General features: G+C 73.3%; 53 protein-coding genes, 1 pseudogene and 2 riboswitches. Of the genes and pseudogenes, 20 read left to right on the plus strand and 34 right to left on the minus strand.

Annotated features, from left to right (window positions below):
* Positions 1-297 precede the first annotated feature (297 nt).
* Positions 298-1,035, minus strand: a pseudogene (locus ACZ407_RS27645) (ATP-binding cassette domain-containing protein); the annotation flags it as partial.
* Between the two features lie 143 nt (positions 1,036-1,178).
* On the opposite strand from ACZ407_RS27645, the gene ACZ407_RS27650 reads away from it, so the two are divergent.
* The 5 genes from ACZ407_RS27650 (at position 1,179) to ACZ407_RS27670 (ending at position 5,322) form a co-directional block, all read left to right on the plus strand.
* On the plus strand, positions 1,179-1,649 hold the full coding sequence (locus tag ACZ407_RS27650) for an SAV_6107 family HEPN domain-containing protein (protein ID WP_468132860.1): 471 nt from the start codon (positions 1,179-1,181) through the stop codon (positions 1,647-1,649).
* Between the two features lie 92 nt (positions 1,650-1,741).
* Positions 1,742-2,500: a methyltransferase domain-containing protein gene (locus ACZ407_RS27655; RefSeq protein WP_468132862.1), complete on the plus strand. Its 759-nt coding sequence runs from the start codon at positions 1,742-1,744 to the stop codon at positions 2,498-2,500.
* A gap of 250 nt (positions 2,501-2,750) precedes the next feature.
* Positions 2,751-3,146: a DUF3040 domain-containing protein gene (locus tag ACZ407_RS27660; protein WP_468132864.1), complete on the plus strand. Its 396-nt coding sequence runs from the start codon at positions 2,751-2,753 to the stop codon at positions 3,144-3,146.
* Between the two features lie 95 nt (positions 3,147-3,241).
* A complete protein-coding gene (locus ACZ407_RS27665) occupies positions 3,242-3,862 on the plus strand; it encodes a DUF4126 domain-containing protein (RefSeq protein ID WP_468132866.1) in 621 nt (206 codons plus the stop codon).
* A 23-nt stretch (positions 3,863-3,885) separates the two neighbouring features.
* Positions 3,886-5,322, plus strand: coding sequence for a phytoene desaturase family protein (locus ACZ407_RS27670; RefSeq protein WP_468132868.1), 1,437 nt, complete (start codon positions 3,886-3,888; stop codon positions 5,320-5,322).
* Between the two features lie 93 nt (positions 5,323-5,415).
* Here the strand turns inward: ACZ407_RS27670 and ACZ407_RS27675 are convergent, their stop codons facing one another.
* The 5 genes from ACZ407_RS27675 to ACZ407_RS27695 form a co-directional block, all read right to left on the minus strand.
* Positions 5,416-6,357: a hypothetical protein gene (locus tag ACZ407_RS27675; protein WP_468132870.1), complete on the minus strand. Its 942-nt coding sequence runs from the start codon at positions 6,355-6,357 to the stop codon at positions 5,416-5,418.
* 42 nt (positions 6,358-6,399) lie between these two features.
* Positions 6,400-7,314: a methylenetetrahydrofolate reductase [NAD(P)H] gene (metF, locus tag ACZ407_RS27680; RefSeq protein ID WP_226735344.1), complete on the minus strand. Its 915-nt coding sequence runs from the start codon at positions 7,312-7,314 to the stop codon at positions 6,400-6,402.
* A gap of 92 nt (positions 7,315-7,406) precedes the next feature.
* Positions 7,407-8,072 (minus strand): thiamine phosphate synthase, encoded by a 666-nt coding sequence (gene thiE / locus ACZ407_RS27685; RefSeq protein WP_468132872.1) that lies wholly within the window; start codon positions 8,070-8,072, stop codon positions 7,407-7,409.
* A 72-nt stretch (positions 8,073-8,144) separates the two neighbouring features.
* Entirely contained in the window at positions 8,145-8,510 is a 366-nt protein-coding gene (locus tag ACZ407_RS27690) for an Rv2175c family DNA-binding protein (protein WP_468132874.1), read from the minus strand.
* Between the two features lie 115 nt (positions 8,511-8,625).
* The gene (locus ACZ407_RS27695) at positions 8,626-9,798 is read right to left on the minus strand and encodes an NAD(P)/FAD-dependent oxidoreductase (protein ID WP_468133067.1); all 1,173 of its coding nucleotides are present in this window, start codon (positions 9,796-9,798) and stop codon (positions 8,626-8,628) included.
* Between the two features lie 156 nt (positions 9,799-9,954).
* Positions 9,955-10,067, plus strand: a riboswitch (TPP riboswitch).
* Between ACZ407_RS27695 and thiO the strand changes: the two genes are divergently transcribed.
* The 6 genes from thiO to ACZ407_RS27725 all read left to right on the plus strand — a co-directional run bounded on the left by thiO (position 10,065) and on the right by ACZ407_RS27725 (position 15,841).
* Positions 10,065-11,252 carry a glycine oxidase ThiO gene (gene thiO / locus ACZ407_RS27700; protein WP_468132875.1) on the plus strand — a complete coding sequence of 396 codons (1,188 nt, stop codon included), beginning with the start codon at positions 10,065-10,067 and terminating at the stop codon, positions 11,250-11,252. It overlaps the preceding riboswitch by 3 nt.
* Positions 11,249-11,449, plus strand: coding sequence for a sulfur carrier protein ThiS (thiS, locus tag ACZ407_RS27705; protein WP_468132876.1), 201 nt, complete (start codon positions 11,249-11,251; stop codon positions 11,447-11,449). The genes thiO and thiS overlap by 4 nt, the downstream gene beginning before the upstream one ends.
* Positions 11,450-11,452: 3 nt before the next feature.
* Positions 11,453-12,247 (plus strand): thiazole synthase, encoded by a 795-nt coding sequence (locus tag ACZ407_RS27710; RefSeq protein ID WP_468132877.1) that lies wholly within the window; start codon positions 11,453-11,455, stop codon positions 12,245-12,247.
* Positions 12,248-12,359: 112 nt separating this feature from the next.
* Positions 12,360-14,312 (plus strand): Stk1 family PASTA domain-containing Ser/Thr kinase, encoded by a 1,953-nt coding sequence (pknB, locus tag ACZ407_RS27715; RefSeq protein ID WP_468132878.1) that lies wholly within the window; start codon positions 12,360-12,362, stop codon positions 14,310-14,312.
* 7 nt (positions 14,313-14,319) lie between these two features.
* Positions 14,320-15,201 (plus strand): deoxyribonuclease IV, encoded by an 882-nt coding sequence (locus tag ACZ407_RS27720; RefSeq protein ID WP_468132880.1) that lies wholly within the window; start codon positions 14,320-14,322, stop codon positions 15,199-15,201.
* 76 nt (positions 15,202-15,277) lie between these two features.
* Positions 15,278-15,841, plus strand: a complete 564-nt coding sequence (locus ACZ407_RS27725; protein WP_468132882.1) for a DUF4396 domain-containing protein — start codon at positions 15,278-15,280, stop codon at positions 15,839-15,841.
* Positions 15,842-15,876: 35 nt separating this feature from the next.
* Here the strand turns inward: ACZ407_RS27725 and ACZ407_RS27730 are convergent, their stop codons facing one another.
* A complete protein-coding gene (locus ACZ407_RS27730) occupies positions 15,877-16,509 on the minus strand; it encodes a sulfite oxidase-like oxidoreductase (RefSeq protein WP_468132884.1) in 633 nt (210 codons plus the stop codon).
* Positions 16,510-16,664: 155 nt separating this feature from the next.
* On the opposite strand from ACZ407_RS27730, the gene bfr reads away from it, so the two are divergent.
* Positions 16,665-17,141, plus strand: coding sequence for a bacterioferritin (gene bfr, locus ACZ407_RS27735; RefSeq protein ID WP_468132886.1), 477 nt, complete (start codon positions 16,665-16,667; stop codon positions 17,139-17,141).
* Between the two features lie 50 nt (positions 17,142-17,191).
* On the opposite strand, the gene ACZ407_RS27740 is transcribed toward bfr, so the two are convergent.
* Together ACZ407_RS27740 and ACZ407_RS27745 are read right to left on the minus strand one after the other, a co-directional pair.
* Positions 17,192-17,458, minus strand: a complete 267-nt coding sequence (locus ACZ407_RS27740; protein ID WP_468132888.1) for a (2Fe-2S)-binding protein — start codon at positions 17,456-17,458, stop codon at positions 17,192-17,194.
* A gap of 166 nt (positions 17,459-17,624) precedes the next feature.
* On the minus strand, positions 17,625-18,980 hold the full coding sequence (locus ACZ407_RS27745) for a class II 3-deoxy-7-phosphoheptulonate synthase (protein ID WP_468132890.1): 1,356 nt from the start codon (positions 18,978-18,980) through the stop codon (positions 17,625-17,627).
* A 119-nt stretch (positions 18,981-19,099) separates the two neighbouring features.
* Here ACZ407_RS27745 and ACZ407_RS27750 point away from each other — a divergent pair, with 119 nt between their 5' ends.
* Together ACZ407_RS27750 and ACZ407_RS27755 are read left to right on the plus strand one after the other, a co-directional pair.
* On the plus strand, positions 19,100-19,156 hold the full coding sequence (locus ACZ407_RS27750; RefSeq protein ID WP_468133069.1) for a trp operon leader peptide: 57 nt from the start codon (positions 19,100-19,102) through the stop codon (positions 19,154-19,156).
* 105 nt (positions 19,157-19,261) lie between these two features.
* Entirely contained in the window at positions 19,262-21,190 is a 1,929-nt protein-coding gene (locus ACZ407_RS27755) for an anthranilate synthase family protein (protein ID WP_468132892.1), read from the plus strand.
* Positions 21,191-21,271: 81 nt separating this feature from the next.
* On the opposite strand, the gene ACZ407_RS27760 is transcribed toward ACZ407_RS27755, so the two are convergent.
* The 6 genes from ACZ407_RS27760 to ACZ407_RS27785 form a co-directional block, all read right to left on the minus strand.
* The gene (locus tag ACZ407_RS27760; RefSeq protein ID WP_468132894.1) at positions 21,272-21,550 is read right to left on the minus strand and encodes a hypothetical protein; all 279 of its coding nucleotides are present in this window, start codon (positions 21,548-21,550) and stop codon (positions 21,272-21,274) included.
* Between the two features lie 62 nt (positions 21,551-21,612).
* Positions 21,613-22,608 carry a 2-hydroxyacid dehydrogenase gene (locus tag ACZ407_RS27765; RefSeq protein WP_468132896.1) on the minus strand — a complete coding sequence of 332 codons (996 nt, stop codon included), beginning with the start codon at positions 22,606-22,608 and terminating at the stop codon, positions 21,613-21,615.
* 87 nt (positions 22,609-22,695) lie between these two features.
* Positions 22,696-23,727, minus strand: a complete 1,032-nt coding sequence (locus tag ACZ407_RS27770) for a 6-phosphofructokinase (protein WP_468132898.1) — start codon at positions 23,725-23,727, stop codon at positions 22,696-22,698.
* A 150-nt stretch (positions 23,728-23,877) separates the two neighbouring features.
* Positions 23,878-24,522 carry a response regulator gene (locus ACZ407_RS27775; protein WP_468133071.1) on the minus strand — a complete coding sequence of 215 codons (645 nt, stop codon included), beginning with the start codon at positions 24,520-24,522 and terminating at the stop codon, positions 23,878-23,880.
* A gap of 325 nt (positions 24,523-24,847) precedes the next feature.
* Positions 24,848-26,044 (minus strand): MacS family sensor histidine kinase, encoded by a 1,197-nt coding sequence (macS, locus tag ACZ407_RS27780; protein ID WP_468132900.1) that lies wholly within the window; start codon positions 26,042-26,044, stop codon positions 24,848-24,850.
* A gap of 25 nt (positions 26,045-26,069) precedes the next feature.
* On the minus strand, positions 26,070-26,843 hold the full coding sequence (locus ACZ407_RS27785) for a lysophospholipid acyltransferase family protein (protein WP_468133073.1): 774 nt from the start codon (positions 26,841-26,843) through the stop codon (positions 26,070-26,072).
* A gap of 201 nt (positions 26,844-27,044) precedes the next feature.
* On the opposite strand from ACZ407_RS27785, the gene ACZ407_RS27790 reads away from it, so the two are divergent.
* Both ACZ407_RS27790 and ACZ407_RS27795 read left to right on the plus strand, forming a co-directional pair.
* The gene (locus ACZ407_RS27790; RefSeq protein ID WP_468132902.1) at positions 27,045-27,824 is read left to right on the plus strand and encodes an alpha/beta hydrolase; all 780 of its coding nucleotides are present in this window, start codon (positions 27,045-27,047) and stop codon (positions 27,822-27,824) included.
* Positions 27,817-28,422 (plus strand): hypothetical protein, encoded by a 606-nt coding sequence (locus tag ACZ407_RS27795; protein ID WP_468132904.1) that lies wholly within the window; start codon positions 27,817-27,819, stop codon positions 28,420-28,422. Before ACZ407_RS27790 ends, ACZ407_RS27795 begins: the two co-directional genes overlap by 8 nt.
* Positions 28,423-28,565: 143 nt before the next feature.
* On the opposite strand, the gene ACZ407_RS27800 is transcribed toward ACZ407_RS27795, so the two are convergent.
* The 6 genes from ACZ407_RS27800 to ACZ407_RS27825 all read right to left on the minus strand — a co-directional run bounded on the left by ACZ407_RS27800 (position 28,566) and on the right by ACZ407_RS27825 (position 33,600).
* Positions 28,566-29,312 (minus strand): endonuclease/exonuclease/phosphatase family protein, encoded by a 747-nt coding sequence (locus ACZ407_RS27800; RefSeq protein ID WP_468132906.1) that lies wholly within the window; start codon positions 29,310-29,312, stop codon positions 28,566-28,568.
* 86 nt (positions 29,313-29,398) lie between these two features.
* Entirely contained in the window at positions 29,399-30,340 is a 942-nt protein-coding gene (locus ACZ407_RS27805; RefSeq protein WP_468132908.1) for an ROK family glucokinase, read from the minus strand.
* A 61-nt stretch (positions 30,341-30,401) separates the two neighbouring features.
* Entirely contained in the window at positions 30,402-30,857 is a 456-nt protein-coding gene (locus ACZ407_RS27810) for a DUF5304 domain-containing protein (protein WP_468132910.1), read from the minus strand.
* 130 nt (positions 30,858-30,987) lie between these two features.
* A complete protein-coding gene (locus tag ACZ407_RS27815; RefSeq protein WP_468132912.1) occupies positions 30,988-32,112 on the minus strand; it encodes an ArsA family ATPase in 1,125 nt (374 codons plus the stop codon).
* Between the two features lie 179 nt (positions 32,113-32,291).
* A complete protein-coding gene (locus ACZ407_RS27820; protein WP_468132914.1) occupies positions 32,292-32,732 on the minus strand; it encodes an SRPBCC family protein in 441 nt (146 codons plus the stop codon).
* An 82-nt stretch (positions 32,733-32,814) separates the two neighbouring features.
* On the minus strand, positions 32,815-33,600 hold the full coding sequence (locus ACZ407_RS27825) for a metallophosphoesterase family protein (protein WP_468132916.1): 786 nt from the start codon (positions 33,598-33,600) through the stop codon (positions 32,815-32,817).
* Between the two features lie 275 nt (positions 33,601-33,875).
* On the opposite strand from ACZ407_RS27825, the gene ACZ407_RS27830 reads away from it, so the two are divergent.
* Positions 33,876-35,672 carry an AMP-dependent synthetase/ligase gene (locus tag ACZ407_RS27830; protein WP_468132918.1) on the plus strand — a complete coding sequence of 599 codons (1,797 nt, stop codon included), beginning with the start codon at positions 33,876-33,878 and terminating at the stop codon, positions 35,670-35,672.
* 40 nt (positions 35,673-35,712) lie between these two features.
* On the opposite strand, the gene ACZ407_RS27835 is transcribed toward ACZ407_RS27830, so the two are convergent.
* From ACZ407_RS27835 to ACZ407_RS27865, 7 genes are all read right to left on the minus strand, one after another.
* Entirely contained in the window at positions 35,713-37,329 is a 1,617-nt protein-coding gene (locus ACZ407_RS27835) for a GMC oxidoreductase (protein ID WP_468132920.1), read from the minus strand.
* 171 nt (positions 37,330-37,500) lie between these two features.
* Positions 37,501-38,643: a glycosyltransferase family 4 protein gene (locus tag ACZ407_RS27840; protein WP_468132922.1), complete on the minus strand. Its 1,143-nt coding sequence runs from the start codon at positions 38,641-38,643 to the stop codon at positions 37,501-37,503.
* Positions 38,644-38,803: 160 nt separating this feature from the next.
* On the minus strand, positions 38,804-40,078 hold the full coding sequence (locus ACZ407_RS27845; RefSeq protein WP_468132924.1) for a hypothetical protein: 1,275 nt from the start codon (positions 40,076-40,078) through the stop codon (positions 38,804-38,806).
* Positions 40,079-40,198: 120 nt separating this feature from the next.
* Positions 40,199-41,233, minus strand: coding sequence for a C40 family peptidase (locus ACZ407_RS27850; RefSeq protein WP_468132926.1), 1,035 nt, complete (start codon positions 41,231-41,233; stop codon positions 40,199-40,201).
* A gap of 265 nt (positions 41,234-41,498) precedes the next feature.
* Positions 41,499-42,530 carry a C40 family peptidase gene (locus ACZ407_RS27855; protein WP_468132928.1) on the minus strand — a complete coding sequence of 344 codons (1,032 nt, stop codon included), beginning with the start codon at positions 42,528-42,530 and terminating at the stop codon, positions 41,499-41,501.
* A 364-nt stretch (positions 42,531-42,894) separates the two neighbouring features.
* Complete coding sequence (locus ACZ407_RS27860) at positions 42,895-44,241, minus strand: NYN domain-containing protein (protein WP_468132930.1); 1,347 nt, start codon at positions 44,239-44,241, stop codon at positions 42,895-42,897.
* Between the two features lie 46 nt (positions 44,242-44,287).
* Entirely contained in the window at positions 44,288-44,527 is a 240-nt protein-coding gene (locus ACZ407_RS27865) for a hypothetical protein (RefSeq protein WP_007263676.1), read from the minus strand.
* A 250-nt stretch (positions 44,528-44,777) separates the two neighbouring features.
* Between ACZ407_RS27865 and ACZ407_RS27870 the strand changes: the two genes are divergently transcribed.
* Positions 44,778-45,488 (plus strand): rhomboid family intramembrane serine protease, encoded by a 711-nt coding sequence (locus ACZ407_RS27870; protein ID WP_468132933.1) that lies wholly within the window; start codon positions 44,778-44,780, stop codon positions 45,486-45,488.
* Entirely contained in the window at positions 45,485-45,766 is a 282-nt protein-coding gene (locus ACZ407_RS27875; protein WP_468132935.1) for an Lrp/AsnC ligand binding domain-containing protein, read from the plus strand. Before ACZ407_RS27870 ends, ACZ407_RS27875 begins: the two co-directional genes overlap by 4 nt.
* 1,857 nt (positions 45,767-47,623) lie before the next feature.
* On the opposite strand, the gene ACZ407_RS27880 is transcribed toward ACZ407_RS27875, so the two are convergent.
* From ACZ407_RS27880 to ctaE, 6 genes are all read right to left on the minus strand, one after another.
* Positions 47,624-49,069: an aminotransferase class V-fold PLP-dependent enzyme gene (locus tag ACZ407_RS27880; RefSeq protein WP_468132937.1), complete on the minus strand. Its 1,446-nt coding sequence runs from the start codon at positions 49,067-49,069 to the stop codon at positions 47,624-47,626.
* Between the two features lie 290 nt (positions 49,070-49,359).
* A riboswitch (SAM riboswitch) is annotated at positions 49,360-49,476 on the minus strand.
* Positions 49,477-49,589: 113 nt separating this feature from the next.
* Positions 49,590-50,678 (minus strand): anthranilate phosphoribosyltransferase, encoded by a 1,089-nt coding sequence (trpD, locus tag ACZ407_RS27885; protein ID WP_468132939.1) that lies wholly within the window; start codon positions 50,676-50,678, stop codon positions 49,590-49,592.
* A 161-nt stretch (positions 50,679-50,839) separates the two neighbouring features.
* The gene (qcrB, locus tag ACZ407_RS27890; RefSeq protein ID WP_468132941.1) at positions 50,840-52,468 is read right to left on the minus strand and encodes a cytochrome bc1 complex cytochrome b subunit; all 1,629 of its coding nucleotides are present in this window, start codon (positions 52,466-52,468) and stop codon (positions 50,840-50,842) included.
* A complete protein-coding gene (qcrA, locus tag ACZ407_RS27895; protein ID WP_468132943.1) occupies positions 52,465-53,523 on the minus strand; it encodes a cytochrome bc1 complex Rieske iron-sulfur subunit in 1,059 nt (352 codons plus the stop codon). Before qcrA ends, qcrB begins: the two co-directional genes overlap by 4 nt.
* On the minus strand, positions 53,520-54,329 hold the full coding sequence (gene qcrC, locus ACZ407_RS27900) for a cytochrome bc1 complex diheme cytochrome c subunit (RefSeq protein WP_468132945.1): 810 nt from the start codon (positions 54,327-54,329) through the stop codon (positions 53,520-53,522). Before qcrC ends, qcrA begins: the two co-directional genes overlap by 4 nt.
* Positions 54,330-54,406: 77 nt before the next feature.
* On the minus strand, positions 54,407-55,027 hold the full coding sequence (gene ctaE / locus ACZ407_RS27905; RefSeq protein ID WP_468132947.1) for an aa3-type cytochrome oxidase subunit III: 621 nt from the start codon (positions 55,025-55,027) through the stop codon (positions 54,407-54,409).
* A 185-nt stretch (positions 55,028-55,212) separates the two neighbouring features.
* Here ctaE and ACZ407_RS27910 point away from each other — a divergent pair, with 185 nt between their 5' ends.
* Positions 55,213-55,614: a response regulator transcription factor gene (locus ACZ407_RS27910; RefSeq protein ID WP_468132949.1), complete on the plus strand. Its 402-nt coding sequence runs from the start codon at positions 55,213-55,215 to the stop codon at positions 55,612-55,614.
* Positions 55,615-55,688: the final 74 nt, after the last annotated feature.

Genomic DNA, 55,688 nt, shown 5'->3' on the forward strand with positions numbered 1-55,688 from the left:
CCCACGCTGGAGGAACAAAACGAGCACACCCCCCCCCCCCCCCCCCCCCCCCTCCTCCCCCTCCCCCCCCCCCCCCCCCTGCCCGGCGCCAGCCGGGTTGCTCTTGGGGCTCCGCCCCAAACCCCGCTCCTCAAACGCCGGAGGGGCTGAATTCCCCCCGCCCGGTGGGCACGCGACCGCCGGAAGGGCGGGAGCGGCGCCCGCCGAAGGGCACGCGTCCGCCGGAAGCGCGGGAGTCGCGCCCGCCGAAGGGCACGCGACCGCCGGAAGCGCGGGAGTCGCGCCCGCCGAAAGGCACGCGTCCGCCGGAAGCGCGGGGGTGGCAGCCGAGGGCGTCGTGGAGGGGGCCGTTCGCAGGACGGGGGTGCCGGCGGGGGGCTGCGTGCAGGCGGCGAGGACGGTCGTACCCCGGTCGGCCACCGCACGCAGCAGGCTCCACACCTCCCCCCGCTCCCCATCCGACAGCTTGAGGTCCGCGTCGTCCACCGCGAGCAGCCGCGGGCGGGAGATCAGGGCCAGGGCCACCGAGAGCCGGAGCTCGTCCAGCCGCCCCAGGTCCCGCACCGGCGTCCGCGCCCCCTTCGGCAGCGCGGCGGGGTCGAGCCCGGCCGCCGCGAGCGCCTCCTGCGTGCGGCCGGCGAGCTGCGCCGCCCGCTCGGCGCGCGGTCGCAGCAGGGCGCGGACGGGTCCGTCGTACCGGCCCTGGAGCAGCGCCCGCTCGTGCAGCTGCTCGGCGACGGTGAGGGAGGGGTCGAGGTCGGTGATCCCGGGGACCTGGCCGAGCGCGGAGATCCGCCGGACCGCCGCCATCTTCCTCGGCAGCCGGTGCCCGCCCACCTCCGCGGTGCCCGCGGTCGGCTTCATGCGGCCGGTGAGGGCGAGCAGGAGGCAGGTGCGGCCGGAGCCGGAGGGGCCCGCCACCGCGACGAGCGAGCCGGGGGCGGCGTCGAGGTGCACCCCCTGGAACACCCATCCCCGCGGGCCCTTCAGTCCGAAGTCCTCGGCCGTGACGGCCGCGCCGGGCAGGCTGTCCACCCCGACCCCCTCCCCTTTTTGAACTGACCAGTCAGTTCAAAAACTACGCACCTCCGCCTCCCCCGTCAAAGCCGCAGGTCAGACGGATTGTCAGTGGGGCCGGTCAGGATGGATCCGGAAATGTCGAAGACAGGAGGTACGTCATGGCAACACCCGCCGCCGATGTCCACCCCGTCATCCGCCGGGCCTCCGCCCCGCCCGCGGCCGTCGACCTGCTGGCCAAGGCCCGCCGCGGCCTGGACGAGGCCGCACTGCTGACCGTTCCGAACGAGCGCTACGCCACCGCCCACCTCGCCGCCCTGCGCACCGCCGCTGCCGTACTCGCCGCGCGGGCCCGCCCGGAGCCCGTCCGCCCCCGCCGCCGCCCCCGGATCCGCAGCGCCTGGGAGCTCCTGCCGGAGCTCGCACCCGAGCTGGCCGAATGGAGCGCCCTGTTCGCCTCGGGCGCCGACCGCCGGGCCCGGGCCGAGGCCGGAATACCCGACGCCGCGGGCAGCCGGGACGCCGACGACCTGCTGCGCGCGGCCGGGATGTTCCTCCGGCTCGTGGAGCGGATGCTCCAGCTGCCGCCGACCCTGCCGCAGCCCCGGACGGAGCAGCCCGACGCGGGATGATCCTCCCGGCCGCGGGAGGCAATAGGGTGGATCGCGCACACCGATCCCACCCCCGCCGCCCGCGGCGGTTCCGCGCCGAGGAGTCACCAGCCGTGTCGGACACTTCCCGCCCCCGCGCCTCCCTCCGCACCGCCGTGGTGTGGGAGGTGCTCAAGGAGGCCTTGGACAGCCTGGTCAAGGCGACCGGCCGGGACGTGCTGGACGTGCTCGACACGGGCGGCGGCACCGGCATGTTCGCGGTGCAGCTGGCCCGCCTCGGCCACCGCGTGACCGTGGTCGACCCCAGCCCGAACGCGCTCTTCGGGCTGGAGCGACGGGTCGCGGAGGCCGGGGTGGCCGAGCTGGTGACCGGGGTCCAGGGCGATGCCCAGGGCCTGCTCGACGTGGTGGAGAGCAGCGCGTACGACCTCGTGCTCTTCCACGGGGTCCTGGAGTACGTGGACGACCCGGCCGAGGGCGTGGCCAACGCCGTGGCCGCCCTCCGTCCCGGCGGCACCCTGAGCCTGCTCGCCGCCGGACTGGGCGGCGCGGTCCTGGCCCGCGCCCTCGCCGGCCACTTCACCGAGGCCCGCACCGCGCTCACCGACCCGGCCGGCCGGTGGGGCAGCGGCGACCCGGTGCCCCGGCGGTTCACCGCCGAGCAGCTGTCCGAGCTGGTCGGCGGGGCCGGCCTGGAGGTCGGCGCGGTGCACGGGGTCCGGGTCTTCGCCGACCTCGTCCCCGGCGTCCTCGTGGACACCGAGCCGGGCGCCGTCGAGGCCCTGCTGCGGCTGGAGGAGGCGGCGGCGGAGCTGCCGGCCTTCCACGCGGTCGCCACCCAGTTGCACGTACTGGGCCGGAAGCAGTCCTGATCTGCGGCGAAGTCGCGCATGCAGTGCGCCACAGGGCCTCCGTTCAGCCGGTCGGCCCCGTATGATCGGGGGACACGACCGGCATGGCGGATCGGTGGTTGGGGAATAAGCGCCTCAATGACCGCCCGCGCGACGGTACGGTTTGGCGAAGTGGCGTAGAGGGGCGGGTTTCACGGGGGCGCATCCCTGCCTATCCTGGAGGGGACCCCCGGTCGCCGCCCCGCGCGACCGACGGATGAGGAGGACTCCCGTGCCGCTCTCGGAGCACGAGCAGCGAATGCTCGAGCAGATGGAGCGAGCGCTGTACGCCGAAGATCCCAAGTTCGCGACAGCGCTTGAGGGAAGCGGGCTGCGTACGTACACCCGGCGACGGGTCTACCAGGCGGTCGCAGGCTTTCTGGTGGGTATCGCGCTCCTCATGACCGGAATGGTCGCGCAGAGCCTGATCTGGATCAGCGTGGTGGGCTTCCTCGTCATGCTGGGGTGCGCCGTCCTCGCGGTCACCGGCTGGCGCAAGGCACCCAAGCCCGGCGAGCAGCCGCTCCCCGGCGCAGCGGGCCGCGGCGGGCACAACCGGCAGCGCCGCTCCATGATGAACCGGATCGAGCAGCGGTGGCAGCGCCGCCGTGACGAACAGGGCCACTGAGCCCGCAGGAACTCCGCTGAGGGGGTGCCGTCCGCGGACGGCACCCCCTCACGCGTTCCTCCACCCCGCCCGGCCCGCTCGGGCATGATGGCCCGATGAGTGTGCTCCCCCTGGTCTTCACCAGCGGCTGGGCCAGCGGGATCAACGCCTATGCCGTGGTCCTCCTGCTCGGCGTCTTCGGCGCGACCGGCATGACCGACGAGGTCCCCGCCTCCCTCCAGCGGACCGACGTGCTCGTGGCGGCCGCCGTGCTGTTCCTCTGCGAGGCGGTGGCCGACAAGATCCCGTACGTGGACTCGGCCTGGGACGCCGTGCACACCGTCATCCGGCCCGTCTCGGGGGCCGTGGTCGGGGCGCTGCTGGCCGGGCAGAGCGGTTCCCTCTCCGACCTGGCCGCCGGGGCCGTGGGCGGCTCCACCGCACTGGCCAGCCATTTCGTCAAGGCCGGGACCCGGATGGCGATCAACACCTCGCCGGAGCCGGTCAGCAACATCGTGGTGAGCACCGCCGAGGACCTGGGGGTCGCGGGCCTGGTGACCTTCGCGATGTTCCACCCGCAGGCCGCGGCGGTCATCGCGGGAGTGCTCCTGCTCATCGGCCTGGCCCTGCTCGGCTACCTCTGGACCCGGATCCGCCGCTTCCTGCGCCGGCGGGCCCAGCGCCGCGAGGAGAAGCGGCTGGCGCAGACCGGCCGGGCCGGGCTGCCACCCGGCTGACCACGGCCGATACAGTCGCGGGCATGGCACGAATTGCGGTGATCGGCGCCGGGATGGGCGCGATGGCGGCGGCCGCCCGGCTGGCCGTGGCAGGGCACCAGGTGAGCGTCCACGAGCGGGCGGCGACCTACGGCGGCGCCGTCGGCTCGTTCACTCGCGAGGGCTTCGCCTTCGACACGGGGCCGGGACTGCTGCACCTGCCCGCCGTCTACCGCGACCTGTTCGTCAAGACCGGCAAGCAGCCGCTGGAAAGCTGCGTGGAGATGGTCCAGGTGGACCCGGCCGTCCGCCACGTCCTGGCCGACGGGACGGACGTCACCCTGCCGAACGCCTCCCGCGGGGGCGCCGCGGCCGCCCTCGACCAGGCCTTCGGCCCGGGCGCCGGGGAGCGCTGGGCCGCCGTGCTCAACCGGGCCCGCGACGCGTGGGACGCCACCCGCCGGCCGCTGCTGGAAGAACCCCTGTGGCCCGACTGGCAGGTGCTCGGCCGCGACCCGTATCCGGCGGTCCGCAAGAGCGGGCTGCTGCGCCGGCGGCCCCCCACCCTGGCCGAGACGGCCGCCCGCGAACTCGGCGGCCCGCTGGGCAGCCTGCTGGAGCACCGGGTGCTGGCCTACGGGCTCGACCCGCGGACCGCCCCCGCCTCCGCCGCCGTCCTGCCGTACATGGAGCAGACCTTCGGCAGCTGGTACGTGCGCGGCGGACTGCGGGCGCTGGCGACCGCGGTGTACGAGCGCTGCCTGGAGCGCCGGGTCTCCTTCGCCTTCGGCACCGCGGTGACGGCCGTGGCCGAGCGGGAGGGGCGGGCGGCCGGGCTGGTGCTGGCCGACGGCACGGAGGTGGCGGCCGACGCGGTGGTGTCGGGGATCGACCCGCGGGCGCTGGCCGGGCTGCTGCCGGGCCGGGAGCTGTGGCCCGCCGGGGCGCGCCGCCCCGCTCCGGAGGCCGCCGGGCGCAGCCGGACCACGGTGTTCTGCGCGCTGCGCGGTCCCCGGCCCGCCGATGCGGTGCACCGGACCCTGGTCCACGCCGGGGCGGACGGGCGGCCTGCCGTCACCGTGCTGCGCCCGCAGGACCCCGGCACCCGGCCCGACGCGGACCACGAGGCGGTCACGGTGAGCGCGGTGGCGGGCCCGGGCGACCGGTTCGGGGCGGACGCGCTGCTGGCTGCGGCCGGGGCCGCCGTGCCCGGGCTGCGGGAGCGGCTGCTCTGGCACGAGGTGCGCACCCCCGCCGCGGTCGAGGAGGTCACGGGGGCGCCGGGCGGCGCCGTCCCGGCCCCGGCGCTCGCGGGCGCCGGGGGGCGGCTGCTGCACCCGGGGAACACGACCGCCCTGCCGGGCCTCTACCTGGCGGGCGGCGGGGCCCATCCGGGCGGCGGGCTGGCGCACGCGGGGATGTCGGGGGCCCTGGTGGCCGGACTGATCGTGGAGGGCGAAGGGTTCCGCGGCTCCCGCTGACGGGCCGGGGCGGCCGGCCGGCCGGCGCGCTCCCGCGGCGGCCGCGGGCGGCCCGCCCTCCCCTGCCCTGCCCTGCCCTGCCGTGCCGTGCCGTCAGTAGCGGTACTGCTCGTACTCGCCGGTCCCCTGGTAGGGGTACGCCTGCTCCTGGCCCGGTGCCTGGCCCTGGCCCTGTCCCTGCTCGGCGCCGGGGTCGGCGGCCGGGTAGGGCTGCTGGTGGCGCTGGGCCGGCACCCACACCCCGCCGGGCGGCGTGTCCATCGCGTACTGGTGACTGGTGTACGGGTCCTGGTAGCTCTGCTGGTACGTGTCCTGGCCCGCGCCGAGGTAGCCGTCGGCCTCCTGCCCGTAGCCCGGGTACCCCTGCGGGTCCCCCGGGGCGGCGGGGTAGGGGTCGGCGTAGCCCGAGTGGGCCGGCTGCTCCCCGGTGCCGTAGTCGTACCCGGCGGCGTAGCCCTGCCCGTACGGGTCCGGCTGTCCCGCCCGGCCCTGCTGCTGCTCGTAGTACGAGGGGTCCGGGTAGCCCGTGAAGGACTGCTGCCCGCCGTAGGACTGCTCCCCGTACGGCTGCTGCTCCGCGTACGGGTCGGCCGCGGCGAACGGCGAGGGGAAGGCGGCGGTGGCCTCCGGCCCGGCGACGGCGTCCGGACCCGCAGCGGCGAAGACGTCCGGCTCCTCGCCGGCGGGTTCGTCGGCCCCGTACTCCAGCGCGGTGACCTGGAGGGCCGGCTCCTCGCGGACGGGCCGCTCGCCGCCGCGGCGGCGCTTGGTGACGGCGGCCTTCTTGCGCAATGCCCAGCCGGCCTCGAAGCCCCGCCGGAAGGAGAGGGTGACCAGGGTCTGGCCGACGGCGAAGGCCGCCGCGCCTATCCCGATCACGAGGACGGAGGGCAGCACCACGCCCGCGACCACCCCGAGGAAGCCCACGAAGGCGAGCAGGCGCCAGCGCAGCCGGGCCTTGTTCTGGAGCAGTACTTCAGCCAGCAGCCACAGCGCGACGAAACCGAACGCGATGTAGAGGACCGTCCAGCCCATGCATGGCCCCTCTCCGTACGGCCGCCGCCGGAGACGGCCGGGTCAGGGCCGCTCGTGCAGGCCCAGGTTCTCGTAGATCTCGAGGGTCGCCGTGGAGTTGTTCGTGATGAAGTGCAGTCCCGGCACGCCCTCGGCGAGCAGCCGCGAACAGAACTCCGTGGCGAACTCGATGCCAATGGAGCGTACAGCGGCCGGATCGTCCTTGACGGCGAGGATGCGCTCTTTGACCGCGTCCGGGAAGACGGCGGTGCTCAGCTGGGGCAGCCGGTCGAGGGTCCGCGCGTTCACAACGGCCATGACTTCAGGGATGATCGGCGTCTCGCAGCCGGCCTTGGCCACGCTGTCGCGCAGCCGCAGGTAGCTCTCCGGATCGAAGAACATCTGTGTGATCGCATAATCCGCACCCGCGCGGCACTTGTCCACGAAGTGACGGATGTCCGTGTCCCAGTCGGTGGACCGCGGGTGCATCTCGGGGAAGGCCGCGACGCCCACGCAGAAGTCGCCGGACTCCTTGATCAGCCGGACCAGGTCGGCGGCGTAGCGCACGCCCTCGGGGTGCTCCACCCACTCGCCGAGCGGGTCGCCCGGCGGGTCCCCGCGCAGCGCGAGCATGTTGCGGATCCCGGCGTCGGCGTACTGGCCCAGGATGTTGCGCAGTTCCGCGACCGAGTGGTCGACGGCGGTCAGGTGCGCGACCGGGGTCAGCGTGGTGTCGGCCGCGATCTCCTGGGTGGCCTTGACGGTGCCGCCGCGGGTGGAGCCGCCGGCCCCGTACGTGACGGAGACGAAGCTGGGGCGGACGGCCTCCACCCGGCGCAGCGAGTTCCAGAGGGTGCGCTCGCCCTTCTCGGTCCGCGGGGCGTAGAACTCGAAGGAGTACGAGGCCTTTCCGGACGCGAGGATGTCACGGACCGTGCGTGCGCGGTCCGTCCGGGTGGACGCGGTTCCAAGGGCCATAACGGCAGGTTAGACGCGGTCCATGATCCCCCAAAGATGCGTCCACGTATCGGACACGACTTTGGACAGTTGCCGGGGCTGCGGCGATCAGGTCAGGCGATGGTACGAGCCCGGACCCGCTTGGCCAGGTCGGCCGCGGCGGCGCCGGGGTCGGAGGCCTCGGTGAGGGCGCGGACCACCACGATCCGGGTGGCCCCGGCGTCCAGGACCTCGTCGAGGTTGCCCGCGTCGATGCCGCCGATGGCGAACCAGGGCCGGTCCTGGCGGAGCGAGGCGGCGTGGCGGACCAGGTCCAGGCCCGGGGCGTACCGGCCGGGCTTGGTGGGGGTGGGCCAGCAGGGGCCGGTGCAGAAGTAGTCCACGCCCGGCTCGGCCGCGGCGGCGGCCACCTCGGACTCTGCGTGGCAGGAGCGGCCGATCAGGACCTCCCCGCCGAGGATGGCGCGGGCGGCCGGGACGGGGATGTCCCCCTGGCCCAGGTGCAGCACGTCGGAGCCGATGGCGTGGGCGACGTCCGCGCGGTCGTTGACCGCGAGCAGCTTGCCGTGCCGGCGGGCGGCCTCGGCGAAGACCTCCAGGTGCTCGAGCTCCTCGCCGGCCTCCATGCCCTTGTCCCGGAGCTGGACGATGTCCACGCCGCCGGCCAGGACCGCGTCGAGGAACTCCGGCAGGTCGCCCTGGCGCTTGCGGGCGTCGGTGCACAGGTAGAGCCGGGCGTCGGCCAGGCGGGCGCGGTGGTCGGCAGGCGTCGAGGACATCGGAGTACCCCCCGGAGCGGGCGGTGTGCGGGCCGCTGCGGGCGGCCCGCACACCGCGGGAAGCGGAACAGGTCAGACGGCGAGCGCCTGGGCGCGGCGCTTCACCTCCGTGCCGCGATTCTCGCTCAGGGCCTGCGCGGGGGTGCCGGGCAGGGTCGGGTCGGCGGTGAAGAGCCACTCCAGGATCTCTTCGTCGTTGAAGCCGTCGTCCCGGAGCAGGGTCAGGGTGCCCACGAGGCCCTTGACCACCTTGTCGCCGTCGATGAAGGCGGCCGGCACCTGGAGTGCGCGGTTCTCCCCACGGCGCACGGCGATCAGCTGGCCCTCCTTGACCAGCTGGCGGACTCGGGTCACTTCGACGTCGAGCATCTCCGCGATGTCCGGCAGGTAGAGCCAGGCGGGGACGAGAGCATCGATCTTTGCGTCAATCTCGGTCACGGGACAAGCCTGCCATCCCCGGCTGACAGGCGGTAACCGAGTCGCGCGGACGGGGGTCTCCCGGCGGGCGGGAGACCGTGCGGGCGGCGGCTGCGCCGACGGCGGGCGGCTTGCCTCAGCGGGCCGCCGTCTTCAGCGGGACGGCCGGGTCCGCGGCCACGGCCGGGTCCACCGCGCTGCCGCTCTCGATGAGCTTGCGGCCCTGCGCGAGGTCCCGGGGGCGGCCCACGGCGAGCACGCCCACCAGCACCTCCCCGCGCAGCCAGCACACCGACCAGGTGTCCGCCTCCGGGTCCCCGCGCCACAGCAGGGTGTCCCCGTCGGTGTGGTGCCCGGCGTACTGCACGAAGCGGCCGAACTGCTCGGACCAGAAGTACGGCACCGGGTCGTAGACGGCCTCCGGGCCCCCCGCGGTCTCGGCCAGGATGTTCGCGGCCACGGTGCGGGGGCCCTGGAGCGCGTTGTCCCAGTGGTGGACGAGGAGCCGCTCGCCGTAGCGCGCGGAGGGGAAGGAGGCGCAGTCGCCGACCGCGTACACCGAGGGCACCGAGGTGTGCAGGCGGGCGTCGGCGGTGACGGAGCCGTCGGCCCCGCGCGCCACGCCGGAGCCTTCCAGCCAGCCGGTGGCGGGGCGGGCCCCGATGCCGACGACCACGGCGTCGGCGGGCAGCTCGGCCCCGTCGCCGAGGAGGACCCGGCCCGGTTCCAGCCCGGCGACCTTGGTGCCGGTGAGCAGCCGGGCCCCGGCGGCCTCGTACCAGCGGGCCATGGGGGCGGTGACCTCGGCGGGCAGGGCCCCGGCCAGCGGACGCCCGGCGGCCTCGACGACCGTGACGGGACAGCCGGCCTCGCGGGCGGCGGTGGTGAACTCGGCGCCGATCCAGCCCGCGCCCACGACCACCACGGAGTGCCGGCCGGCCAGGACGGGCCGCAGCCGGGTCGCGTCGTCCACCGTGCGCAGCAGGTGCACCCCGGGCACCGGGCCGCCCGGCAGGGTGATCGGCTCGGCGCCGGTGGCGAGCACCAGGACGTCGTACGGGACGGGGCCGCCGGCGGTGTCGAGCTCCTTGTCGGCGGGGCGCAGGGCGGTGACCTCCACCCCGAGGCGCAGCTCCACGCCGAGGTCCTCGAAGTCCACGTCGAAGGCGGAGTCCTCGGCCTTGCCCAGCAGGACGGCCTTGGACAGCGGCGGGCGGTCGTAGGGCTGGTGGGGCTCGGCGCCGAGCAGGGTCACCGGGCCGGTGAAGCCCTGTTCGCGCAAGGCGACGGCGGTCTGGACGCCGGCCATGCCGGCGCCGGCGATGACGACGTGCCGCTGGGTCTGACTCCGCTGATCGTTCACGCGCCCACCCTAACCATCTGACGCTCCGTTAGGGAGGGGGTTGCGGGGCACCGGCTCCCGGGCCGCCTTACCGCCCCTTGCGGCGGGGGCTAGTCTGGCCACCGTACCTATCGCGGGAGCCCGGGCGGACCGGGCTGAGAGGGAGGCTGGCCGGCCTCCGACCGTACGAACCTGATCCGGGTCATGCCGGCGAAGGGAGGGGCTGGACGCCCATGCTTGCATCCACACGGCGGTCCCCGGGGGAACGGGGATCCGACGTCCTCGTCATCGGGGGCGGCATCATCGGCCTGGTCACGGCCTGGCGGGCGGCCCGGCGCGGGCTGCGGACCGCGGTGGCCGATCCGGCGCCGGGCGGCGGGGCCGCCCAGGTCGCGGCGGGCATGCTCGCCGCGGTCACCGAGCTGCACTACGGCGAGGAGACCCTGCTCGGCCTCAACCTGGCCTCCGCCGCCCGCTACCCGGCCTTCGCGGCCGAACTGGCGGACGCGAGCGGGGGCCTGGACATCGGCTTCCGCGCCTGCGGCACGCTGGCCGTGGCCCTCGACTCCGACGACCGGGCGCACCTGCGGGAACTGCACGCCCTCCAGCGCCGCTGCGGACTGGAGTCGGACTGGCTGACCGGCCGCGAGTGCCGGCGGCTGGAGCCGATGCTGGCGCCGGGCGTCCGGGGCGGCCTGCGCGTGGACGGGGACCACCAGGTGGACCCGCGGCGCCTGGTCGCGGCACTGCTCGCGGCCTGCGAGCGGGCCGGGGTGGTCTTCCACCGGGAGCGGGCGGAGCGGCTGGCGGTCTCCCGGGACCGGGCCGCCGGCGCCGTGCTGGCGGACGGCACCGCCCTCGAAGCGGGGCAGGTGGTCCTGGCCGCGGGCTCGCTCAGCGGCCGGCTGGCCGGGGTGCCCCCGCAGGCCCTGCCGCCGGTCCGGCCGGTCAAGGGGCAGGTGCTGCGGCTGACCGTGCCGTCGGCGTACGCGCCGTTCCTGCAGCGGACCGTACGGGCGGTGGTGCGCGGCAGCCACGTGTACCTCGTGCCGCGCGAGAACGGCGAGCTGGTCGTCGGCGCCACCACCGAGGAGCAGGGCTGGGACACCACGGTGACCGCCGGCGGGGTGTACGAACTCCTGCGCGACGCCCACGAGCTGGTGCCCGGTCTGACGGAACTCCCGCTCACCGAGACCCGGGCCGGGCTGCGGCCCGCCTCCCCCGACAACGCCCCGCTGCTGGGCCCGACCGCCCTGCCGGGCCTGCACCTGGCGACCGGGCACTACCGCAACGGGGTGCTGCTCGCCCCGCTGACCGGCGAGGTGATGGCGGAGGTCCTGGCGACCGGCCAGGTTCCGGAAGTGGCCCGCGCCTTCACCCCGTTCCGTTTCGCCGCAGCCCGTGAGGAGTCCCTCGTATGACCATCTCCGTCAACGGCGAGCCCCGCGAGTTCGCCGCCGGCACCACGCTCGCGACCGTCGTCGCCACGCTGACCGCCGCCCCCAGCGGGGTCGCGGCCGCGCTCAACGAGACCGTCGTACCGCGCGGGCAGTGGCCCGCCACCGCACTCGGCGAGGGCGACCGCGTCGAGGTCCTCACCGCCGTACAGGGGGGCTGAACCATGGCCGACGATCTGCTGGCCCTCGGCGGGCGGACCTTCTCCTCCCGGCTGATCATGGGCACGGGCGGGGCGCCCAGCCTCGACGTGCTGGAACGCGCCCTGGTCGCCTCCGGCACGGAGCTGACCACGGTGGCGATGCGCCGGCTGGACCCGACGGTGCAGGGCTCCGTGCTGTCGGTGCTCGACCGGCTCGGCATCCAGGTGCTGCCGAACACCGCGGGCTGCTACACGGCGGGCGAGGCGGTGCTGACCGCCCGGCTGGCCCGCGAGGCCCTCGGCACCGACTGGATCAAGCTGGAGGTCGTCGCCGACGAGCGGACCCTGCTGCCGGACGGGGTGGAGCTGCTGGACGCGGCCGAGACGCTGGTCGACGACGGCTTCACCGTCCTGCCCTACACGAACGACGACCCGGTGCTGGCGCGGAAGCTGGAGGACGTCGGCTGCGCGGCGATCATGCCGCTGGGGTCGCCGATCGGGTCGGGGCTGGGGATCCGCAATCCGCACAACTTCGAGCTGATCGTGGAGAAGGCGGGGGTGCCGGTGATCCTCGACGCCGGGGCGGGGACGGCGTCGGACGCGGCGCTGGCCATGGAACTCGGGTGCGCGGCCGTGATGCTGGCCTCGGCGGTGACGCGGGCGCAGGTGCCGGTGCTGATGGCCTCGGCGATGCGGTGTGCGGTGGAGGGGGGGCGGCTGGCGTACCGGGCAGGGCGGATTCCGCGGCGGCACTTCGCGGAGGCCTCGTCCCCCGCGGAGGGGCTGGCCGCCCTGGACCCCGAGCGCCCCGCCTTCTGACCGGGCCCGGGGCGGAGCCCCGGCTGCCGGGGCGGCGTGCAGGGTTACAGGTGCGCTGCAACGCCGGGCGGGCCGGGGCGGGGGCCGCGGGGGGCCTCGTAGACTTCCCCGCGTGGACACGACCCTTGAAGACCCCCTCGTCGGGCGCCTGCTCGACGGCCGCTACCGCATCGACGCACGCATCGCAGTCGGCGGCATGGCCACGGTCTACCGGGCCCTGGACACCCGCCTGGACCGCGTCCTCGCCCTGAAGGTGATGCACCCGGCGCTCGCCGCCGACACCGCCTTCGTCGACCGTTTCATCCGCGAGGCCAAATCCGTGGCCCGGCTCGCCCACGCCAACGTGGTGGCCGTCTTCGACCAGGGCATGGACGGCGGCTACGTCTACCTGGCCATGGAGTACGTCTCCGGCTGCACCCTCCGGGACCTGCTGCGCGAGCGCGGCGCCCTCCAGCCGCGCGCGGCCCTGGACGTCCTGGAGCCGGTGCTCGCCGCGCTCGGCGCCGCGCACCGGGCCGGTTTCGTGCACCGGGACATGAAGCCCGAGAACGTGCTGATCGGCGACGACGGCCGGGTGAAGGTGGCCGACTTCGGGCTCGTACGGTCGGTGGACTCGGCGACGAACACCACCGGCGCGGTCCTCGGCACCGTCTCCTACCTGGCCCCCGAGCAGATCGAGAACGGGGTCACCGACACCCGCGTCGACGTGTACGCGTGCGGTGTCGTGCTCTACGAGATGCTGACGGGCGGCAAGCCGCACTCCGGCGAGAGCCCGGCCCAGGTCCTCTACCAGCACCTCAACGAGGACGTGCCGGCCCCCTCGGCCGCCGTCCCCGGGCTGCCCACCGCCCTGGACGGGCTGGTCGCGAGCGCCACGGCCCGCCGTCCCGAGCTGCGCCCGGCCGACGCGGTCGCCCTGCTGGGCCTGGCCCGGCAGGCGCGGGCGGCGCTCACCGACGAGGAGCTCGACGCGCTGCCCCCGCAGGCCCGCTCCGGTGTCCGCTCCACCTCGGAGGACCGGACCGGCGTGGTGCCGCGCCCGCTCGCCCACACCGCCCACGGCGGTGCCGGCGGCGGTGCGGCCGGGGTGCACCACACCGCCCGGCTGGAGACCCCGCCGCCGCTGCCGCCCGTACCGCCCGCCCGCCCGGGCCGCCGGCCGGCCCTCCCGGCCCGTCCGGCCCGGGGCACCCTGCTGGTGATCGCCGCGCTGCTGCTGGTCGTCGGGGTGGGCGCGGGGGTCTGGTACATCGGCTCCGGGCAGTTCACCCGGGTGCCCAACCTGCTCGGGAAGACCGAGGCGCAGGCCCGGGACCGGCTGATCTCGGCCGGGCTGGACGTGAAGCAGGTGGACAAGGAGTTCAGCGACACCTTCGAGCGCGGCACCGTCATGGCCACCGACCCGGAGGGCGGCAAGCAGATCCGGGGCAACGGCTCGGTCCGGCTCGTGATCTCGCGCGGTCCGAAGATCGTGTCGGTGCCCGACGTGAAGGGGAAGCCGCTGGCGAAGGCCAAGGCCGAGCTCTCGGCGGCCGGGCTGGCCCCGGGGCAGGTGACGCAGGCCTTCAGCGAGGAGGTCCCGGCCGGCTCCGTGATCGGCACCGACCCGGCGGCCCGCGAGCAGCGCGCCCCGGACACGGCGGTCTCGCTGGTGGTCAGCAAGGGCCGGCCGGTGCCGGTGCCTTCGGTCGTGGGCTCCCCGGCCGATCAGGCGCGGGCCGCCCTGGAGGACCTCGGCCTGAAGGTCGTGCTCGCACCGGAGCAGATCAACGCCCCGCAGCCGGCCGGCAGCGTGGCGAACCAGTCCCTGGCCGCGGGCGCCCAGGCGGCGGCCGGGGACACGGTGACGCTCACCGTGTCCAAGGGCCCGCGGATGGTCCGGGTGCCGGACGTCACGGGCCGCAATGCGGACGATGCCAAGCGCACGCTGAAGGCGGCCGGCTTCGAGGTCAAGGTGGACCGGCCGTTCCTCTCCTTCAGCAACGACGTGGCGAGCCAGTCGGTCAAGGGCGGCGAGAGCGCCCCCGAGGGCAGCACGATCACCATCCGCCTCAAGGGACTGTGACACGCAGATGAGTACGAGCAAGGCCGCCGCACTGCGCAATCCGGTGGGCGGGCACGTCCCCGTGGCGGGCGGGCTGGCCGCCGTGGGCCTGCCCTATGCGCGGGAGATGGGCGCGGAGACCGTGCAGGTCTTCGTGGCCAACCCGCGCGGCTGGGCCACCCCGGCCGGCAACCCGGCGCAGGACGAGCTGTTCCGCGCGCAGTGCGCCGAGGCCGGCACCCCGGCCTACGTCCATGCCCCGTACCTGATCAACTTCGGCTCGCACACCGAGGCGACCGTGGAGAAGTCGGTGGACTCGCTGCGGCACTCGCTGCGCCGGGCCCGGGAGATCGGTGCGCTGGGCGTGGTCGTGCACACCGGCTCGGCGACCGGGGGCCGGCCGCGGGCCGAGGCGCTGGCGCAGGTGCGCCGGCACATGCGGCCGCTGCTGGACGAGCTGACCCACGAGGACGACCCGTTCCTGCTGCTGGAGTCCACGGCCGGGCAGGGCTCCTCGATGTGTGCGCGGACCTGGGACTTCGGGCCGTACTTCGAGGCGCTCGACGCCCATCCCAAGCTGGGCGTCTGCCTGGACACCTGCCACATCTTCGCCGCCGGGCACGACCTGGCCGCACCGGGCGGCATGAAGCAGACCCTCGACCTGCTGGCGGACACGGTGGGCACGGGCCGGCTCAAGCTGATCCACGCCAACGACTCGAAGGAGGGCGTGGGCGCGCACAAGGACCGGCACGAGAACATCGGGGCCGGTCACATCGGCGAGGGGGCCTTCCGGGAGCTCTTCACGCACCCGGAGACGGAGGGGGTGCCGCTGGTGATCGAGACCCCCGGCGGCAAGGAGGGGCACGCGGCGGACGTGGCCCGGCTGAAGGAGCTCCGGGAGATCCCCTAGATCCGTTGAGGAATACCCCTGGGGGGTATACGGTTCTGCATGTCGGCAGGACCGTAGCCCGGCTTTGGGGGTTCCCATGGAACACGCACACCAGCACCACGAGCACGACGCCCGGCACGAGACCCACGAGACCCACGAGCACGATCAGCACCACGGCGGGCACGGCGGGCACGACCGTCACGCCGGACACGGCACCGGCGGCAAGGTCGGCTGGGGCGCGGCCGCCAAGGCCACCCTGCACTGCCTCACCGGCTGCGCCATCGGCGAGGTGCTCGGCATGATCGTCGGCACGGCGCTGGGCTGGGGCAACACCCCGACCATGGCCCTCGCGATCGTCCTGGCGTTCTTCTTCGGCTACGCGCTCACCCTCCGCGGGATCCTCGCCGCCGGGGTGGACTTCCGTACCGCGTTCCGGGTGGCCCTCGCCGCGGACACCCTGTCCATCGCGGTGATGGAGCTGATCGACAACGGCGTGATCGCGCTGTGGCCCGGGGCGATGGACGCCCACCTGTCCGAGGCCCTCTTCTGGATCGTGCTGGCGATCGCCCTGGCGGCCGCCTTCGTGATCACGACCCCGGTCAACAAGTGGATGATCGGCCGCGGCAAGGGCCACGCCGTGGTCCACGCGTACCACCACTGACCGCCGGCCCGTTCGGTCCCGGCGGCACGGCGGGCCTAGAGCTCCGGGCCGTCCCCCGGCTCCTCCTGGTACGAGAAGCGCTGCTCCCGCCACGGGTCGCCGATGTTGTGGTAGCCCCGCTCCTCCCAGAAGCCGCGCCGGTCGGCCGTCATGTACTCCACGCCGCGCACCCACTTGGGGCCCTTCCAGGCGTAGAGGTGCGGGACCACGAGCCGCAGCGGGAAGCCGTGCTCAGCGGTCAGGGGCTCGCCCCCCTGGTGGGTGGCGAAGACCGTGCGCTCCGAGCTGAAGTCCGCGAGCCGCATGTTGGAGCTGAAGCCGTACTCGGCCCAGACCATGACGTGGGTGACCGAGGGGGCCGGCGGGGCCAGTTCGAGGACGGTACGGGCGAGCACCCCGCCCCATTCGGCCCCGAGCATGCTGAACTTGGTGACGCAGTGCAGGTCGGCCGTGACCGAGGCGAAGGGCAGGGCCGCGAACTCCTCGTGGTTCCAGCAGTGCTTGTCGCCGTCGGCGGTGGCCCCGAAGACCCTGAACTCCCAGCGGTCCGGCTTGAACCGCGGCACGGGACCGTAGTGGGTGACCGGCCAGCCGCGCTGCAGCCGCTGCCCCGGAGGAAGCTCCGGCTGTTCTGCTCCCGGAGATTCCCGGCTTTCCGGCTGACCCATGACTCCATGGTGACAGACCGGCCGGGGTGGTCATGACCAGGTTGGGGCCGATTCGGGCAACTCATAGTAAGCATGCACTTACTGGACGGGCTCCGCCGGCCGGTGCGAGGATGCGCGCACCTGGCCCAGTCACTTGCTTGGAAGGAGCCTCTGCGATGCAGGGCGACCCCGAGGTCCTCGAGTTTCTGAACGAACAGCTCACCGGCGAACTCACGGCGATCAACCAGTACTGGCTGCACTACCGCATCCAGGACAACAAGGGCTGGACGAAGCTCGCCAAGTACACCCGCGAAGAATCCATCGACGAGATGAAGCACGCGGACAAGCTCACCGAGCGCATCCTCATGCTGGACGGCCTGCCGAACTACCAGCGGCTCTTCCACGTCCGCGTCGGGCAGACCGTCAAGGAGATGTTCGAGGCGGACCGCCAGGTCGAGGTCGAGGCGATCGACCGGCTCAAGCGCGGCATCGAGGTCATGCGGGGCAAGGGCGACTTCACCTCGGCGAACCTCTTCGAGGAGATCCTCGCCGACGAGGAGCACCACATCGACTACCTCGACACCCAGCTGGAGCTCCTGGAGAGCCTGGGCGAGGCGCTGTACCTGTCGCAGCTCATCGAACAGCCCAGCTGAGCGGCGGCCGGGAGGGACCGGCCCGGCAGGACCGTGCGACCCGCGCGGGACTACGCGGCTTCCGCGAGCTCCGGCTCGGGGACCAGCCCGGTCTCGGCGGCGAGGACCTGGCCGGTCGCCCCGCGGTCGAGCAGCTGGCGGCGCGGGCACGCGCCGCGGCCCAGGATGCCCTGGATGGCCCGGACGCAGGATCCGCAGTCGGTGCCGGCCTTCGTGGCCGAGGCGATCTGGCGCGGGGTGCAGGCGCCCGCCTCCGCGTGCTCCTTGACCTGCTTGTCGGTGATGCCGAAGCAAGAGCAGACGTACACGCGGTTCACCTCCGGGCCAGTGCGGAAACGTTCGGTGCGCCTCCCTCTTTTCGGTGAGGCTAACCTAACCTTACCCGCCAGGTCCGGGCCGTAAAAGAGCTGTGAACGACGGTGGGGCGCGGATCACATCGATCCGCGCCCCACCGTCAGAGGAAGCCACCTACTGATCGCGACCTCACTGGTCGCGGTACATCTCCGCCACGAGGAACGCCAGGTCCAGGGACTGGCTGCGGTTGAGCCGCGGGTCGCAGGCGGTCTCGTAGCGCTGGTGCAGGTCGTCGACGAAGATCTCGTCGCCGCCGCCCACGCACTCGGTGACGTCGTCGCCGGTGAGCTCGACGTGGATGCCGCCCGGGTGGGTGCCCAGCGCCTTGTGCACCTCGAAGAAGCCCTTGACCTCGTCGAGCACGTCGTCGAAACGGCGCGTCTTGTGGCCCGAGGCGGCCTCGAAGGTGTTGCCGTGCATCGGGTCGGTGACCCAGGCGACGATCGCACCGGAGGCCGTGACCTTCTCGACCAGCTCCGGGAGCTTGTCCCGGACCTTGTCGGCGCCCATGCGGACGATGAAGGTGAGCCGGCCCGGCTCGCGCTCCGGGTCGAGGCGGTCGATGTAGGTGAGCGCCTCGTCCACGCTGGTCGTGGGGCCGAGCTTGATGCCGATCGGGTTGGCGATCTGCGAGCAGAACTCGATGTGCGCGTGGTCCAGCTGGCGGGTGCGCTCACCGATCCAGACCATGTGGCCCGAGGTGTCGTAGAGCTTGCCGGTGCGCGAGTCGGTGCGGGTGAGCGCCGACTCGTAGTCGAGCAGCAGGGCCTCGTGCGAGGAGTAGAACTCGACGGCCTTGAACTCGGCCGGGTCGGTCCCACAGGCCTTCATGAAGTTCAGGGCGTTGTCGATCTCCCGCGCGAGCTGCTCGTAACGCTGCCCGGACGGCGAGGACTTGACGAAGTCCTGGTTCCACGCGTGCACCTGGCGCAGGTCGGCGTAACCACCGGTGGTGAAGGCGCGCACGAGGTTCAGCGTGGAGGCGGACGCGTGGTACATCCGCTTCAGGCGCTCGGGGTCCGGCACCCGGGACTTCTCGTCGAAGGCGAAGCCGTTGACGGAGTCGCCCCGGTAGGTGGGCAGGGTCACGCCGTCGCGGGTCTCGGTGCCCTTCGAGCGGGGCTTCGAGTACTGGCCGGCGATGCGGCCCACCTTCACGACGGGCACCGATGCGGCGTACGTCAGCACGGCCGACATCTGGAGGAGGGTCTTGAGCTTCGCGCGGATGTGCTCGGCCGACACCGCGTCGAAGGCCTCGGCGCAGTCGCCGCCCTGCAGCAGGAACGCCTCGCCCCTGGCGACGGCTCCCATGCGGGCGCGCAGCTGGTCGCACTCGCCGGCGAAGACGAGCGGAGGATACGACTCGAGGTCCGCGACGACTTCGCGCAGAGCCTCGGCATCGGGGTACTCGGGCTGCTGCGCCGCGGGAAGGCTCCGCCAGGTCGCCTTGGAGGCGAGGGCTTGGGTTTCTGCGTTCACGGTCACGCAGACAACAGTACGGGTTCGGGACGCCCCGATTCGCCCCTGCCCGCTTTGTGAGACGGAGTTCTCAAAGTCGCGCCGTACCGGCCCGTAGCCCGTGCAGATCGGCTACGCTCGCCGCCATGTACACGCACTCCGACCAGAACTGGTGGTGGCCCGCTCATCCGGCGGCCCACTGACTGCGCGTACCCAGACTGACGCGAAGGCCGCCCGAGGGGCGGCCTTTCTGCATGTCAGGGGGCGGTTCCTCGAAGCACTCACGAAACCGTGGAAGGAACCTCCCCATGATCGTCCGCCGTCTGCTGGACCGGCTCGCCGACACCGCCGGCTGCCCCCCGTTCGCCCTGCTGCGCCGCCGCACCCCCGGCCGTGACCACGACGTGGTCGAGCTGCTCATCGGCCCGGTGCACGAGGCCGCGCGGCTCGCCGACATCCCCATCGGGGAGCACGGCACCCTCGCCCTCGTGCCCTTCCGGCAGATCCGCGAGCGCGGGTTCGACGTCTGCGACGACGGCACCCCGCTGAGCGTCCTCGTCGCCGAGGAGGCGTACGAACTCCCCCTGGACGAGGTGCTGGCCGCGCTCCCCGCCCACCCGGTGCACGTCGAGGACGGCGGCTTCGACGTCTCCGACGAGGAGTACGCGCGGATCGTCGAGCGGGTCGTCGAGGACGAGATCGGCCGGGGCGAGGGCGCCAACTTCGTGATCCGCCGCACCTACACCGGCAGCATCCCCGGCTTCGGCCCGGCCGACGCGCTGGCCCTGTTCCGGAGACTGCTCACCGACGAGCGCGGGGCCTACTGGACGTACGTCGCCCACACCGGGGACCGCACCCTGGTCGGGGCCAGCCCCGAGGTGCACGTCCGGATGTCCGGCAGCACGGTGGTCATGAACCCGATCAGCGGGACCTACCGGCACCCGGCGAGCGGCCCGACCGTGGAGTCCTTCCTCTCCTTCCTCGCCGACCGCAAGGAGACCGAGGAGCTGTCGATGGTCGTCGACGAGGAACTCAAGATGATGTGCACGGTCGGCGACCGGGGCGGGGTGGTCATCGGTCCGCGGCTGCGCGAGATGGCCCACCTGACGCACACCGAGTACGAGCTGCGCGGCCAGTCCACGCTGGACGTGCGCGAGGTGCTGCGCGAGACGATGTTCGCGGCCACCGTCACGGGATCCCCGGTGCAGAACGCCTGCCGGGTGATCGAGCGGCACGAGCCGGTCGGCCCGGACGGGGTCGGCCGCGGCTACTACGCGGGGGCGCTCGCCCTGCTCGGACGGGACGCGGGCGGGGCGCAGACCCTGGACTCCCCCATCCTGATCCGCACCGCCGACATCTCGGCGGACGGCCGGCTGCGGGTGCCGGTGGGCGCGACCCTGGTGCGGCACTCCGACCCGGCGGGCGAGGTGGCCGAGACCCACGCCAAGGCGGCCGGGGTGCTGGCGGCCCTGGGGGTGCGGCCGCCGGCCCCGGCGGCCGGGGCTGCGGGGCCGCGGCTGGCCGAGGACCCGCAGGTGCAGGCCGCCCTGGCGGCACGCCGCCACGACCTGGCGCCGTTCTGGCTGCGGATGCAGGACCCGGTCGGTGCCGCAGCCGCGGCAGAGCCGGCCGGGCACGCGCTGGTCATCGACGCGGAGGACACGTTCACGGCGATGCTGGCGCACGTGCTGCGGGCGGCCGGGCTGGAGGTGACCGTACGGCGCTTCGACGAGCCGGGGCTGCGGGAGGCGGCGCTGGCCCACGAGGGGCCGGTGGTACTGGGCCCGGGGCCGGGCGATCCGGAGGACGCCGCCGACCCGAAGATGCAGCTGCTGCGGCCGCTGGCCGCCGAACTCCTCGCCTCGCACCGGCACGGGCTGCTGGGGGTGTGCCTGGGCCACGAGCTGATCGCCGCCGAGCTGGGGCTGCCGCTGGTGCGCAAGGCCGAGCCGGCGCAGGGGGCGCAGACCCGGGTGGACCTGTTCGGCAGCTCCGAGGTGGTCGGCTTCTACAACACCTATACGGCGTCCTGCGATGCGGAGACAGCGGAGGAGCTGGCCCGGCACGGGGTGGAGGTGGCACGCGACGCGGACTCCGGGGAGGTGCACGCGCTGCGCTCGGCGCACGGGTTCGCAAGCGTCCAGTTCCACCCGGAGTCGGTGCTGACCCTGCGTGGGGCCGAGCTCGTACGCGAGCTGATGGCCGGGGTCCGGACCCGGCTGGCCCCGCAGGGCTGAGCCGGCGGGCGGCCGCCCGGTGCACGTGCCGGCCGCGCGGTGCACGTGCCGGCCGGCCCGTCCGGACCAGGCCGTCCCGGCTCAGGCCGGGCGGGCAGCCCGGGCCGGGCGGCGCAGGCGGCGGCGGACCGCCGTGATCGTGTAGGCGAGCAGCCCGGCCAGCAGGGCGGCCGGGTTCTCGGCGGCCGCGCCGAGGGCGCAGGCGCCCGAGGCCGCCCAGTCGAAGGCCTCGGCGGCCCGGTCGGCGCGTACCCGGCCGGGCCGGGACCGGGCCGCCCGGGCCAGATGGTCGAGGGCGCCGAGGCACAGGACGGCACCCCACACCGCGCACACCCACCGGAGCCAGTCAGGTATCTGCACCCTGCGAGCCTAGGAGCCGCCGGAGCCCGCCGGAGGGCCGCCCGCTGAACGGAGGCGGAACGTCATGCGGCGGGTGTGAGGGTGTTCGCGGAGCGGCGGCCGGCCAGGTAGTCGGCCACGTTGGCCACCGTGGTCGCGATGATCTGGTCCACCGCGTCGTGCGTGTAGTAGGCCTGGTGCGAGGTGACGAGGACGTTCGGAAAGCTGATCAGGCGGGCGAGGGTGTCGTCCTCCACCGCCTCCAGGGACTTGTCGAGGAAGAAGACCCCCGCCTCGGCCTCGTAGACGTCGAGGCCGACCCCGGTGAAGCGGCCCGCCCGCAGCTCGGCCACGAGGGCCTCGGAGTCCACGAGCCCGCCGCGGCTGGAGTTCACGAGGATCGCGTCGTCCTTCATCCGCTTCAGGGCCTCCGCGTCGATGAGGTGGTGGGTGTCGGGCACCAGCGGCACGTGCAGGCTGACCAGGTCGGCAGCGGCGAGGAGCTCCGCCTTCGGCACGTACTCCATGCCGAGTTCCCGGCAGGCCGGGTTCGGGGACACGTCCCAGCCCAGCAGGTTCATGCCGAAGCCGTGCGCGATCCGGGTGAACGCCTCGCCGATCTTCCCGGTGCCGACGATCCCCGCGGTGCGGCCGTGCATGTCCCGTCCCAGGAGCCCGTTGAGGCGGAAGTCGAAGTCGCGGGTGCGGGTGGCGGCGCGGACGATCCGCCGGTTGACCGCCATGGCCAGGGTCCAGGCGAACTCGGCGACCGAGTAGGGGGAGTAGTACGAGACCCGGCTGACGGTCATGCCGAGCTGCCGGGCCGCGTCCAGGTCGATGTTGTTGAAGCCGGTGGAGCGCTGGGCGATCATCCGGGTGCCGCCGGCCGCGAGGGTGCGCAGCACCCGGCCGCCGAGGTCCGCGTTGACGCTGGAGCTGACGATCTCGTAGCCCGCGGCGATGGGGGCGGTGTCCTCGGTGAGGAAGACCTCCAGGCAGCGGACCTCGTGCTGCCCGGCGAAGGCCCGTTCCAGCAGCGGCTTCTCGTCGGCCGTGACTCCGAATGCCAGGATCTCCACGCTTCGCTCCCGCCGTATGCCTGCCGCCGTACCGGACCATGGACCTTTTGTCACGATACGGTCCACGGTCCGGGGCTGCCGGGCGGCTCAGCCGAAGAAGACGCCGACTTCGCGGTAGAGGGCCGGGTCGACCGTCTTCAGCCGGGCCGTGGCCTCGGCGATCGGCACCCGTACGACGTCCGTGCCGCGGAGGGCGACCATCTTCCCGAAGTCCCCGTCCCGCACGGCGTCGATGGCGTGCAGGCCGAAGCGGGTGGCGAGCCAGCGGTCGTACGCGCTCGGGGTGCCGCCGCGCTGGACGTGGCCGAGGACCGTGGTGCGGGCCTCCTTGCCGGTCCGGGACTCGATCTCCTTGGCCAGCCACTCACCGACGCCGGAGAGCCGGACGTGCCCGAAGGAGTCCCGGGAGACGGCGTCCTTGAGGACCAGGTCCCCGTCCTTGGGCATGGCCCCCTCGGCGACCACCACGATCGGCGCGTAGCTCGCCTTGAAGCGGGAGGTCACCCAGGCGCAGACCTGCTCCACGTCGAAGCGCTGCTCGGGGATGAGGATGACGTTCGCCCCGCCCGCGAGGCCCGAGTGCAGGGCGATCCAGCCGGCGTGCCGGCCCATGACCTCGACGACCAGCACCCGCATGTGCGACTCGGCGGTGGTGTGCAGGCGGTCGATGGCCTCGGTGGCGATGCCGACGGCGGTGTCGAAGCCGAAGGTGTAGTCGGTGGCCGACAGGTCGTTGTCGATGGTCTTCGGCACGCCCACGCAAGGGATGCCGTACTCCTCGTACAGCCGGGCCGCCACCCCGAGGGTGTCCTCGCCGCCGATCGCGATCAGGGCCTGCACCTCGTGCTTGGCGAGGTTCTCCTTGATCCGGCGGACCCCGTCCTCGCTCTTGAAGGGGTTGGTGCGCGAGGAGCCGAGGATCGTGCCGCCGCGCGGGAGGATCCCGCGGACGGCCGGGATGTCCAGCGGGGCGGTGTCGCCGTCGAGCGGTCCGCGCCAGCCGTCCCGGAAGCCGGTGAACTCGTATCCGTACTCCTGGACGCCCTTGCGGACGACACCGCGGATGACCGCGTTGAGCCCGGGGCAGTCGCCGCCGCCGGTCAGCACTCCGACCTTCATGGAATCATCCCTCCACCGATAGGGGCCCAGGACTGCTGGACCCGTCCGGCGGTCACGCTAGTGGTGACCCGGGTCACACCCGAGCCACCCGAAGGGGTAATTCCGCTCCCGGTAGGGGGCGTTGTGCACACCTCTTCACCCGTACGGGGACTACGCGTCGTCGAGCCCGCGCTCGATCGCGTAGCGCACGAGCTCCACGCGGTTGTGCAGCTGGAGCTTGCCGAGGGTGTTCTGCACGTGGTTCTGGACGGTCCGGTGCGAGATGACCAGCCGCTCGGCGATCTGCTTGTACGACAGGCCCTTGGCCACGAGCCGCAGCACCTCGGTCTCCCGGTCGGTCAGCTGCGGGGCCTTCGGCTCGTCGGGCGCGGCCGGGGCCGGACCGGAGGCGAGCCGCCGGTACTCGCCGAGGACCAGGCCGGCCAGGCCTGGGGTGAACACCGGGTCGCCGGCGGCGGTGCGGCGGACCGCGTCGATCAGCTCCTCGGCGCCCGCGGACTTCAGCAGGTAGCCGGTCGCGCCCGACTTGACGGCCTCCAGGACGTCCGCGTGCTCCCCGCTCGCCGAGAGCACGAGCACCCGCAGGGCCGGGTTGGCGGAGACCAGCTCCTTGCAGACCTGCACCCCGGGCATGCCCGGCAGGTTGAGGTCGAGGACGAGGACGTCCGGGCTGACCGCGCGGGCCCGGCGCACGGCCTGCGGGCCGTCGCCGGCGGTGGCCACGACCTCGCAGCCGGCGGCCGCCAGGTCCCGGGCGACCGCGTCGCGCCACATGGGGTGGTCGTCGACCACCATCACGCGGATCCGGCTCTCGCCGGTCTCGCCGGTCTCGGCGGTGTTGGCCGTCTCGGCGGTGTTGGCCGTCTCGGCGGTGTCGCCGGTCGTGCCGGTCTCGCTGCTCATCGGACTTCCGTCCTCCCCCTCGAATCGTTCACGTTGCACGGGTCCTGCGGGTTGTGGGCCGGGCGGCCGCCGCGCGGGGCCGCTCCCCGCCCCGCCCCTTCCCGAAGCGGGGGCTCCGCCCCCTCGCCCCCTCGGCTCGCCGGCGGGCCGGGACCGGGCCGGGTTGCGGCCGCGGCCCGGGCGTGGGCCGACCCGGGTTCGGCCCGGGCCTGGGTTCTCAAGGCGGGGGCTTGGGGACCCGTAGTTCCACCTCTGTGCCCTGGCCCGGTACGGAGAACAGTTCCGCGGTGCCGCCCAGGTCCCGGAGGCGGCCCTGGATCGACTGGGCCACGCCGAGGCGGCCCTCGCCCTCGGCCTGGGCCAGGCGGCCGGCCGGGATGCCGGGACCGTCGTCGCGGACCGTGACGATCACCTCGCCGGGCTCGTCCTCGACGAGGATCCAGGCCCGCGCCCCCTCGCCCGCGTGCCTGCGCACGTTGTCCAGCGCGGCGGCGGCCGCCGCGGCCAGCTCGCGGGCGGCGGGGGCCGGCAGCAGCACGGGGGCCCCGGGCTCGGCGAAGCTGACCTTGGAGCCGGCGTGCGGGGCGAGCAGGCTGCGGAGGTCGAGATCGCCCTCCGGCTCGTCCACCTCCACCGCCGCGACCAGCGCCCCGCGGGCCGCGTCCTGCGAGATCCGGGAGGCGGGCAGCAGTCCGCCGGCGACCAGGGAGCGGAGCGCGACCTCCTGCTCCCCCGCCATCCGGCCGAGCTCCGCGGCCTCACCGCCGAGGGCGGTGCCCCGGCGCTGGACCATGGCCAGGACCTGGAGGACCCCGTCGTGGATGTCCCGGGCGAGGCGCTCCCGCTCCCGGGTCGCCGCTTCGATCTCCAGGGCCCGGGCGAGGGTGGCCTCACTGGCCCGCGCGACCTCGACCACGTACCCGATGGCGATGGAGGCCACCCACACCAGCAGCACGTTGTGCACGGTGTCCCGGGTGATCTCCCCGCGCTGGGCGACGTTGGCCGCGGCCACGAACGTGGACGCGAAGCCGGCCCAGCGCCAGCCGCCCTTGAGGGCGAAGGCCAGCACCGAGCCCGCGGTCCATATCGAGGGCAGGGTGGGCCCGCCCGCGGCGATCCGCTCCGCGGAGTCGGCCACCGGGGTGAGCAGGATCCCGACCAGGGCGAACCCGAGGTCCCCGGCGAGGAAGCGGCGGGTGCAGCGGGCCGCGCTCGCCACCTTCGGCAGGGTGGCGAGGGTCCACACGAAGAGGACCGCCAGGTAGCCGGCCGCCACCCAGGGGCGTACGAACTCCCGGTACGCGGAGACGAACAGCAGCGCCGCGTACCCGGCGGTCAGCACCCGGTACGCGGTCAGCGCCCGCCACAGCGGCTGCTCGACCGACATGCGCACGACCTGCTCGCGCTTGGCCATACCCCACCCCCAGGGCGTCGCGGGCCTACCGGCCCGCCGCGTCCGCCTCGCCGGCCCGGTCCGCCTTGCCGGCCTTCTCGGCCTTGGCGAGCTTCTCCGCCTCCGCCTTCTCGGCCTTGGCGGCCTTCTCGGCGTCGGCGATCTGGCGCTTGGCGGCCGTGGCGTAGATGTCCACGTATTCCTGCCCGGAAAGCTTCATGATCTCGTACATGACCTCGTCGGTCACCGAGCGCAGGATGAAGCGGTCCCCGTCCATGCCCTGGTAGCGGCTGAAGTCCAGCGGCTTGCCGATGCGGATGCCCGGGCGCATGAGCTTGGGGACGACCTTGCCGGGGGGCTGGATCTTCTCCGTGTCGATCATCGCGACGGGGATGACCGGGGCGCCGGTGGCCAGGGCCACCCGGGCCAGGCCGCCGGGCTTGCCGCGGTAGAGGCGGCCGTCGGGCGAGCGGGTGCCCTCGGGGTAGATGCCGAAGAGCTCACCGCGCTCGATGACCTCGATGCCGCTCTTGATCGCCGCTTCGCCCGCACCCCGGGCGCCGGAGCGGTCCACGGGGAGCTGGCCGACGCCCTTGAAGAAGGCGGCCGTCAGCTTGCCCTTGACCCCCGGGGAGGTGAAGTACTCGGCCTTCGCGATGAAGGTCACCTTCCGGTCGAGCACCGCGGGGAGGAAGAAGGAGTCGGAGAACGACAGGTGGTTGCTCGCGAGGATCGCCGGCCCCTCGGCGGGAATGTTCTCGAGGCCCTCCACCCAGGGCCTGAAGGCGAGCTTCAGGGATCCCCCGATGGAGAACTTCATTGCGCCGTAGATCAACTCGAATGCCTTCCTGTGTCTGTCGAACAGACCTTAACCCCTGGCGGGCCTGCGCTCCCTCCCGGACCGCGGGTGCGGCGGGCCGCCGGTACCCGTGACGGCCCTGGTCGGTGTCAGTCCGGTCGCGTACCGTGAAGTACACACTGAGCGCACCCCCATCCGAACCTGATCGAACAGGAGATCCTGGTGCCCGTCCTCCCTGGTGCCGAGCCGTTCCGCCACGAGGGCGGGGAGGTCGGCGTCCTCCTCTGCCACGGCTTCACCGGTTCCCCGCAGTCCATGCGCCCATGGGCCGAGTATCTGGCCGACCGCGGGCTGACGGTCTCCGTTCCGCTGCTGCCGGGCCACGGCACCCGCTGGGAGGACATGCAGCTCACGGGCTGGCAGGACTGGTACGCCGAGGTGGACCGGGCGCTGCGGGAGCTGCTGGACCGGTGTGCGCAGGTGTTCGTCTTCGGGCTGTCGATGGGCGGGGCGCTGAGCCTGCGGCTGGCGGCGAAGCACGGGGACGCGGTGCAGGGTCTCGTCCTGGTGAATCCGGCGAACAAGGTGCACGACCCGCTGGCCGTCACCCTTCCGGTCACGAAGCACTTCATACGGTCCACCCCGGGCATCGCCAGCGACATCGCGAAGCCGGGCGCGGTGGAGGTCGGGTACACCCGCGTGCCGACCCGCGCCGCGCACTCGCTGAGGACCTTCCTGCGGATGCTGGACACCGAGCTGCCGCAGGTCACGCAGCCGGTGCTGCTGCTGCACAGCCCGCAGGACCACGTCGTGCCGCCCGCCGACTCGGCGCGCATCCTGAGCCGCATCTCGTCCACCGACGTCACCGAGACCCTGCTGGAACAGAGCTACCACGTCGCGACGTTGGACCATGATGCAGAGCGAATCTTCGAGGACAGTTTCGCATTCATCGGCCGGCTCGCTCCGAGTGTCGGCAAGGAGGGGACGGCCACCGGTGGCTGAGCACGAGGACCGCGATCCCCAGGCGTCCGGGAGCGGTGAGCCGCTCGACGAGGAGGCTGCCTGGGCCGCCATCGTCGCGGGGTACGGGGAGGAGCCGCCGGACCCGCCGGGTGCGAAGCCGTTCAAGCCGATCGAGGACCTGCTGCTCCCCGAGGAGGACGTGAACCCGCTGCCCGGGAAGGCCGGGCCGGAGGGCGAGGAGCCCGAGGGCAAGGGCGGCTCCGGCGGCGGCGCGGACGGTGCGGCCAAGCCGCCGCTGGGCAGTTCGGTGGTGTTCGCCCCCGGTGTGGGTCCGCGCGACCACTCGCTGGCGGAGCCCGCGGAGGACGACCTCGACGAGAGCGACGAGGGGCACTTCGTGCCTCCGGAGCCCCCGCCCCTGCCGCCCGCGGACACCACGGCGAAGTTCGCCTGGCTGGCCGTGGTGGGCGGTCCGGTGCTGCTCCTGCTCGCGGTGCTGCTCCAGTGGGACATGACCTGGTGGCTGACCACGCTGGGGGTGGGCGGCTTCCTGGGCGGCTTCGCCACGCTGGTGGCGCGGATGCAGCACGATGACGAGGACGAGGGCGGCGACCCCGGGCGCGGCGCGGTGGTCTAGCGCTCCCTTCGACCGGGTCCCCGCCGCCGCTCGCCTCCGCCCGCCGGGCCCGAGGCCCCTTCCGGCCCCGCCCCGCCGCCGTACACCGGTGGCGGGGCGGGGCCGGAGCCGTGTCCGGGCCGGTTGGGCGGGTGCGGTGCGGCTCAGGCGGCCGCCGGGACCCGGAGGGCGGCCAGGACCGGCAGGTGGTCGGTGGCCGCGGTGAGGTCGGCGGGGCTCAGCCCGGGCAGCCCGGTGGGGACCCCGCAGCCGAGGACCTCGACCCCCGGGGTGGCCAGGACGGCGTCGATGCGCTTGCGCGGTGCCCGGGCCGGCCAGGTCAGGTCCCCGCCCCAGGGGCGTACCGCCCGGCAGTCCTGGAGCCGGTCGGTGAGCCGCCGGAAGGCCGCCCCCTCCGGCTCGTCGTTGATGTCCCCGGCGGCCACCGCGTGCGGTACGTCCAGCCTGCCGAGCTGCTCCAGCAGCAGGTCCGCCTGGGCGCGCCGCTCGGCGGCCTGGAGGGAGAGGTGGGCGCTGACGAGGCCCAGCCGGGCCCCGGCGATGCGGACCACGGCGGTGGCGAACCCCCGGCGGTGCAGGCCCGGGGTGCGGGGCAGCAGCACGTCCTCGGTGCGTTCGACGGTGGCCCGCAGGGAGCACAGGAGCAGTGGCCCGGCGGCGGTGGCCCCGCCCCCGAGCACGACCAGCTCGCTCTTGGCTGCCAGCCGGGCCGCGTGCTTGCGCCAGCGGAAGAAGATCGGGGCCTCCTGGACGAGGACGAGGTCGGGGGCGCAGGCGCGGATGACCCGGGCCACGGCCTCCTCGTCGTCGCGCAGGGACCGGATGTTGTAGCTCAGCACCCGGATCACGGCGGAACCATCGGCTTCGGTGCGGGAGTTGGGCAGGTCCATGGGACCAACATAGGCAGCTGCCCGCCGCGTCCACAGGGGGCGCGGCGGGCAGCGGGTGCCGGGGGCGGTGCCGGGCGGCCGGGGGCTCAGCCCTGGCGGGCGAGGTCGGCGGCGCCGACCAGGCCGGCCTTGCCGCCGAGCTGGGCGGCGAGGACCTGGGCGTGCGGCCGCCACTGGCCGCCGATCAGCCAGCGCCGGAAGGACTTGCGGATCGGGTCGAGGACGAGCTCGCCCTCGTCGGAGACCCCGCCGCCCACGATGAACGCCGAGGGGTCGAAGAGCGAGGCCAGGTCGGCGAGGCCGGCGCCGGCCCAGCGGGCCAGCTCGCGGAAGGAGTCCACGGCGACCTTGTCGCCCTGCCGGGCGGCCGCGCTGATGTGCTTGCCCTCGATGCCGGCGACGGTGCCGTCGCCGAGGCCGAGGAGGATCTCGGCGTGCTCGGGGGTGGCGTTGGCGCGCTGCTTCGCGTACCGGACGAGGGCTCGGCCGGAGGCGTACTGCTCCCAGCAGCCCTGGCTGCCGCAGCCGCACAGCAGGCCGTCGGGGACGACCCGGATGTGGCCGAACTCGGCGGCCACGCCGAAGCGGCCGCGCCGGAGCTTGTTGCCGATGATGATGCCGCCGCCGAGGCCGGTGCCGAGGGTGATGCAGATGACGTCCTCGTGGCCCTGGCCGGCGCCGAAGCGGTACTCGCCCCAGGCCGCGCAGTTGGCGTCGTTCTCGACGACCACGGGGAGGCCGATGCGCTGCTCGACCTTGTCCTTGAGCGGCTCGTGGCGCCAGTTGATGTTGGGGGCGAACAGCACGGTGGCGCGCTTGTCGTCGACGTAGCCGGCGGCGCCGATGCCGACGGCCTCGATGGCGTGGCCGCTGCTGACCTCGGCCACGGCGGTGCAGATCGCGTCCGTCACGCCGTCCGCGGTCGGCGGGGTGGGCACCTTGTACGTCTCAAGGATGGTGCCCTCTTCGTCGACCACTCCGGCCGCGATCTTCGTGCCGCCGATGTCGACGCCGATGGTGAGTCCCATTAGTCCCTCGGTTTCCGGTCAAACCCCGCCAGGGCCCACCGTACCCGAGCGCGGGGGTGCCTCAGTCGAGGTCGATGCGCTCCGACCGGCCCGTACCGCCGTCCTCGGGGCGGCCGTCGGTGCCGTGGGTGCCGGACGGGCCGTCGGTTCCGCGGGTCCAGCGGCGCTCGTGGCCTTCGACCGCGGAGCGGTAGGCGGCCAGGAGCTCCGATCCCGCGGCCGCGAGGTGGTCGAAGACCTGCGGGTTGCGCTCGATGACGGGTTCCACGGCCGACTTCGCCTGGTTGACGAACTGGCGCACGACTCCCTGGGCGGCGGTCCCGAAGAGCGGGTTGTCGAGGGCGGACACCTTGTCGGCGACGGCCTCGACCAGTTTGAAGAGTTCCTCCGCCGCGCTGCCGGTGCCGGTGTGCCCGCGCTGCTCCGCGCGGATGCGGGCCTGCTCGGCGGCGAGGTCCTCGGCGCAGGCCCGGGCCCAGGCGTCCTCGTCGGCGGTGCGGTCGTTGGCCTCGCTCATGGCGACTCCTGGAACGGCGGCGGGCGGCGCCGCGGGGTGCTGTGTCACCTTCGACCGTACCCGAACGGGCGCCCGGTGTTCAGGGGGTGTCCGGCCGCGGCCGGAACGGGCCGCAGCCGGTCGGCGGCGGTCAGCGGGCGGGCCATAGCGCGGGGTCGGGGGTGAAGCGGATGCGGAGCTCCCCCTCGCGCAGGGCGGCTCCGGAGACGGTGCAGCGGCGCAGCGCACTCGGCAGGGAAACGATCCTGCGAAACGGGCCGGCGGCCAGCAGCAGCTCGTCCCCGCGCCGGACCAGGTCCAGCTCCTCTTTGACGGCCCCGGGCAGCGGCACCCGCCAGACCAGCACCCCGTCCTCCGCCCGCAGGTCCTCGACCTCCCACGGCCGGCGGCGGGCGTCCGCGCCGGTCCCGGGGTCGAGCCGGGCGAGGTCCGCGGGCCCGTGCGGATCGCGGCCCAGGTGGGCGAGTTCGGCCAGCGGCAGGCCCGTCCCGGCCCAGTCGCCGAGGCAGGCGTCCTGCTGGGCGGCGAGGCCGGCCAGCCAGGGGTCGGCGGAGCCGCGGGGCAGGACCCGGTTGGCGACGAGCAGGTCGAGGGGGAGCTGGTGGAGGGCGAGCGCGGTGAGCGCGGTGCGGACGGCCGCGGCACCGGCCGGTCCGGGCTCGGCGACCAGCCGTACGGAGGTGCCGTCCGCCTCGATCACGGCCTGTACGGCGGCCAGCTCCTCGTTCCAGCGGTCGGCGGTCTCGTACAGCCACTGGGCGGGCATCGGCACGCCGGCGAGCTGGGCCAGGACCGGGCGCAGGGAGCGGGCGGCCTGCCGTTCGGCGGGGATCAGGCGGCGCAGGTAGCGGCGCAGCCGGTCGGGGAGGGCGAGCAGGTCGAGGGCCTCGCGGACCGGCGGGAGGTCGGCGACGACCAGGTCGTACGCCCCGCCCTCGGCGGCCCGGCGCAGGGTGCGCAGCAGCGCGAACTGCTCGGCCCCGGGCACCGCGGTCAGCTCCTCGGCCTGCAGCGGGCGGGCGCCCAGCAGGTCGAACACGGCGGCGCCGCGCTCCTGGAGGGCGACGATCTCGGCGCGGAAGCGGGCGTCCGCGTCGAGCCGGGCGGTCTCCAGCAGCGAGTGCCCCGGCAGCTCGGGCAGGGCCGCGCCGGTGAGGAGCACGCGCTCGCCGCGCCCGGCGGCGGCCAGGGCGGTGGCGGCGGCCACGGTGGTGCGGCCGGCTCCGCCGGGTCCGGTGACGAGGAGGGTGCGCATGGTGCTCGCTTGCCGTGGGAGGGGGCGCGCCGGGAGGGGCCGGCGCGGCGGGGGCGCGGGAAGCCGGGCCCCGGCCGCAGCCGGGGCCCGTCGCGGGGTGCGGGTCCTGCGCGCGGGACGCAGGTCCTACGCGGGGTGCGGGTCCTGCGCAGGGTGCGGGTCCTGCGCGGGCGCGGGCCTTACGCGGCGGACTCGACGCGCTTCTTCAGGCCGGCCAGGGCGCGGTCGATGATGACCTTCTCGGCCTTGCGCTTGATCATGCCGAGCATGGGGATCTTCACGTCCACGGTCAGCTGGTAGGTGACCTCGGTGCGGTCCCCGCCGAGTCCGGCCAGCTTGTACGAGCCGTCCAGGACGCGCAGCATCTGCGACTTGACCAGGGTCCAGCTGACCTCGTCGGAGCCGGTCCAGGTGTAGGCGAGGGTGTGGTCGTCCTTGATGGCCCCGGCGTCGAGCAGCAGCCGCACCTGCTCGGCGCGCCCCTGCCCGTCGGTGGCCAGCACCTCGGCCTCCTTGACCTCGCCGGTCCACTCCGGGTAGCGGGCGAAGTCGGCGATCACGGCCATGACGTCGGCCGGGGCCGCCTCGATGGTGATGCTAGAGCTCGTGTGTTCCGCCATCGCTGCGGCTCCTCCAGAGGTGGGTTCGCGGTGAAAGAGGCGCCGCGCGGCGCCGCGTGAAGGCTATCGCGCACGGCGGCCGTCACCACTCCAGGGCCCACGGCCGTCCGGTCGAGGCGAAGTGGCCCACGTTCACGCACTCGGTGGCGCCGATCCGCATCCGGCGGGCCAGCGGCTGGTGGACGTGGCCGAAGAGGGCGTACCGGGGCCGTACCCTGCGGATCGCCTCGAGCAGGGCCGTGCTGCCGCGCTCGAAGCGGCGGGCGACGGTGTCGTAGCAGAGTTCGGGGACCTCCGGCGGGATGTGGGAGCACAGCACGTCCACGTCGCCGAGCGCCTCGATCTTGGCCGCGTACTCGTCCGGGTCCACCTCGTAGGGGGTGCGCATCGGGGAGGGCAGGCCGCCGCCGACGAAGCCGAAGACCCGGCCGCCGATCTCCACGCGCTCGCCGTCGAGGACGGTCGTGCCGGGGCGGGCGTACTCCGGCCACAGGTCCGGGATGTCCACGTTGCCGTACGTGGCGTAGGTCGGGGTGGAGAAGGCGGCGAACATCTCCGCGTACTGGCGGCGCACGGCCTCCTCGATGAGGGCCTCGCGGTCGAGCCCGGACCAGAGGCGGGCGCCGAGCTGCCGGGCCTCGTCGAAGCGGCGCTCGGTGCGCAGCTTGACGATCAGGTCGGCGTTCTCCACCCCGAACAGGTCGGGGAAGATGCCGCGCGAGTGGTCCGCGTAGTCGAGGAAGAGGATGAGGTCGCCGAGGCAGACGAGGGCGTCGGCGCCGTCTCCGGCGCGTGCGAGCGCCTCGGTGTTGCCGTGGACGTCGCTGACGACGTGGACCCGTGTGCTGCTGCGCCTCGTACCACCCATGCGGATCACCCTAGGGCCGCCCGGGGCGCGGCCGGTAGGGGCCCGTGGTGAACGGCTGCAAAGAGCGCACGATGGGCCGGGAGGGGCCCGGCGCGGGGGGTCCTACCTGCGGTTACTTCCTAGTCGCAAACCGAGTCGACTACTGTCGGCGGGGAAGGACCGCGGTGTGTGACGCACAAGACATCTGGCCGGTTCCCTCTATCCGGAACCCACTACCGGTGGGTAACGTCCGGTCGGTCCACACCGTGGCGATGGCGCCCAGAGGAGCAGCAGTCTTGCGCGAGTTCAGCCTTCCGGCCCTGTACGAGGTCCCGTCGGACGGGAACCTCACGGATCTCATCCGTCGCAACGCCGCTCAGCACCCGGACACCGCCGTCATGGGCCGCAAGGTCGACGGCGTGTGGCAGGACGTCACCGCCACCGAGTTCCTCGCCGAGGTCCGCGCGGCCGCCAAGGGCCTGATCGCCGCCGGCATCAAGCCGGGCGACCGGGTGGCCCTGATCTCCCGCACCCGCTACGAGTGGGTGCTCATCGACTTCGCGATCTGGTCCGCGGGCGCGGTCACCGTCCCCGTGTACGAGACCAGCTCCCCCGAGCAGATCCAGTGGATCCTGGGCGACTCCGGCGCGGTCGCGGCCGTGGTCGAGGGCTCCGGTCACGCCGAGGCCGTCGCGGGCCTGCGGGACCGGCTGCCCGAGCTGGCGCACGTGTGGCAGATCGAGGCCGGCGGGATCGAGGAGCTGCGCACCGCGGGCGCCGGGATCTCCGACGAGCTGGTCGACGAGCGCAGCTCGCTCGCGAACGCCGACGACCCCGCCACCATCGTCTACACCTCCGGGACCACCGGCCGCCCCAAGGGCTGCGTGCTCACCCACCGCAACTTCTTCGCGGAGTGCGGCAACGTGGTGGAGCGGCTCAAGCCGCTGTTCCGCACCGGCGAGTGCTCGGTGCTCCTCTTCCTCCCGGCGGCCCACGTGTTCGGGCGGCTGGTCGAGGTGGCGTCCGTGCTCGCGCCGATCCGCCTGGGCTGCGTACCGGACATCAAGAACCTGACCGACGAGCTGGCGGGCTTCCGGCCCACGCTGATCCTCGGCGTGCCGCGGGTGTTCGAGAAGGTCTACAACTCGGCGCGCGCGAAGGCGCAGGCCGACGGCAAGGGCCGGATCTTCGACGCGGCCGCCGACACCGCCATCGCGTACAGCCGCGCGCTCGACGCCCCCGGCGGCCCGGGCCTGGGCCTGCGGCTCAAGCACAAGGTCTTCTCCAAGCTGGTGTACGGCAAGCTGCACACGGTGCTGGGCGGCCGCGGCGAGTACGCGATCTCCGGCGGCGCCCCGCTCGGCGAGCGCCTGGGCCACTTCTTCCGCGGCATCGGCTTCACGGTGCTGGAGGGCTACGGCCTGACGGAGTCCTGCGCGGCCACGGCGTTCAACCCGTGGGACCGGCAGAAGATCGGGACGGTGGGCCAGCCGCTGCCGGGTTCCGTGGTGCGCATCGCGGACGACGGCGAGGTCCTGCTGCACGGCGAGCACGTGTTCGCGGGCTACTGGCAGAACGAGGCGGCCACCGCCGAGGCGCTGACCGACGGCTGGTTCCACACCGGTGACGTCGGCACCCTCGACGAGGACGGCTACCTGGCCATCACCGGCCGCAAGAAGGAGATCCTGGTCACCGCGGGCGGCAAGAACGTCGCCCCGGCGGTCATCGAGGACCGGATCCGGGCGCACGCGCTGGTCGCGGAGTGCATGGTGGTCGGCGACGCCCGGCCGTTCGTCGGCGCGCTCGTCACCATCGACGAGGAGTTCCTCGGCCGCTGGGCGAAGGAGCACGGCAAGCCGGAGGGGGCCACGGCCGCCTCCCTGCGCGAGGACCCGGACCTGATCGCCGCCGTGCAGAAGGCCGTCGACGACGGCAACGCCGCGGTCTCCAAGGCGGAATCGGTGCGGAAGTTCCGGATCCTCGGCTCCCAGTTCACGGAGGAGTCGGGGCACATCACCCCTTCGCTGAAGCTCAAGCGGAACGTGGTGGCGAAGGACTTCGCGGACGAGATCGAGGCGCTCTACCGCGGCTGACGCGGCCCAGGTCCTGGGCCGGAGTCCTCGGCCGGAGTCCTCAGCGGGGGTCCTCGGCCAGGATCCGGGCCAGGTTGCGCTCGGCGAGGGCGGTGATGGTGACGAACGGGTTGACCCCGAGGGAGCCCGGCACGAGCGAGCCGTCCACCGCGTACAGGTTCCGGTAGCCCTTGACCCGGCCGTGCAGGTCGGTGGCCCGGCCGAGCACGCAGCCGCCCAGCGGGTGGTACGTGAAGTCGTCGGCGAAGGCCTTGTTGTCGCCGAAGAGGTCGTAGCGGTACATCGTGAAGTTGGCCCGGTTGATGCGGTCGAAGAGGCACTTGGCGGAGTGGACGGACGGGGTGCCCTGGTCCCGGGTCCAGTTCAGCCGGGCGGAGTCGGTGGCCGGGTCGTAGCTGAAGCTGCCGCGCTCGGGGTTCTTCGTGATGGCCAGGTACATCGAGATCCAGTGCTCCAGGCCCATGGGCAGCGGGGCGATCTCGGCGAACACCGGGTTGGCCGCGTTGTCCCAGTCGTCGATGCCGAGGGCGGGCATGGTGGCCTGGTGGGCCCCGACGGTGTCCCACAGGTGGTTGGCGCGGGCGGTCATGACGTTGCCGTTGGTGCCCCAGCCGAGGCCGACCTCGGGGCTCAGGGCGGGCAGGGCGCCGGTCTCGCGGGCCCGCAGCAGGATCTCGGTGGTGCCGAGGCTGCCGGCTCCCAGGAAGAGCTGCGTGCAGCCCAGTTCGCGGGTCTCGGTGACCCGGCCGGTCAGGTCGATGCGGCTGACGGTCAGCACGTAGGTGCCGTCGGGCTCGCGGCGTACGGCGGTGACCCGCTGGAGGGTCTCGATGGTGACGTTGCCGGTGCCGAGGGCGGCGGCCAGGTAGGTCTTGTCCACGCTCTTCTTGCCGTGGTTGTTGCCGTAGATGACCTCGCCGGCCAGCGCGGACCGGGGCGCGGTGCCGGCCGCCTCGCGCTGCATGTGCCCGAAGTCGTAGACGTTCGGGACGAACACGGTCTTCAGGCCGGTGTTCGCGGCGTGCTTGCGGGAGATCCGGGCGAAGCGGTACCACTCGGTGGACTCGAACCAGGCGGGGTCGATGTCGTTCACGCCGAGCATCTGCCGGGCGCGCGGGAAGTACGTCCCGTACATCTCGTCGGCATCGACCCCGGGGAAGACCTCGGTGAAGTACGAGCGGCGGGGCGTGGGCGCCATGCCGCCGTTGACCAGCGAGCCGCCGCCGACCCCGCGGCCGACGTACACGGACATGTCCCCGTGGTGCACGCGGTCCAGGACGCCGGGGTAGGGGGAGATGTCCCGGTTGACCACGTCGAGCCACAGGAACTGGGCGAGCGGGGCCTCGGTGCGGGTCCTGAACCACATCGAGCGCTGGTCGGGCGCCGAGGTGGACGGGAAGACCTTGCCGTCGGACCCGGGCGAGTCCCAGAGCCGGCCCATCTCCAGGACCACGGTGCGCACGCCGGCCTGGCCGAGGCGCAGGGCCGCGACCGCCGCCCCGTACCCGGAGCCGACGATGACGGCGGGGGCGTACGCACGGGCCGCGGGCTCGGCGGCCGCCGCAGATTCCAGGCCGATCCTGGTGAACCCGAGGGCGGCCGCGGTCTGCAGGGCGCCGAGCCCCAGGAGGTGACGGCGCGTCAGATGAGGTGTCATGGCCGCATCATGGGCGGAATCCGGCCGTCCGCCCAGACGCGGTGTTGACACACATCCGAGTGACAGTCAGATGTGCGGCGGGACGGTATCCGGCCCCGGACGGGCACGCCTCCCGGCGGCAGCCGGGGCAGGCGGCGGAGCCGGGTCCGGGGCGGACCCCGGACACACCCGTCAGAGCAGCTCCCGCAGCCGCTCGGCCAGCAGGTCCCACCGCCACTTCTCCTCGACCCACGCCCGCCCCCGCTCCCCCATCCGACGCCGCAGCTCCGGATCCTTCAGCAGCGCGGCGATCCGCTCCGCCGACTCCTGCGCGCTGCCCCCGCGGACGACCCAGCCGGTCTCCCCGTCCAGCACCGCGTCCGGCGCTCCGCCCGAGTCCCCCGCCACCACCGGCAGCCCGGTGGCCGAGGCCTCCAGGTAGACGATGCCCAGGCCCTCCACGTCCAGCCCGCCCCGCCGGGTCCGGCAGGGCATCGCGAACACGTCGCCCGCCCCGTAGTGCGCGGGCAGCTCCTCCCACGGCACGGCCCCGGTGAAGCGCACCGAGTCCGCCACGCCGGTCTCGGCCGCCAGCCGGTGCAGGTCCTTCTCGTACGGGCCGCCGCCGACGACCAGCAGCACCGCGTCCGGCACCTCGGCCAGGATCAGCGGCATCGCCCGGATCAGCGTGTCCTGCCCCTTGCGCGGCACCAGCCGGGACACGCACACCACCACCGGCCGGTCGGACAGCCCCAGCCGGGCCCGCACCTGCGCCCCGCCCGACTCCGGGTGGAAGGTCTTCTCGTCCACGCCGGGCGGCAGCTGCACCATGCGGGCCGCCGCCTCGTCCGTCAGCGCGCCCGCGATGCGGGACCGGGTGTACTCGCCCAGATAGGTGATCGTGTCGGTGCCCTCGCCGATCCGCCGCAGCAGCTGCCGGGCCGCGGGCAGCTGCGCCCAGCCGGCCTCGTGCCCGTGCGAGGTGGCCACCAGCCGCTTCGCGCCGGCCCGGCGCAGGGCCGGGCCCATCAGCCCGAGCGGGGCGGCCGCACCGAACCACACCGACTCGCAGCCGTGCTCGCGCAGCAGCCCGACGGCCCGCCGGGTCACCCGCGGGGTCGGCAGGAGCATCGTCGTACGGTCGCGGACCACCCGGAACGGCTGCTCCGCGTCGAAGGCCGCGGTCGCCTCCCGCCCCTCGGCACTGTGCTTCCACGTGGAGGCGTAGACGACGATCCGCTCGGGGTCCAGGCGCAGCGCCATGTTGTGCAGGAAGGCCTGGATGCCGCCGGGGCGGGGCGGGAAGTCATTGGTCACGATCAGCGTCTTGTGCATCGCCTGCGACAGTACCCAACGGCCGCGCCCCGGCGCTGCGGGCCCCTTCCTGCGGGCGGGGCGGCGCGTTGGCCCCGGCCGCCCGGACGGACCCCGGGCGTCCCTGCGACGGGACACCGTCCCGTCGCCCGGCCCGGCCCCCGGCCCCCGGCCCCGCCGGTCAGCCCAGTTGCTCGCGCAGGTAGGCCCGCCAGGCGGCGCTGAAGGCCCGCTCGTCGGTGCGGAGCACCGAAGCGAAGGCGGCCGCCGCAGAGGAGCGGGCCGCCGCCGCATAGAACCGGGCCGGGGCCCCGGCGCCCCACCGCTCGGCCATCATCCGGCAGGCCAGCCAGGCCCCTTCGTACGAGGCGGCCAGGGCGTCCGGGTCCCCGCCGAACGCGAAGGCCCCGTCCGCCGGCAGCGCGCCCGGCACCTCGCCCCGGCGCACCGCCCGCCGCAGCGCCGGCGCGGCCTGCTCGGCGCTGCGGCCGCTGCCCCGGTACGCGACCCAGTCGGCGAAGCCCTCCGAGAGCCACAGCGGGGTCCCGGCCGGGGTGGCGCTCCGGGTGGCCACGTGCACGGCCTCGTGGGTGAGCACCACCCTGCGGCCCAGCTCCCCGAGCTCCCGGTACGCCTGCGGATTGACCGTCACCCGGTCCGCGGGCCCGGGCCCGCCGCCCACCCGGCCGGTGGTCACCGCCGCCATCCCGTCGTACGCGGCGGGCGGCGAGCCCAGGAGCGCGGCCATCGCGTCCGGGGAGGAGGGGACCACCAGCACCAGCCTGCGGGGCCAGCCGCCGGGCCAGGCCGCCGACACTGCGGGCACGGCCCGGTCCGCCTCGGCCGCCAGGCCCGTCAGCAGCTCCTGCGGCACCCCGTCCCCGCGGACGCCCAGCACCAGGCTGCGCCGGCCGCGCACGGCCGTCACCGGGCCCTGGTCCCACAGCTGGGGGCGGGCACCGGGGGCGGGCCGGTCCAGGGCCACCCGCCAGCGGCCGCCCTGCCGGCGCAGCTCCAGCTCCCGCCCGGCGGTGGCGGGGAGGGAGTCGTACCCGGCGAGCCGGTAGCGCAGTTCGGCCGCGGCGTACGCCCGGGCGCCCTCGGCGCGCACGGAGGTGACGGCGTACTCCCAGGAGGCCAGCGGCACCCCGGCGAGCCGGGCGAAGCCCTCCCGCGCCTGCGGCCGGCCGTCCTCGGCGAGGTACCCGGCCTCGTCGCGGGCGAGCAGCGCGGCCGACCACCGGGCGAGCACGGACCGGACCTCTTGCCGGACCTGCGCCGGCGGTCCGGGCGGGGCGGCGGGCCCGGCACAGCCGGCAAGGACGGCGAGGGTGACGAGGACGGAGAAGGGGAAGAGGACGCGGCGGAAGACCAGGAGGGGCAGGCGCAGCGGTGCGCGCGGCGCGGCCCGCCGGGGCCGTGCCGCCGGAGTCCGCGCCCGTCCCGTTGCCGTCACGGCCCCGATCGTACGTGCGCGGCGCGCGGGGCCCGCCGTACGCCCGCCCGGGGCGGGTTCCCTCGTACGCCCGCCTGGTGACGGCCCGCCGTACGCCCGCCCCGGGCGGGGTCCGCGCCCTCAGGGCCGGGTGACCGCCGAGACCGGCATCATCCCGACCGGGTCGTAGCGCACCGGGGCGCCCGGGTACGGGGCGTGCACCACCTGGCCGTTGCCCACGTACATGCCCACGTGGCTGGCGTCGGAGCGGTAGGTGACGAGGTCCCCGGGCCGGGCCTCCGACAGCGGGACGTGCCGGCCCGCGAAGCGCTGCGCCTGCGAGGTGCGCGGCAGGGAGACCCCGGCCTGCCGGTAGGACCACACCATCAGCCCGGAGCAGTCGAAGCCGGAGGGCCCGGTGGCGCCCCACACGTAGGGGCGGCCCACGGCGGCCCGGGCCGCGGCCACGGCGGCCGCCGCGCGGCCGGACACCGCGCCCCCGCCGGAGGGATCGGGCAGGTCCACGGCCCGGCCCGAGGAGCGGCTGGCCCGCTCGAAGGCGGCCCGCTCCTCGCTGGGCATCTCGTTCAGGATCCGCCGGGCGGCGGCGAGCTTCGCGGTGACGGCGCGCTTCTGGCGGGCCACGTCGGCGCGCAGCCCGTCGAGTTCGGCCAGTTTGCGGGAGGCCTCGCGGCGCTGCTGGCCCAGCTTGCGCTGGGCCTCGTGGAGTTCGGCGAGCTGCCCGGCCTGGCGGCTGCTCAGCCGGGCCAGGGCGGCGGCCTTCTCCAGGTAGCCGTCGGGGTCCTCGGAGAGCATCAGCTCGACGGCGGGATCGACCCCGCCGGAGCGGTACTGGGCACCCGCGTACGTGCCGAGGACCCCGCGCATGGTGTTGATGCGGTCCTGGCCGCGGGCCACCGCGTCCTGCACCCCGCGGATCTCGGCGCGCAGCTTCGCGGCCCGCTCCCCCGCCTTGTTGAAGCGCTCGGTGGCCTGCTCGGCCTCCTCGAAGAGGCGGTCCACCCGGGCCCGGGCGGTGCTCGCCGGATCCTGCGGGGCGGCGCTCGCGGGGGCGGCGGAAAGGGCGGCCGCGGCGGTGGCCGCGGCGGCGGACAGGACCGTGGCCTTGGTGCTCCGGTCCGGGCCCGAGGTCACGGGCCGGCGATGGGACGCCACAGGAATCCGCACTCCCTTCCGCGGGCAGGTCCCGTGTCCGCCCCCGTGGACGGCCGTGTCCGGGCTCCGCGCTGGCCGACAGTAGCCGTGGGAGCACAGGCCGACCAAAGACCCCGGCAGGCACGCAGAGTGACGCCCCGCCGGAGAACACAGGTCACCGGCGGGGCGCGAGGTCAGCGAGCGGTGCCGCAATTCGCCCGGATGGGCGGTGTCGGCGCGTCTTGACCGGAGAAGTCGGAAGAGGGAGTGCGGGGCCCGGGCGCGGTCAGCTGACGCGGACGCCGAACTGGAAGGGCATGTTGTCCATCGACTCGTACTTGACGCCACCGCGCGGGTTCGACGCGTGCAGGGTCATGTTGTTGCCCGCGTACAGGCCGACGTGGTGCAGGTCCCCGTAGAAGAAGACCAGGTCGCCGGGCTGGAGCTGGCTGCGGCCGATCCGGGTGCCGTCGTTGACCTGCGTGTAGGTGGTGCGGGATATGTCCACGCCGGCCTGCCGGTAGGCCCACTGGGTCAGACCCGAGCAGTCGAAGGCGCTCGGGCCCTCGGCGCCGGAGACGTACGCGTAGCCCAGCTTGGTCTGCGCGGCGGCGAGGGCCGCCCCGGCCCGGCCGGAGGGCTTCACGTTGCCGAGGTCGGGACGCTGGCCGCCGCCGGAACGGCTGGCGCGGCCCTCCTCCTCGTTCAGCTTCGCCTTCTCCTCGGCGGTCAGCTGGTTGAGCAGCCGCTGCGCCTCGGCCAGCTTCGTCTGGACCTGCTTCTTCTTCTCGCCGAGCTCCTTGCGGGTCTCCGCGAGGTCCTTCAGCTTGCCCGCGGCCTCCTGGCGCTGCTGGGCCAGGGTGCGCTGCTTGGCCTGGATCTGCGTGACCGCGTCGGCCTGCTTGGCGCCCAACTGGTCGAGCACGGAGGCCTTGTCGAGGTAGTCGTCCGGATCCGCGGAGAGGAACAGCTGGATGGAGCCGTCCATGCCGCCGGAGCGGTACTGGGCGCTGGCCATCGAACCGAGCTGCGCGCGCAGGTCGTTGAGCTCGCCCTGGCCGCGGGCGACCTTGTCCTGGAGCTGGCCGATCTGCTTCTCCAGCTTGGCCTGCTGCTCCGCGGCGCCGTTCCACTTCTCGGTGGCCTGCTCGGCCTGCTCGTAGAGGGCGTCGACCTTGGCCTTGACCTCGTCCTTGCTCGGCTTCGCGGGAGCGGCGGAGGCGCCTTGGGCGGAAAGGGCGACGGCCGCGGCGGCGGTTGCGGTGAGCACGGTCACACGAGCGCGGTTCGGCTGCTTGGGTCGACGGTGGGACGCCACGGGGGCGAGCTCCTTCTTCCTAGAGCCGCCGATCGAACGCAGACTCGGCGGACCTCCGCCCGCCACCCCGAATGGGTGATCAACCGCACGAAGGTTTGAGCCCAGACCCTAGTGACCAAGCTGTGATCACTTCAAATCCTGCAAAGCAAAATCTCGCCGCCCGACCCGTCAATTTCCCTGCTCCGCACGGGCAGTAGCGGCCACCTGACGGTGCGGAGCAGGGAAATGCCACTAAAACAGCAAGAAATGGACGAAGGGACACAGACGACACCGAAGCCCCGATAGCATGGTGAAGATCACGAAACCCCCAGGAAGACTTCCCTCCTCCCCAGGGGGGGGTGAAATCGGGCATTGCGCCCAGGAGTTACGAGATGCGCGAAAGGCGCTTGAGGAGCATGGCGGAAGCAACCGGGCGGGCACCGGACTTGGCCACCCCGTCGGCCACCTCGCGGTCCGTGGACACCACGACCACCGGCCGCCCCGGCGGCTCGGCCCGCACCAGCTGACGGATCAACTCGTCAGCCGTCACGCCCGGCTTGGAGAACAGCACCCGCACCCCGCGCGGCGGCGCGAGCAGCACCGGGGCCGCCAGCTCCGCCCCGTCGAAGACGCACGTCATCTCCGCACCGGTCTGCGCGGCCAGCATGGACAGCCCGCCGAGCAGCCGCAGCCGCTGCTTCTCCAACGGCATCGTCGGATAGCCGGTCTTCGTCACGTTGTAGCCGTCCACCACCAGGTGCGCCTGCGGCAGTGCCAGCAGCTGGTCCAGCAGCGCCGGATCCGTCTCCGACAGCGCCCGGGCCGCAATGTCCTTCGGGGTCATCCGCCCCGGCTCCACCGCGTCCACCGTCTCCGCGGGGCGCACCGACACCGGCGGCAGCGCCAGTTCGCGCCGCAGCCCCTGCGCCGACTCCAGCACCGTGTCCAGCAGCAGCCGCACCCGCATGTCCTCGACGCTGCGCCCCTCGCGGGTCGCCCGCCGGCTCGCCTCCAGGGCCGCTTCGGCCTCGCCCAGCCGGGACTTGAGCCGCCGGCTCTCGCTCTCGGCCGCCGTCACCTGCGCGGCCGCCTCCGCCCGCACCGCCTCGATCTCCCCGGCGGCCTTCCGCAGGGCCGCCTCGCCCCGCTTCACGTCGTTGAGGGCGCTGCGCAGCTTGCGCTGAAGCGATTCGGCTTCCTTCTTCGCGGCGTCCAGCTCCTGGCGCAGGTGCTCCCCGCCGGCCTTCTGCTGCTCCCGTACGGCGGCCAGCTCGGCCCGCAGCCGCTCCAGCTCCCGCTGGGTCTCCTCGCCCACCCGCTCGGCGTCGGCCCGCTCCACCTCTTCACCGGCGGCCGCGACCAGCTTGACCCAGCCCGCCGGGCGCAGCACGTACGCCGCCGCCGCCACGTCCAGCGGATCGGCGGCCGCCGGCGGCGCGCCGGACTCCAGTGCACCCGCCAGCTCCGGCTGAGCCTCCTTCAGCTTCTCGCCGATCCGCCCGCGGAAGACCGGATCGCTCTCCAGCGCGGAGGCCATCGCATTGCCGGCGAACTTGGCCCGACGGCTCGGGGTGAAACGGGCATACTGCCGCAACTGCGCGGGCAGATCGGAGAGCACCAGCCCCCCGAACGCGTCCGACACGAACGCGATCACCCTGCGCCGAACGCCCTCGGGCAACGGGCGGTCGAGCGCCTCGGCGGCGTCGCCGGCGCCGCTTGCAGGCTGCTCCACAATCCGTCACCCCTACCGTCAGAAAACCTTCCGTGGCACGACCCGCTCAGGAGTCCGTGCCCGGCCTGTCCACGAGCTCGATCTGGTCCACCGCGTTGCACCAGCGGCAGCGCACCGACTCGATGGTCTCACTCACCACCTCACGCTCCTCGACCTTGGGCTCTCCCGCAAGGTCGAGGTGGACGTACTCGACCACCTTCGACGAACGGGTGACGTCGAACCGGGTCAGGTTGCCGCACAGGGTGCAGCGCCACCGGGTCGTGTCGGTGGGGAGGGGAACCGTCATCGGGGCGGGGTCTCCTTCGGGGTGGGAGCGGGGGTCGGGCCGGGCGGGTGCCGGTCCGGCGGTCCGGTCGTGCCGACCGTCGTGCCGGTCCGGTGGTGCCGGTCCGCCGGTGGCGACCGTCCGTGGTGCTTGTGTTGTCTACCGGTTGTAACCCTACGGCCTCATGGCGTCCCCGCGCGGGCCCCCGTCCCCCATGCGAGACGCGGCGGGGCAACCTGCCCCCTTCCTCCCTTTACGCGATGCTCTGGAGATGGCCGCAAAATGGGGAACGGGACCGGTGATCACCCACTCCCTGATCGCCGCCTGCTCGGTGATCTTCCTCCTGAGCCCCGTCTCGGGCATGAACCCCCTCTACGGCGCCGGCGACGAGCTCCTCGCCGCCCAGACCGACTACCTCCGGCGCTGGGGCGTGGTCCCCGACGAGCTCTTCACCCTCAGCGTCCGCACCGCCCTGACCCCCCTCACCGCCCTCTTCATCCACGGCAGCTGGCTGCACCTGCTCGGCAACATGCTCTTCCTGCACGTCTTCGGGGTGATGACCGAGGAGCGCATGGGAGCGCTGGGGTACACGGTCTTCTACCTGGTCTGCGGCTACCTCTCGCTCGCCGCGTACGCCGCCGCCAACGCCCGGTCCGACCAGACGCTGGTGGGGGCCTCCGGGGCGATCTCCGCCGTGCTGGGGGCCTTCCTGGTGCTGTTCCCGCAGGCCCGCGTCACCAGCCTCTTCCCCTTCCTGCTCTTCCTCCCCCTGCGCTTCCCCGCCTGGATCGTCCTGGCCTTCTGGTTCGTCCTCCAGGGCCTGGCGGCCCACCGCGCAGGAAGCGGCCCGGGCGTCGCCTACCTGGCCCACCTCGTGGGCTTCGCCCTCGGCTGCGGCTACGCATGGGCCCGCTACCGCCGTACGACTAGAGTGAAGGAGCCAGTCACAGCCCCGGCCACCGAGGGAGACAACCCACCGTGATCACCGCTCTCGTCCTCATCAAGACCAGCGTGGACCGGATCCCCGAGATCGCCGAGTCGATCGCCTCCCTGGACAACGTCAGCGAGGTCTACTCCGTGACCGGCACGTACGACCTCATCGCCCTGGTCCGCGTCGCCCGCCACGACGACCTGGCCGACATCATCCCCGGCAAGATCAGCAAGATCCCGGGCGTCCAGGCCACCGACACCCACGTCGCCTTCCGCACGTACTCCCAGCACGACCTGGAGGCGGCCTTCGCGATCGGGCTGGACGCGTAGGAGGCCCTCGGCGGGGCGGGTCCCGTCCGGGGGACGGGGTCGGTCGCGGCCGATCCCCCCTCGGCGCGTGCCTTCTCCCCCCTGACCTTGTCGCTGCGGGGCAGCGTCTGCCCACCGCCCCCGGGTGTTGCGCGGGGTCTGGCCGTGCGGGGTCCCGTGGGGGGCGGTTTGGGTTTGTGGTGCGGGGTGTGGCCTTGCGGGGTTTGGGGTGGGGCGGTGTTGTGGGGGGCTCCGGGGTGTGCCCGCATGTCTGATGGTCCGGCCGTCCCGGCGGCCGGTGTCAAGGGCGCTCCCTTCGGTCGCGTCGCTGCGCGATGGCCCTTCGGGCCACCCTTGACTCCGGCCGCCGTGCCGTCAGTCCCCAGACTTGCGAGCACCCCCCGGAGGGAAAGCCGGTCACGGGGACGGCGATGCCCACGGGCGGGGTCCGGGAAGGCTTGGCCGGGGTAGGGGTGAGCCTGCGCCCTCACGGGCGAAAGACCCGCCCCCGATCGCTACGTGCCCCTCCAGGACGGCGGCCGCCAGCCGACTCGGGCCGGGCATAGGCGCCCCCGATCGCTACGTGCCCAATGCCGGACGGCGAGCACCGGTGCGAGGAGCGGGGGCCTGCGGCCGTCAGCGGCCAACCTGCCGCGCCGCCCGTGGCGAGCGGGGCCTTCGTGTCCGGCTGACCGCCGGTGGGGCTGCCCCCGCGCTCCGCGCGGGGGATGTTCTCCCACCCGCACCACCCGTACAACGCATCCAGATGCTGAGGCACTGGTGGGCGGCTCGGGCACGTTGGCGGCCCACCCGCCGTGCGGTGCGCCTGCCCGTACCGGGCGGGGCCTTCGTGTCCGGCTCACCGCCGGTGGGGCTGCCCCCGCGCTCCGCGCGGGGGATGTTCTCCCACCCGCACCACCCGTACAACGCATCCAGATGCTGGGGCACTGGTGGTGGGCCGGGGAACGTTGGCGGCTGACCCGCCGTGATCCCGGTGGGGGTTCGGGCGGCTGGGTGCGGTCCTGCCGAACCGGATTGACGTCAAGCCGGAGACCGGCCTCCGGCCGGGAGTGAAGGCTCGGAGAAAGTACAGGTCACAGGCCTTTGCCGGTATCTGTCGGCAGCCGCCTGGGGCGTGGTGGCGTGGAGAGTCGAGGGCGGTCGGCTCTCGGCCGCGAACCGGCCGGCGGCCGCCGACCGGCATGGGGCGCGTAGCGATCGGTGGCGGTTTATGTTCGGCCACGAGCCGACCGGCAGCCGCCGTCCGGCCTTCGGCGCGTAGCGATCGTGGGCGGCCTATGCCCAGCCCGAGCCGACCGGCAGCCGCCGTCCGGCCTTGGGCACGTAGCGATCGCGGGCGGGTCTTTCGCCCGTGAGGGCGGGCCCCGGACATGACCTGCCGAGGTTGCCGGATCCCGCTGGTGGGCATCACCGTCCCCGTGACCGGCTTTCCCTCCGGGGGGTGCTCGCAAGTCTGGGGACTGACGGCACGGCGGCCGGAGTCAAGGGTGGCCCGAAGGGCCATCGCGCAGCGACGCGACCGAAGGGAGCGCCCTTGACACCGGCCACCGGGACGGCCGGACCATCAGACATGCGGGCACACCCCGGAGCCCCCCCACAACACCGCCCCACCCCAACCCCGCACGGCCACACCCCGCACCACACACCCAACCCGCCCCACACGGGACCCCGCACGGTGAGACCCCGCGCAACACCAGGGGGTGGTGGGCAGACCCTGCCCCACAGCAACAAGGCCAGGGGGGAAAAGAAGCGCACCGAACGCGTATCAACCGCACCCGACCCCGCCCCACAAACCCACCCCGCCCCACACGAACCCCGCACGGCCCGACCCCGCCCCACCCGCCCCCCGCCCGCGGGTCAGACCACCGCGACGCAGCGCCCGTCCTCCGTGCGGTACTGCCAGCGCGCTCCGTTCGTGACGAGTTCGCGGACTGCGGCGAGGAAGCGGGTGATGTGCTCGTCGGGGGTGCCTGCGCCGAAGCTGACGCGGATGGCGTTGAGGGAGCGCTCGCCGGGGGCCGCCTCGGGGGCGCCGCATTCGCCGGGCTCCTGGGGCTCGCTGCCGAGGAGGGTGCGGACCAGGGGGTGGGCGCAGAAGAGGCCGTCGCGGACGCCGATGCCGTATTCCGCGGAGAGGGCGGCCGCGAAGTGGGAGCTGTTCCAGCCGTCCACGACGAAGGAGATGACGCCCACGCGCGGGGCTTCGTCGCCGAAGAGGGAGAGGACCTTCACCTGGGGGACGTCCGCCAGGCCCTCGCGGACGCGGCGTACGAGTTCCTGTTCGCGGGCCACGAGGTGGTCGAAGCCCGCCTCGGTGAGGGCGCGGCAGGCGGCGGCGATGGCGTAGACGCCGATGACGTTGGGGGAACCGGCCTCGTGGCGGGCGGCGGTGGTGTGCCATTCGACGTCCACGCCGCCGTCCTCGCGCCGGGCCACCTTGCGGGAGGCGCCGCCGCCGGCGAGGTACGGGTCGGCCTGCCGGAGCCAGTCCGCGCGGCCCGCGAGGACGCCCGAGCCGAAGGGGGCGTACAGCTTGTGTCCGGAGAAGGCGACCCAGTCCACGTCGAGCTCGGTCACGGAGACGGGGTGGTGCGGGGCCAGTTGGGCCGCGTCCAGGACGATGCGCGCCCCGTGGGCGTGTGCGGCCGCGGCGAGTTCGCGTACGGGCCACAGTTCGCCGGTGACGTTGGAGGCACCGGTGACGCACACGAGGGCGGGGCCGTAGGGGTCTCGGTCCGCGAGGGCCCGCTCCAGGGTGGCGACGGCCTGGTCGGGGGTGCGGGGGGCGTTGAGGTAGGTGACGCGCGCGTCGCGCCACGGGAGCAGCGAGGCGTGGTGCTCGGTCTCGAAGACGAAGACCTGGCAGTCGGCGGGGATCGCCTGGGCGAGGAGGTTGAGGCTGTCGGTGGTGGACCGGGTGAAGATCACCTGGTCCTCGGGGCGGCAGCCGAGGAACTCGGCGACCGTGGCCCGGCTCTGCTCGAACAGGTCCGTGGACAGCTGCGAGAGGTACCCGGCGCCGCGGTGCACGCTGCCGTAGTACGGGGCGTAGGCGGCGACCTCGTCCCACACCCGCTGGAGGGCCGGCGCGCTGGCGGCGTAGTCGAGGGCGGCGTAGGTGACCTCGCCGCCGGTCACGAGCGGCACGGTGACGTCGCGGCCGAGGACGGGCAGCGACCCCTCGCAGCACGGGTCGGCCGGGGCGGCACCGGTGGCGGGGGCGGGGCTGGTGGCCGGGGCGGCCTCACCGGCCTCGGCGGCGGTGGCAGCGGTGGTGGCAGCGGAGTTCGGGTACGCGGACATGGCGGAATCTCCCGGCGGGCAGGGGTGAATGGCTTCGGATGGCCCGTACGGGTGCAGGGGTGCGCCGGTGCGCGGCCACGCGGGTGCGTGGCGGCGCGCTGCTGCGGCCGTGCACGGTACGGGAGATGCCCTGGCGCGTCGGAGACCGAGGGGAAAACGCGGCGACCGGGTCTGCAGGAACGCGCAGACCCCGCGCGGAGGGCTGGGGTGAAGAGGGGCGCTGGGCGCCTATCGCATTCGCTTGCTCACGGAAAACGCTCCTCGAGAGACCAGGATCCCTGGTGTCGAGGGATCCGCGCTTGCCCTGGACCTTGTGGTCCACGGCCTGGTCATCACCCGGGGCACCCCGCCACGGAAGGAGGGTTGCCGGACAGCAAGCCGGGGCCTGATCGCTGTCACTCGTGACCTGTGCAGCATCTTGCCACAAGATCCGGAACGGGCAAGGCCCGGTCCACGATGCGGACCGGGCCTGCCGTTGATTCGCTGCGACTCGGCCATGTCGGCGGCCGGCCGGGGGTGGTCACGCGTTGCTGGCCGCCGCCCAGCGCTGGAGGGCCGCGCGGGCCGCGCCCGAGTCGATGGACTCGGCCGCCCGCTCGATGCCGGTGCGGATCTGCTCCTCCAGGGTGCCCGCGGGCGGGGTGGCGCCCTCCTCGGCGAGGCCGTCGAGGGCGACGAGGGCGGCTGCCGAGTTCAGCAGTACCGCGTCGCGTACCGGCCCGGTCTCCCCGGCGAGCAGCCGGCGCGCCACGTCCGCGTTGTACGAGGCGTCCGCCCCGCGCAGGGCGGACACGTCGACCAGGTCGATGCCCACGTCGCGCGGGTCGAAGGCCTGCTCGGTGACTTTGCCCCCGCGGACCCACCAGACGCGGGAGGTGGCGGTGGTGGTGAGCTCGTCGAGGCCGTCGTCCCCGCGGAAGACGAGGGCGGAGGAGCCGCGTTCGGCCAGGACGCCCGCCACGATGGGGGCGATGCGGGCGTCGGCGACGCCGGTGGCCTGGGCGCGCACCCGGGCGGGGTTGGTGAGCGGGCCGAGGAAGTTGAAGGTGGTCCGGATGCCGAGTTCCTTGCGGGCGGCGGCCACGTGCCGCAGGGCCGGGTGGAACTTCACGGCGAAGCAGAAGGTGATGCCCGCCTCCTCGGCCACCGCGGCCACGCGGGCGGGGGTGAGGTCGAGGTTGACGCCGAGCTTCTCCAGGACGTCCGAGGCCCCGCTGGCGGAGGAGGCGGCCCGGTTGCCGTGCTTGACGACCTTGGCGCCGGTGCCGGCGACGACCACGGCGGACATGGTGGAGATGTTGACGGTCTTGGCCCCGTCGCCGCCGGTGCCGACGATGTCCACCGTGCGGCCGGGCACCTCGATCAGGTTGGCGTGGGCGTACATCGTGCGCACCAGGCCGTTGATCTCGGCCACGGTCTCGCCCTTGGCCCGGAGGGCCACCGCGAAGCCGGCGATCTGCGCGTCCGTGGCCGCGCCGCGCATGATCCGGTCCATGGCCCAGGCGGTCTCGTCGGCCGAGAGGTCCTTGCCGGCGAGCAGAGCGTCGAGTACGCCCGGCCAGGTCAGGCCCGCCACGCTGTCGCCGCCTGCCGGGGTCACAACGTTCATGGTCCACTCCTGGGTCCAGAGCCGAATACGAAGGTCTTCAGCCTATCCAGCCCGGGAGACAGCGAAGAGCCCCGTCCAATTTCTGGACGGGGCTCCTGCTGTGGCGATCAATGGTCAGCCGTGCCGGTTCTCCCGGGCGCGGCCTTCAGCCGTGCGGAGAGTCAGTGGTGGCCGTGGCCGCTCTGGATCTCCTTGTATTCCTCGGCCGTGGCCTTCGGAATCTGGTTGTCCTCCCCGTAGTAGCCCTTGCTGAGCTTCACGCGGAGCTTCTCCATGAGCTTGACCTTGCGCTCCACGCCGTTCTCGTCGACCGTCGGGCCGATCTCGGCGGGCGTGTACTGGTGGTGCGAGGTCAGGGTGTGCAGCTTGCCCTGCGGCAGCGGCTCGTGGACCTCGACGAACTCACCGTGCGGCAGGCGCTTGATGATGCCGGTCTCGCGGCCGTGCAGCACCTTGTCGCGGTCGCGGCGCTGGAGACCCAGGCAGATCCGCTTGGTGATGACGAAGGCGATGACCGGGCCGACGAAGAAGCCGATCCGCGCGAACCACGTGATCGAGTTGATCGACAGGTGGAAGTACTGCGCGAACATGTCGTTGCCACCCGCGATGAGCAGGATGACGTACCAGGTCAGCCAGGCGACACCGAAGGCCGTACGGGTCGGGGCGTTGCGCGGGCGGTCCAGGATGTGGTGCTCGCGCTTGTCGCCGGTGACCCAGGACTCGATGAACGGGTAGACCGCGATGGCCGCGAGGACCAGCGGGAAGATGACCAGCGGGATGAACACGCCCAGGACGAGGGTGTGGCCCCACAGGTTGATCTCCCAGCCCGGCATGGCACGGATGAGGCCTTCCGAGAAGCCCATGTACCAGTCGGGCTGCGCACCCGTGGACACGTGGTCCGGGATGTACGGGCCCAGCGCCCAGATCGGGTTGATCGAGGCGATGGCGGCGACGACCGCGATGACACCGAAGACCAGGAAGAAGAAGCCTCCGGCCTTGGCCATGTAGACCGGCAGCAGCGGCATGCCGACGACGTTGTTGTTCGTCTTGCCGGGGCCCGCGAACTGGGTGTGCTTGTGGTAGAAGACCAGGATCAGGTGGGCCACGAGCAGGCCCATCATGATGCCGGGCAGCAGCAGGATGTGGATCGAGTAGAACCGGGCCACGAAGTCGTGGCCGGGGAACTCGCCGCCGAAGAGGAACATCGACAGGTACGTGCCCACGATCGGCACGGACAGGATCGCGCCCTCCATGAAGCGGACACCGGTGCCCGAGAGCAGGTCGTCCGGCAGGGAGTAACCGGTGAAGCCGGTGAACATGCCGAGGACCAGCAGCAGGAAGCCGAAGACCCAGTTGACCTCGCGCGGCTTGCGGAACGCGCCGGTGAAGAACACGCGCATCATGTGCACGAGCATGGCCGCGACGAAGATCAGGGCCGCCCAGTGGTGGATCTGCCGGATGAGCAGACCGCCGCGGACGTCGAAGCTGATGTCCAGGGTCGAGGCGTAGGCCTCGGACATCCGGACGCCCTGCATCGGCACGTACGAGCCGTGGTACACGACCTCGTTCATGCTCGGGTGGAAGAACAGCGTCAGGTACACACCCGTGAGGATGATGATGATGAAGCTGTAGAGGCAGATCTCACCCAGCATGAAGGACCAGTGGTCCGGGAAGATCTTGCGCATGTTCGACTTGGCGAGGCTGTAGATGCCCAGGCGGCCGTCCGCCCAGTCGGCTACGCGCTCGCCCGCCGGCGCTTTGCGCTTGTCGGTAGCGGTCGCAGTGCTCATCCGCGCTCCCAGAAGGCAGGACCGACGGGCTCTTCGAAGTCGCCGAGCGCCTCGAGGAAGCCCTCGTCATTCACGCCGATCCGCAGCTGCGGGAGGGCGTGGCCGGCCGGGCCGAAGATGACGCGGGCGCCGTCGGAGAGGTCGAAAGTGGACTGGTGGCACGGGCAGAGCACGTGGTGGGTCTGCTGCTCGTACAGGCTGATCGGGCAGCCGACGTGGGTGCAGATCTTCGAGTAGGCCACGATGCCCTCGTGGGACCACTCGAGCTCCTGCTTGTCCTTGATGTCCTCCGGCTTGATGCGGACGATCATCAGGGCAGCCTTGGCGATCTGCTGCATGTAGTCGTGCTGGTCCTCTTCCAGGCCCTCGGGCATGGCGAAGGTCAGCGAACCGACGGCGACGTCCTCGGGACGCAGCGGCTCCATCGTGTTCTGGTTGATGAGCAGCTTGCCCTTCGCCCAGATCGTCTTGCGGAGCTTGTCCTCGGGCAGCGGGCCCAGGTCGCGCAGCAGGACGACACCGGAGAGCGGCACCATGGCCAGCGCGCCGAGCATCGTGTTGCGGATGAGCTTGCGGCGGCCGATGTCGGACTCGCGGGCACCGTCGGCGAAGTCCGCGAGGACCTTCGCCTTGACCTCGGGAGCGGCCTCGATCGGGTGGCGCTCGTCCGCCACCTCGACGTCGGACATCAGGGTGCGGGCCCAGTGGACCGCGCCCGCGCCGATGCAGAAGAGGGCGATGCCGAGGGTGACGCCCAGGGCGAAGTTCAGACCGCTCACGTGGCCGAAGGGCCAGATGAAGACGATCTTGTCGACCGGGATGGTCACGTAGGCGGCGATGAAACCGACCGTGGCCAGCATCGACAGGGTGAACAGCATCGCGACGGTGCGCTCGGAGCGCTTGGCCGCCCGCTCGTCGATGTCCTGGATGCGCGGCTTGTGGGCCGGCAGACCGGGGTCGGCGAACGGGTCGTCCGCCACCGCGACACCGCCGTGGTGCGCGTCGCCCTGCTCGCTCGGCAGGTGCTTGTCTTCGGGAATGTCTTGGCTACTCATGACTTCTTGGCCTTAGCGGTGTGGGCCGCAACCCAGACGGCGACAGCGATGAGCGTTCCCAGACCGAAGACCCAGCCGAACAGGCCCTCGCTGACGGGGCCGAGGCCGCCGAGCTTGAGGCCGCCGGGGCTCTCCGACTTGTCGCCGTTGACGGTCTGGAGGTACGCGATGATGTCCTTCTTCTCCTTCTCCGGCATGGTGCTGTCCGGGAAGGAGGGCATGTTCTGCGGGCCGGTGAGCATGGCCTCGTAGATGTGCTTCGGCTCGACGCCCTCGAGGTTCGGGGCGTACTTGCCGTGCGTCAGGGCGCCGCCCTCACCGGTGAAGTTGTGGCACTGCGCGCAGTTGTTGCGGAAGAGCTCACCACCGCGGGCGATGTCCGCGCCGGCCGGGTCGTACTGCTTCTCGGTCGGCGTGATGGGACCGGCGCCGAGGGAGGAGATGTACGCGGCGAGCTGGTCGATCTGCGCCTGGGAGTAGATGTTCCTCTTCTTCGGCACCTGCGCGCCGGGCTGCTGGGCGGGCATGCGGCCCGTGCTCACCTGGAAGTCGACGGCGGCAGAGCCGACGCCCACCAGGCTCGGGCCGTCAGTGGAACCCTGACCCCCGGTTCCGTGGCAGCTTGCGCAGCCCACGGCGTAGAGCTTCTGACCCTCCTCGATGGCGAGGGACTGGGCGGTTTCATCGGCCTGCGCCTTGCCCGCGGGCGCGAACGCGGCGTACAGCCCCCCAGTGGCCGCCAGCGCGAGGAGTAGAACGACGACCGCCGCCAGCGGATGGCGTCGTCGTGCGGAGAGCTTTTTCACGGATTACCCCGGTGTCAGGATCTTCTGCGTCGGTGCTTGCTGGATGGATGCCGGGCTCGGACCCGGCGACGTGATCGCTACTTGATCAGGTAGATCGTGGCGAAGAGGCCGATCCAGACGACATCGACGAAGTGCCAGTAGTAGGACACGACGATGGCCGAGGTGGCCTGTTCGTGGGTGAACCTCTTGGCCGCGTACGTCCGGCCCAGGACCAGCAGGAAGGCGATGAGACCGCCCGTCACGTGCAGACCGTGGAAGCCGGTGGTCAGGTAGAAGACCGAGCCGTACGGGTCCGAGGACAGCGAGAGGCCGTCCTTCTTGACCAGCTCGGTGTACTCGAACACCTGGCCGCCAATGAAGATCGCACCCATCACGAAGGTGATCACGAACCAGGTGCGGAGCTTCTTCACGTCACCGCGCTCGGCGGCGAAGACGCCGAGCTGGCAGGTGAGGGAGGAGAGCACGAGGATCGTGGTGTTCGTCGCCGAGAACGGGAGGTTGAGAAGGTCCGCCTTCTCGGACCAGAACTCGGTGCCCGTCACCGATCGCAGGGTGAAGTACATCGCGAAAAGGGCCGCGAAGAACATCAGCTCGGAACTCAACCAGATGATGGTTCCGACGCTGACGAGGTTCGGCCTGTTGACCGTCGGGTGCGCGTGCCCGGTATCTACTGTCGTTGCTGTCGCCACGACCGACATTATGTCGGTCGCTTATCCCGCCCTCACCCCGGGGGGTGCCGTTCGGAGTGTCCGGGGGGTGTGCACTGCCCGAACGGCCCAGCAAACGGCCGTCACCGGGGCGTGCGAACCGATGTTGACAGGACGTCGGGAGGAGTACGATCCCGCGCAACATCACTGTGATTCCTGTGACGCGTGGAGGAACGATGCGGGCGACTGCGAGGGTTCTGGTCTACAGCGACGACGCCAACACGAGGGAGCAGGTGCGGCTGGCGGCAGGGCACAGGCCCGCCGCGGACCTGCCGCCGGTGGAGTTCGTGGAGTGCGCGACCCTGCCGGCCGTGCTGAAGGCCCTGGAAGAGGGCGGGATCGACGCGTGCGTGCTGGACGGGGAGGCGGTGCCCGCGGGCGGGATGGGCGTGTGCCGCCAGATCAAGGACGAGATCTTCCGCTGCCCGCCGGTGCTGCTGCTGATCGGGCGTCCGCAGGACGCCTGGCTGGCCACCTGGAGCCGGGCGGACCGGGCGGTCACCCATCCGGTGGACCCGGTGGAGTTCGCGGACGCCCTGGCGGACGTGCTGCGGACGCGGCTTTCGGTGGACCACTGACGGGTCCGGCCGTCTTGTGAGGGCGCCAGGGGCCGCAGGAGGCCCCGAGGACGCGGTTCGGGGCCCCGAGGGGC

The sequence above is a fragment of the Streptomyces sp. NPDC030809 genome, assembly GCF_055572195.1.

Bases quoted from the DNA above. Each gene is read 5' to 3' on its own strand.
- ACZ407_RS27840 (WP_468132922.1), bottom strand. From the start codon at position 38,643: ATGCACAAGACGCTGATCGTGACCAATGACTTCCCGCCCCGCCCCGGC.
- ACZ407_RS27730 (WP_468132884.1), bottom strand. From the start codon at position 16,509: ATGGGTCAGCCGGAAAGCCGGGAATCTCCGGGAGCAGAACAGCCGGAG.
- ctaE (WP_468132947.1), bottom strand. From the start codon at position 55,027: ATGTCGGTCGTGGCGACAGCAACGACAGTAGATACCGGGCACGCGCAC.
- ACZ407_RS27665 (WP_468132866.1), top strand. From the start codon at position 3,242: ATGAGTGTGCTCCCCCTGGTCTTCACCAGCGGCTGGGCCAGCGGGATC.
- qcrB (WP_468132941.1), bottom strand. From the start codon at position 52,468: ATGAGCACTGCGACCGCTACCGACAAGCGCAAAGCGCCGGCGGGCGAG.
- ACZ407_RS27820 (WP_468132914.1), bottom strand. From the start codon at position 32,732: ATGGCGGAACACACGAGCTCTAGCATCACCATCGAGGCGGCCCCGGCC.
- trpD (WP_468132939.1), bottom strand. From the start codon at position 50,678: ATGAACGTTGTGACCCCGGCAGGCGGCGACAGCGTGGCGGGCCTGACC.
- thiE (WP_468132872.1), bottom strand. From the start codon at position 8,072: ATGTCCTCGACGCCTGCCGACCACCGCGCCCGCCTGGCCGACGCCCGG.
- ACZ407_RS27710 (WP_468132877.1), top strand. From the start codon at position 11,453: ATGGCCGACGATCTGCTGGCCCTCGGCGGGCGGACCTTCTCCTCCCGG.
- ACZ407_RS27825 (WP_468132916.1), bottom strand. From the start codon at position 33,600: ATGGGTGGTACGAGGCGCAGCAGCACACGGGTCCACGTCGTCAGCGAC.
- ACZ407_RS27870 (WP_468132933.1), top strand. From the start codon at position 44,778: ATGGCCGCAAAATGGGGAACGGGACCGGTGATCACCCACTCCCTGATC.
- ACZ407_RS27880 (WP_468132937.1), bottom strand. From the start codon at position 49,069: ATGTCCGCGTACCCGAACTCCGCTGCCACCACCGCTGCCACCGCCGCC.
- ACZ407_RS27815 (WP_468132912.1), bottom strand. From the start codon at position 32,112: ATGCGCACCCTCCTCGTCACCGGACCCGGCGGAGCCGGCCGCACCACC.
- qcrA (WP_468132943.1), bottom strand. From the start codon at position 53,523: ATGAGTAGCCAAGACATTCCCGAAGACAAGCACCTGCCGAGCGAGCAG.
- ACZ407_RS27865 (WP_007263676.1), bottom strand. From the start codon at position 44,527: ATGACGGTTCCCCTCCCCACCGACACGACCCGGTGGCGCTGCACCCTG.
- thiS (WP_468132876.1), top strand. From the start codon at position 11,249: ATGACCATCTCCGTCAACGGCGAGCCCCGCGAGTTCGCCGCCGGCACC.
- thiO (WP_468132875.1), top strand. From the start codon at position 10,065: ATGCTTGCATCCACACGGCGGTCCCCGGGGGAACGGGGATCCGACGTC.
- ACZ407_RS27785 (WP_468133073.1), bottom strand. From the start codon at position 26,843: ATGAAGTTCTCCATCGGGGGATCCCTGAAGCTCGCCTTCAGGCCCTGG.
- ACZ407_RS27835 (WP_468132920.1), bottom strand. From the start codon at position 37,329: ATGACACCTCATCTGACGCGCCGTCACCTCCTGGGGCTCGGCGCCCTG.
- ACZ407_RS27770 (WP_468132898.1), bottom strand. From the start codon at position 23,727: ATGAAGGTCGGAGTGCTGACCGGCGGCGGCGACTGCCCCGGGCTCAAC.
- ACZ407_RS27675 (WP_468132870.1), bottom strand. From the start codon at position 6,357: ATGGGCTGGACGGTCCTCTACATCGCGTTCGGTTTCGTCGCGCTGTGG.
- ACZ407_RS27725 (WP_468132882.1), top strand. From the start codon at position 15,278: ATGGAACACGCACACCAGCACCACGAGCACGACGCCCGGCACGAGACC.
- ACZ407_RS27695 (WP_468133067.1), bottom strand. From the start codon at position 9,798: ATGGCCGGCGTCCAGACCGCCGTCGCCTTGCGCGAACAGGGCTTCACC.
- ACZ407_RS27650 (WP_468132860.1), top strand. From the start codon at position 1,179: ATGGCAACACCCGCCGCCGATGTCCACCCCGTCATCCGCCGGGCCTCC.
- macS (WP_468132900.1), bottom strand. From the start codon at position 26,044: ATGGCCAAGCGCGAGCAGGTCGTGCGCATGTCGGTCGAGCAGCCGCTG.
- bfr (WP_468132886.1), top strand. From the start codon at position 16,665: ATGCAGGGCGACCCCGAGGTCCTCGAGTTTCTGAACGAACAGCTCACC.
- ACZ407_RS27805 (WP_468132908.1), bottom strand. From the start codon at position 30,340: ATGGGACTCACCATCGGCGTCGACATCGGCGGCACGAAGATCGCGGCC.
- ACZ407_RS27720 (WP_468132880.1), top strand. From the start codon at position 14,320: ATGAGTACGAGCAAGGCCGCCGCACTGCGCAATCCGGTGGGCGGGCAC.
- ACZ407_RS27800 (WP_468132906.1), bottom strand. From the start codon at position 29,312: ATGGACCTGCCCAACTCCCGCACCGAAGCCGATGGTTCCGCCGTGATC.
- metF (WP_226735344.1), bottom strand. From the start codon at position 7,314: ATGGCCCTTGGAACCGCGTCCACCCGGACGGACCGCGCACGCACGGTC.
- ACZ407_RS27810 (WP_468132910.1), bottom strand. From the start codon at position 30,857: ATGAGCGAGGCCAACGACCGCACCGCCGACGAGGACGCCTGGGCCCGG.
- ACZ407_RS27670 (WP_468132868.1), top strand. From the start codon at position 3,886: ATGGCACGAATTGCGGTGATCGGCGCCGGGATGGGCGCGATGGCGGCG.
- ACZ407_RS27910 (WP_468132949.1), top strand. From the start codon at position 55,213: ATGCGGGCGACTGCGAGGGTTCTGGTCTACAGCGACGACGCCAACACG.
- ACZ407_RS27775 (WP_468133071.1), bottom strand. From the start codon at position 24,522: ATGGTGGTCGACGACCACCCCATGTGGCGCGACGCGGTCGCCCGGGAC.
- ACZ407_RS27755 (WP_468132892.1), top strand. From the start codon at position 19,262: ATGATCGTCCGCCGTCTGCTGGACCGGCTCGCCGACACCGCCGGCTGC.